Source organism: Amycolatopsis albidoflavus, assembly GCF_039525725.1.
GTDB classification, from domain to species: Bacteria; Actinomycetota; Actinomycetes; order Mycobacteriales; family Pseudonocardiaceae; genus Amycolatopsis; species Amycolatopsis albidoflava.
Genome location: NZ_BAAAHV010000012.1, coordinates 112,278 through 169,948 on the forward strand (window position 1 = coordinate 112,278; position 57,671 = coordinate 169,948).

Below are 57,671 nucleotides of genomic sequence, written 5' to 3' on the forward strand. Positions count from 1 at the left end.
GAAGCGGGCGCCTCGTGAAAAGTCATGTCGGCAATATAGGGCCAGCATTCGGGGAAAATCGAATGCGCGAGCGGCGCCGGGGGCGCGGATGAACAGCGGGGAAGCGGCGTTCGCCGGCAGGCTGTTCGCCGCGGGCATCGCGGCCGCCGAGCTGCTGACCATCGGGCTCGGCCTGCGGCTGGGGCTCTACGCGCACCTGTGCGAGCGGCCGCTGACCGCCGGTGAACTGGCCGAGCGGGCCGAGATCGGGCCCCGGTACGCGCGGGAGTGGCTCGAACAGCAGGCCGCGGCGGGGATCGTGACCGTGTCCGGCGAGCCGCCGGAGCACCGGTTCCTGCTTCCGGAAGCCCATCGGGCCGCGCTGACCGGAGACCCGCCGCCCGCCCTGACCTCGGTGCTTCCGGCGGCCGGGATCGCGCCGGTGCTGCCCCGGATCGCCGAGGCGTACCGCCAGGACGGCGGGCTTGGCTACCACGAGTACGGGGAGGATTTCCGCGGTGCGCAGACCGAGCTGAACCGGGCGGTGTTCGAGGGCGAACTGGCCGGCTGGATCCGCTCCGCGCTGCCGGACGTGCACCGCAGGCTCGTGCGCGGAGCCGGGATCGCCGACGTGGGCTGCGGGAGCGGATGGTCGTCGATCGCGCTGGCCAGAGCCTATCCGCGGGCCACAGTGACCGGCTACGACTCCGACGGCGCCGCGGTGCGCGAAGCGATCGCCAACGCGGCCGCCGCCGGCGCGCCGGACACCCTGGCTTTCGCGCGAGCGGACGCGAACGGGCCGGACGAAGCGGCCGGCCGGTACGCGCTGGTGTGCGTCCTCGACGCGCTGCACGACATGGCGCGGCCGGTGGAGGTCCTGCGCTGGTGCCGCCAGGCACTGCGCCCCGGAGGCGGGGTGCTGCTGATGGAACCGAAAGCGGCCGAGGAGTTCTCCGCGCCCGCCGGAGAGGTCGAGCGGTTTCTCTACGCGGTGAGCGTGCTGCACTGCTTGCCGGTCGGGTTGTCCGAGCGGCCGTCTGCCGGAACCGGCACCGTCATTCGGCCTTCTGTCGTAACCGGTTATGCACACGCCGCAGGTTTTCAGTCTGTCGCGGTGCTTTCTGTAGAACACCCATTGCACCGCCTTTACTGGTTGCGGTAAGCGCGCGTGCCGGATATTTCCGATGGCGCCGACGGTGACTCGACGCCTCCGTTCGGCCAATCACCTGATTGTCTGATTGCTCGTAATTTGACCCTGTGGTTGCGGAAAACGTGGCATCGGGTGCCATCAGCAGGTGTTTGCGCGGTGGCGGACCCTTTGCAATAGTTGGGCGGGGGGCGGCAGAGATGCGGAATCCGCACCGCCGAGTAAGACGCACTTTCACGGCGAGTTCATTCCTGGGGGAATAGCCCATGCACGACTCGAACGGACGATTGTGGCCTGCCCGCTGCACGGCGGACAACGGGCGCCCCGACGAAGAAGCGGAACCGTTCGCCGCGGTCCTCGGCCAGTGCGAGAAGCGGATGGTCGAGATCAGCTCGCTGCTGCCAGCGGACAGCCCGCGGCTCGGCGGGGAGAACCTCGAGCACGCCCGGACTCTCGTGGAGAGCGGGGCGGACCTCCCGCCGATTCTGGTCAACCGGTCCGACATGCGGGTGATCGACGGCATGCACCGGGTCCGCGCGGCGGCGCTGCGCGGGGCCGACCGGATCGAGGCGTACCTTTTCAGCGGCAGCGCCGAGGCCGCGTTCATCCTTTCCGTGCAGGCCAACATCAAGCACGGGCTGCCGCTGACCCTGCGGGAACGCGAGGTCGCCGCGCAGCGGATCGTGAAACTGCGCCCGGACTGGTCCGACCGCGCGGTCGCGGAGGCCTCCGGGATCTCCGCGAAAACCGTCGGGGCGCTGCGGAAACGGGTCGGCTGCGACCTGCCGCAGCTGCACGCCAGGGTCGGCCGCGACGGCCGGGTGCGGCCGTTGAACCACGCCGAGGGACGGCGACGGGCCAGCGAGATGATCCGGCAGAACCCGGACGCCTCGCTGCGGGAAATCGCCCAGAGCGTCGGCATTTCCACCGGCACCGCGCGGGACGTCCGGGAACGGATCCGCCGCGGCGAGGATCCGCTGCCTCCCCGCCAGCGAATGGGGGAAGAGGGCGCCGCACCGCAACGGTTGCCCGCGCAGCGCACCGTTCGCAGCGCCGCGCAGCGGGCCGTGCACGATACCGTGCGCATGTTGCAGAATCTGAAAAAGGACCCGTCGCTCAGGTTCACCGACGCCGGCCGCGCGTTGCTGCGCTGGCTGGACGTGCACGCGCTCACCAGCGACGAATGCGCCAGTCTCGCCGCGTCGGTGCCCTCGCATTGCACGAATGTGGTCGCCGAAGTGGCCCGCGGTTACGCGGAGACCTGGAAGCAGTTCGCGGAGGAACTGGACGATCGCGGCGAAGCGACTGCTTGAAAGTTCAGCTTTTAACTGCTTGAACGTTCAGCCTTTAGTCGAATTGGTGACGGCATTTTTATCCTGTCCCCGCGAATCCCGGGAGCGTGATGGACGGCATCAGCGACGTGGCGGACTCCGCCGCGGCGGTGCTCACCGAAGAGAACATCCGCGCGGACGTCGCCGCGATGCTGCCGGACGCGGACCGGCTCGCCGCGACCGGCGGCGACCTGATCGCGTGCGGCCTGGATTCCCTTTCGGTGATGCGGCTCGCCGCGCGCTGGCGGGCGCGCGGAAAGCAGGTCCGGTTCGCCGACCTGATGGAACGGCCGACCCTGCGCGAATGGTGCGCTCTGCTGGCGACCGGCGACCCGGTCGAGCGGGCCGGGCCGCCGCTGCCCGAGATCGACGAGAGCGAGCCGTTCGAACTGGCTCCGATGCAGTACGCGTACTGGGTCGGCCGGGACGAGACGTTCGCGCTCGCCGGGGTGACCACGCACTTCTACGCGGAGTTCGACGGCAGCGGGGTGGAACCGGCCCGGCTGGAGCGCGCGGTGCGGGCGCTCGCCCGGCGGCACGGGATGCTCCGGATGCGCGTGCTCGGCGACGGGACGCAGCAGATCCTTCCCGAATCCGGCTGGCGCGGACTCGCCGTGCACGACTTGCGCGAGCTTCCCGAAGCCGAGGTGCAGCGACAGCTGGGGGAAATCCGGGAACGGCTTTCGCACCGCACATTCGCCGTCGCCGATGGCGAGGTGTTCGACCTCGCGCTCTCGCTGCTTCCCGGCGGGCACACGCGCATGCACCTCGACCTCGACATGATCGCGGCCGACGCGCTGAGCTTCCGGATCATGCTGCGGGACCTCGCCGCCTGCTACGCGGGCGAGGCCGACCTGCCGCCGCTGGAGTTCAGCTTCCCGCGCTACCTGGCCCAGCGCAGAGAAGAACGGGAACAGGCTCGCGAGCGCGACCGGGAGTACTGGGAGGAGCGGCTGCCGCAGTTGCCGGGCGCGCCCGCGCTGCCGCTCGCGGTCGCCCCGGAACGGCTCGACCGGCACCGGGTGGCCCGGCGCTTCGCCACGCTGAGCGCCCAGGAGCGCGAGGTGCTGGCGGGGCACGCGGCCGAGCACGGGGTGACCCTGCCGATGGTTTTCGCCGCGGCGTTCTGCCACGTGCTGGCCGCGTGGAGCGAGGAGCCGGATTTCCTGCTGAACGTCCCGTTGTTCGACCGCGAGCCGGTGCACCCGGATGTCGACGGGCTGGTCGGCGATTTCACCAACCTGCTGCTGGTCGGCGTGCACGCGGGCAGTGCGCGCACGGTGCCGGGGCTGGCCCGGCAGCTGCAGGACCGGATCCGGGAGGACGCGGCGCATTCCGGGTTCACCGGGCTGGACGTGCTGCGCGAGCTGACCCGTGCCAGGGGCCTGGCGCGCCAGGCGGTCGCGCCGGTCGTCTTCACCAGCGCGATCGGGCTCGGCGAGCTGTTCGGCGATCGGATCCGCGAGTGCTTCGGGGAAGCGGGATGGAACATTTCCCAGGCCCCGCAGGTGTGGCTCGACTTCCAGGTCACCGAGCAGTCCGGCGGCCTGCTGCTGAACTGGGACGCGGTGGAGGGCCTGTTCGCCGAAGGCGTGCTGGACGCGATGTTCGACGGCTACGTCCGTTTGCTCCGCGAGCTGCTGGCGAACAGGCAGTGGGCCGAGCCGGTGGACTCGTTGCTGCCCGCCGCGCAGCTCGCCCGGCGAGCGGAACTCGGCGACACCGGGGGAGCCGAGCGCGAAACCGTGCTGGGCGCGGGGTTTTTCCGGGCGGCGCAAGAGGATCCGTCCGCGCCGGCGTTGTGCTGGGGCGACCGGGAAGGCTGGGATCGCGGCGAGCTGGCGGCCCGGGCTCGCACGGTGTCCGGGTTGCTGGCCGAGCACGGTGTGCGCCCGGGCGACGTCGTGGCGATCACCCTGCCGAAGGGGCCGCAGCAGATCGCGGCGGTGCTTGGAGCGGTGCACGCGGGCGCCGTGTTCGTTCCGGTCGGCCGGGATCTCCCGCCGTCGCGGCGCCACGAGCTGTACCTCGACTCGGGTGCGGCGGTCGTGCTGGGCGAAGCGGCCGAACCGGGCTCGCCCGTGCCGGTGGTCCCGGTGACCGCCGGGGCACCCGAACGCGCGGACCGCGTTCCGGTCGACCCGGAGTCCTGCGCGTACCTGATCTACACCTCCGGCTCGACCGGTCGGCCCAAAGGCGTGCGCATGTCGCACCGGGCGGCCCGCAATACCGTCGAGGACATCGGCGACCGGGCCGGGATCGGCGCGGCTGACCGCGGGCTCGCGGTCTCGGCGCTCGACCACGACTGGGCGGTGTACGACGTCTTCGCTTTCCTTGACGCCGGCGCCAGCCTGGTGGTGCTCGACGACGGCATCCGCCGGGACGCGCACGCCTGGCTCGATCTCGTCGTCGGGCACCGCGTCACGGTGTGGACGTCGGTGCCCGCGCTGCTGGACATGCTGCTGGTCGTCGCGGAGGCGGCGGGACAGCCGCTGCCGCTGCGGATCGCGCTGGTCGGCGGCGACTGGGTCGGGCCCGACCTGTGGGCGCGGCTGCGCGCGCTCGCCCCCGGCGCGCGGCTCGTCGCGCTCGGCGGCGCGACCGAGGTCGGCATCCACTCCACCTGGCACGAGGCGGGGCCGCCGCTGCCGGGCTGGCCGTCGGTGCCTTACGGCGGGCCGCTGCGCAACCAGGCGATCCGCGTGGTGGACCGGCTGGGCCGGGACTGCCCGGACTGGGTGCCGGGCGAGCTGTGGCTCGGCGGCACCGGCGTCGGGCTGGGCTATCACGGCGATCCCGAGCTGACCGCGCGGCGGTTCGTCTCGCACGCCGGGCAGCGCTGGTACCGCACCGGCGACCTGGTGCGCCTGCGGCCCGGCGGCGAGCTGGAATTCCTGGGCCGCACCGATTTCCAGGTCAAGATCCTCGGCCACCGGATCGAGCTCGGCGAGATCGAGCACGCGCTGGCGGCGCTCCCCGAAGTCGCCAGGGCGGTCGCGGTGGTGGACGACCGCGGCGACCGGCCGGTGCTGGGCGCGGCGGTGGTCCCGGTCGCCGAAGCCGAGGTGCAGCCAGACGAACTGTCCGCAGCCTTGGCACGCGTGCTGCCGGACTACCTGGTGCCGCGGCGGATCGTCGCCGTGCCGGCGCTGCCGCTGAACGCGAACGGCAAGATCGACCGGCGCGCGGTGCGGGAACTGCTCGGAGAGGAGGCACCGCGGGACCGTGGCGGGCCACCGTCCGGCCCGGCCGAACTCGCGGTCGCCGAGATCTGGGCGCGACTGCTGAACGCCGAGCGGATCGAACGCGACGACGATTTCTTCGCTCTCGGCGGCAACAGCCTGCTGGCCACCCGGCTGCTGGTCGCGTTGCGCGAGGCGGAACTGGGCGGAGCCGGGCTGGCGGACCTGTTCGCCGCGCCGACGCTGCGCGAGTTCGCACAGCGGCTGTCGCCCGAGGAAACGCCTGCGGCGGCGGTGCTGACCGCGGATCCGGAGCACCGGTACGACCCGTTCCCGGCGACCGGCGTGCAGTGGGCCTACTGGGTCGGCAGGCGCGCCGAATTCGCGCTGGGCAGCGTCGGTTCGTTGTGGTACTGGGAATTTGACGGCACCGGGATTGACACGGCCGCGCTGGAACGCGCGTGGAACACGGTGGTGCGGCGGCACGACATGCTGCGCGCGGTGTTCGACGACAACGGCGATCAGCGCGTGCTGCCCGACGTCCCGGAAACCCGGATTCCGGTCTCGCACGGCGAATCCGAGCTCGCCGCGATGCGGGAACGGTTGAGCCGCAGGGTGTTCGACCCGGCGGTGTGGCCGATGTTCGACCTCGCCGTGGTCGAGTACGGCGACGGACGCGCCCGGCTCGGGGTGGGCCTGGACTTCCTGGTGCTCGACGCGCTCAGCATCATGACCGTGTTCGCGGAGCTGGCGCAGCTGTACGCCGACCCGGACGCGCAGCTCCCGCCGATCGGAGTGTCCTTCCGCGACTGCGTGCTCGGCGGGGCACCGGACCCGCGCAAGCGCGAGGAAGACCGGGAGTGGTGGCTCGAGCGGCTGGAGACGCTTCCGGCCGCGCCGAGGCTGCCCGCGGTCGCCTCGGCGGCTCCGGCCGGGCCGGAAGCCTTCACCCGCCGCGAGTTCCGGTTGTCCGAGCGGCAGTGGCAGCGGATGTCGCGGACGGCCGCCCGACACGGCGTGACGCCGTCGACGGCGGTCCTCGCCGCGTTCGCGACGGTGCTGCGGCACTGGAGCGAGGAGCGGGCGGCCACGCTGAACCTGACCCTGTTCGACCGGCCTCCGCTGCATCCGGACATCTCCCGGGTGGTCGGCGACTTCACTTCGCTGCTGCTGGTCGCCGACGAACCGGCGGTGGGGGAGAGTTTCCGCGACGCGGCGCGGCGGCTGCAGGAACGGGTGTGGACCGACATGCAGCACACCGCGTTCTCCGGCATCGACGTGCTGCGCGAGCTGGCGCGCCGCTCCGGCGGCCCGTCGGCGGCGATGCCGGTGGTGTTCACCAGCACGATGGGCATGGGGCAGCTCTCGGCCAGCCCGTTCGACCTGCGGATGCCCTTCGGCGAGTACTGCTGGGGCCAGTCGCAGACCCCGCAGGTCTGGCTCGACCACCAGGTCAGCGAGTACCGGGGCGGACTGCTGCTCAACTGGGACGTGCTGGAGACCGCGTTCCCGCCCGGGCTGGTCGACGCGATGTTCGCGGCGTACCGGGAGCTGCTGCACCAGCTCGCGGACGACGGCGCGGACTGGTCGGTTGCGGTGCGCCCGCAGCTTCCCGAAGCGCAGCGGCAGCGCCGGGCGGAGGTCAACGCCACCCGGGGTCCGCTGCCGGAAGGCCTGCTGCACGACGGCTTTCTCGCGCGGGCGGCCGACCGGCCGGAGCGGACGGCGGTGTGCTGGGGCGTCGACCGGAGCCTGAGTTACGGCGCGCTGCGCGACCGCGCGCTGCGGGTCGCCGGGGCGCTGGCCGCGCGCGGCGTCCGGGCCGGAGACGCGGTCGCGGTGACCCTCCCGAAGGGACCAGACCAGATCGCCGCGGTGCTCGGTGTGCTCTGCGCGGGCGGAGTTTACGTGCCGGTCGGCGTTTCGCAGCCGGAGATCCGCCGGGACCGCATTTACCGCACCGCCGAGGCGAAAGCGGTGCTGGCCGAAGCCGGCGCCGAGGCGCCGCCGGGCTGCCCGGTCGTCCTCCCCGAGGAGATCGAGGCCGCGCCGCCGCTGACCGAACCGGTGCGGCGGCGGCCGGAAGACCCCGCGTACGTCATCTTCACCTCCGGTTCCACCGGCGTGCCGAAGGGCGTCGTCGTGGCGCACCAAGCCGCGCTGAACACGGTGGCCGACATCAACGACCGGTTCGCGGTCGGCGCCGAGGACCGGGTGCTGGCCGTCTCGGCGCTGGACTTCGACCTTTCCGTGTACGACATTTTCGGCCTCCTCGGCGCGGGCGGAGCACTGGTGCTCCCGGCCGAGGACGAGCGGCGCGATCCCGGGTCCTGGCTCGACCTGGCCCGGCGGCGCCGCGTCACGCTGTGGAACTCGGTGCCGGCCCTGCTGGACATGCTCCTCGCCGAAGCGGGCGGCACGCCGCTGCCGCGATCGCTGCGGGCCGCGCTGGTCTCCGGCGACTGGGTGGGCCTCGACCTGCCCGGCCGCCTCGCCGCGAGCACCGGCGGCCGCTGCCGCCTGGTCGCGCTGGGCGGCGCCACCGAAGCGGCCATCTGGTCCAACGCCTTCGAGGTGTCCGCGCCCGATCCGGACTGGGTGTCCGTGCCGTACGGCTTCCCGTTGCGCAATCAGCGGTTCCGCGTAGTCGGGCCGGACGGCGAGGACCGGCCGGACTGGGTGCCCGGCGAGCTGTGGATCGGCGGGGCCGGGGTCGCGGAGGGCTACCGGGGCGATCCGGAGCAGACCGCCGAGCGGTTCGTGCGCGGCGACGGCGAGCGCTGGTACCGGACCGGCGATTCCGGCCGGTACTGGCCGGACGGCACGCTCGAATTCCTCGGCCGCACCGACCACCAGGTCAAGGTGCGCGGGCACCGGATCGAACTCGGCGAGATCGAAGCCGTGCTAAGTACGCACCCGGCGGTGCGGGCCGCGGTGGCGGTGGACGTGCGCGCGGCGGGCGTCCGCCTGGCCGCGGCGGTCTCACTCCGGCCCGGCGAGACCCCGCCGGACGCCGGGGAGCTGACGGAGTTCCTGGCCGGACGGCTGCCGGGCTACATGGTCCCGCAATGGTTCGAGGTGCTGGAGCGGCTGCCGCTGACCGCCAACGGGAAGGTCGACCGCGCCGCGGTCCGGGCCGGGCTGGCGGAGGCGGAGCCCGCCCCCGCGGAACCGCCGTCCGGCCCGGTGGAAACCAGCGTCGCCCGCCTGTGGTCGAGCCTGCTCGGCGTCGAATCGGTCGGCAGGCACGCGAGTTTCTTCGCGCTCGGCGGGGACAGCCTGCTCGCCACCCGGCTGCTCGAGCTGACGCGGACCCGATTCTCCGTCGAGATCACCCTGCGCCAGCTGCTCGGCTCGCCGAGCGTCGCCGAGCAGGCCCGGATCATCGGCGAACTGACCGAACGCCCGGTCGCCACCGTGGAAGAGGGAGTGCTGTGACGGACGCGCTGGACACCGCAACCGCCCCGGTCGACGTGCCGCGGCTGGTGGCGGAGCTGGAAGGGCTCGGCGTCGAGCTGTGGCAGGACGAGAGCGGCGGGCTGCGGTTCCGCGCGCCGCGCGGAGTGCTGACCGAAGACCGCAAAGCGGCGCTGCGCGCGGCGAAACCGCAGTTGCTGGACTACCTGCGGGAGGCGGCCCACGAACGCGCGGAGCCGGATCCGGCGGCGGCCGGGAAGCCGTTCCCGCTCACCGGCGTCCAGGCCGCCTATCTGCTCGGCCGCCGGGACGTGATCGCCTACGGCCGGGTGGGCTGCCACGCGTACGGCGAACTGGATTTCCCCGATCTCGACGGGGACCGGGTCGGCGAGATCTGGCGGGCATTGGTGGCCCGGCACGGGATGCTGCGCGCGGTGGTCGACGCCGACGGGTCCCAGCGGGTGCTCGCCGAGGTGCCGCCGCTGGCGGTGCCGGTCGCGCAGGCGCGCGACGAGGCGGAGTTCGACCGGGCCAGGGAGCGGACCCGCGCGGAACTGGACCACCGGGTGTATTCGCCGGGCGAGTGGCCGCTGTTCGACGTGCGGGTCACCCGCGGCGCGGGCCGGGCGACGCTGCACCTGTCGATCGACTTCCTGATCGCCGATTTCGTCAGCATCCAGGTGCTGCTGGACGAGTTTTCCCGGCTCCGCGCCGATCCGGACCTGGTGCTGCCGGAGCTGGAAATCGGCTATCGCGACTATCTGCTCGCCGAGCGGCGGCTGAGCGGCACCCGCCGCTACCGCGCCGACCGCGAGTACTGGCTGTCCCGGGTGGACAGTCTGCCGCCCGCGCCGGAACTCCCGATCCGCCCGGAGGTCCGCGACGGCGCGCCGGTCCGGTTCGCCCGGCACACGGCGACACTGGACGCCGGGCGGTTCGCGGAGCTGTCGCGGATCGCCGGCACGCACGGGGTGACCGCGTCCGCGGCGGTGCTGGCCGCGTACGCGGAAGTGATCGGCCGGTGGAGCAGGCGCCGCCGATTCACCCTCGACCTGACCGTGCTGAGCCGCTTGCCGCTGCACGAGCAGGTGGACCGGCTGGTCGGCGATTTCACCGGCATCCTGCCGCTGGAGGTCGACGCGGGGGCGAAACCCCGGTTCGCCGAGCGGGCCGCGGTGCTGCAGGACCGGCTGTGGGCGGACCTCGACCACCGGCTCTTCAGCGGAGTCGAGGTGCTGCGCGAGATGGCGCGCCGCCGCGGCCAGGACGCGGCGCTGATGCCGGTGGTGTTCACCAGCGCGCTCGGCCTCGGCTCGGCTTCGAGCGGCCCGGCCGCTCCCGGCTACGGCATCAGCCAGACGCCGCAGGTCTGGATCGACTGCCAGGTGCTCGAGCACGCGGGCGCGCTGACGGTGAACTGGGACGTGCGCGAAGGCGTGTTCCCGGACGGGGTCGCCGCGGACATGTTCGGCGCCTTCGCGGATCTGCTGCGCGGACTGGCGGACGGCGAGCGGCACTGGTCCGCGGAGTCGCCGGTCGCGCTGCCCGCGGCGCAGGAACGGCGAAGGGCCGAGGCCAACGCCACCGCCGGGCCGCTGCCCAGCGGGCTGCTGCACGGCGAGGTCGTCGAGCAGGCGCGGCGGACCCCGGACCGGCCGGCGGTGATCACCCCGGCGGAGACGCTGACGTATCGCGAGCTGGTCGGCCGGGCGGCCGCCGTCGCGCGGAGATTGTCCGAAAAGGGTTGCGGCGCCGGGGATCTGGTCGCGGTGGCGGCGGAGACCGGGGCCGGGCAGATCGTCTCGGTGCTCGGCGCGCTGCTGGCCGGGGCGGCCTACCTGCCCATCGACGTCCGGCAGCCGGCTGCCCGGCAGCAGCAGCTGGTCGAGCGGTCCGGGGCGCGCTTCGCGGTCGTCGGCCCCGGCGCGGCGGCGCTGGCCGGACCGGTGGTGCTCGAAGCGGACGGTTCCGCCGCGGAACCGCCGCCGGTGACCGGCGACCCGGACGAACGCGCCTACGTCATCTACACCTCCGGCTCGACCGGCTACCCGAAGGGCGTGGTGGTGACTCACCGCGCGGCGGGCAACACCGTGGCCGACATCAACCGCCGGTTCTCCGTCACCGGCGACGACCGGGTGCTCGGGGTGGCGAGCCTCGCGTTCGACCTGTCGGTGTACGACGTGTTCGGCCCGCTTTCCGTCGGCGGGGCGCTGGTGCTGCCCGAGCACAGCCGCCGGGGCGATCCGTCGCACTGGGCCGAGCTGATGCGCGCGCACCGGGTGACCCTGTGGAATTCGGTGCCCGCGCAAATGCAGATGCTCGCGGAGTACCTGCGGGTGGACACCGCCGCCGCCCCGCCGCTGCGGCTGACGCTGCTCTCCGGCGACTGGATCCCGGTGCGGCTTCCCGGCCGGATCCGCGAACTGCTGCCCGGTGCGGAGGTGATCAGCCTCGGCGGGGCGACCGAGGCGGCGATCTGGTCGATCTGGCATCCGGTCGGCGAGGTGCCCGAGGACGCGGCGTCCGTCCCGTACGGGCGGCCGCTGACCAACCAGACCTTCCACGTGCTGGACGAGCTCGGGCGTCCGTGTCCGGAGTGGACAGTCGGGGAGCTCTTCATCGGCGGGGCAGGCGTGGCGACCGGCTATCTCGGCGACGAGGAGCAGACCCGGCAGCGGTTCGGGGCCGATCCGGCGGGCGGGCGGCGCTACCGCACCGGCGACCTCGGCCGTTGGCTGCCGAGCGGGGACATCGAATTCCTCGGTCGCGAGGACCAGCAGGTGAAGATCCGCGGGCACCGCATCGAACTGGCCGAGATCGAAAGCGCGCTGGCCGAGCACCCCTCGGTGGGCGCGGCGGCGGTGCTCGTCGAGGGCGAGGGCGCGCTCGAACGCGGACTCGCCGCGTTCGTGGAGCCCGCGCCGCGCGACGAGCCCGAGCCGGACCGGCTCCCGGCGGTGCTCGCCTCGGCCGCCGCGGCGGAACTGGCCGCCGTCCGGTCCGAAATGGACCCGTCGCGGGCGGTGTCGTTCGCCCGGCAGCTGGACCGCACGGCGTTGCTGGCCATGGTGCGCGCCTTGCGGGAGCAGGGATTGTTCACCACCGCCGATTCCCGGCACACGGTCGAGGAGGTGTTCCGGACGGCGGGCGTCACGCCCAAACACGAACGGCTCGTCCGGCGGTGGATCAACGCGCTGGAGCAGAACGGAATGCTGGTCCGGGACGACGGCGTGCTCACCGGGGTGCCGCCGGTGTCCGCGGCCGACCTCGAACAGGCGTGGCGCGAGGTGGACGAACTGCAGCCCGGCGGCGGGCAGCGGCCGGAGCTGGTCGAGTACTTCCACACCGCCTGCGCCCATCTGCCGGAGCTGCTGCGCGAGGACGCGGATCCGGTGCAGCTGCTGTTCCCGGAAGGCCGGGTGGACATCCAGGAATCGGCCTACCAGGGCAACTTCCTGAGCAACTCGCTCAACCGGCTGGTCGAATCCGCGGTCACCGGGCTGGCCGCGGACCGCGACGGGCCGCTGAGCCTGCTGGAGGTCGGCGCGGGCGTCGGCGGGGCGAGCATCGACCTGATTCCCGCTCTGGCCCAGTACGACGTGGACTACCTGTTCACCGACGTTTCGCGGTTCTTCCTCAACCAGGCGCGCGAACGGTTCGGCGAGCAGTACCCGTGGGTCGGCTACGGGCTGTTCGACCTGAACGAGGACTACCGGGCGCAAGGGCTGCGGGCCAACAGCACCGACGTGATCCTGTGCGCGAACGTGCTGCACTACGCGCGCGACGCGGCACAGGCGCTCGGCCGGCTGCGCGAGCTGCTGCGTCCCGGCGGCTGGCTGGTGTTCATCGAGACCACCCGCGACAACTACCAGATCCTCACCTCGATGGAATTCCTCTTCGACGCCAAGTCCGGCGATTTCGCGGACGTGCGGGCGGGTCGGGACCAGACGTTCATTTCCCTGCCGCAATGGCGGGAACTGCTCGCCGGGGCCGGCGCCGACGCGGTCGTGCAGCTGTCCGCGGGCGACGAGGCGCTCGACCGGATCGGCATGCACGCGTTCGCCGCGCGGTTCAAGTCCGGCCGCGAGCCCGCGCACGATCTCGACCTGCTCGACGATCTCGCCGAACGACTGCCGGACTACATGGTCCCCGGCAGGCTGGAGGTGCTGGACGAACTGCCGCTCACCGGGAACGGCAAGGTGGACCGCGCCGCGCTGGCGAAGCTGCTGCCGGACCGGGCGGCCCCGGCGGGCCCGGTCGCCCAGTCCCGGCCGGAGGGCGAGCTGGAGGCCGCGGTGGCGCAGGTGTGGTGCCGTGTGCTCGGCCGCGCCGAGGTGGGCCGCGACCAGGACATCTTCGAACTCGGCGGGGACTCGCTGGTCGCCGCGCAGATCGTCGGCGAGGTCAAGGAGCAGCTGCCGCAGGCGGCCGGGCTGTTCTTCGACGAGCTGCTGCGCGACGTGCTGGAGGGGGCCACCGTCGCGGAGCTGGCCGGGCGGCTCTCCGGCGAGAGCGACGCCGCGGCGCCCGCCGTGCACAGCGGTCCCGAACTGGTCGAACTGGCACCGGGTTCCGGGCCGCGCACCTGGGTGGTCGTGGCCGACGGGACCGGGGAGCCGAGGTGGGACCCGGGGCTGGTGTCCGGGCCGGTCTCCGGACTCCGGCCGGGCACCGCGCCGGTGCCCGCGCCGCTGGTGCAGCGGCTCGCCGACGCGTACGTCCCGCTGCTGCCCGAAACCGGGGAAATCGCCTTGTACGGCACCGATTCCGGCGGACTGGTGGCGCTCGAGCTCGGCCGCCGCCTGGCCGAGGCTGGCCGTCCGCCTGCCGCCCTGACCGTGGTGGTGCGCTGCCCGATCGGCTACCGCGACGACGAACCGGTCGGCTACTTCTTCGCCCGCACGCTCGGCCTCGACCTGCCGGCGACCCCGGACGACTCGGAGGTCGCGGCGGCGCTAGAGAACGGCACTCCGGCGGGCGCGGCGTGGAACCCGTCCGGCTTCGGACCGGAGCTGGCCGAACGGTTCGACGCCTACCAGCGCGCGGCGCGGGAACAGGCGAGCGCGGAACCGGAGCTGTACACCGGCGACGTGACGCTGGTGCTCGATTTCGACACCGCTGCGTGGCCGTCGGCGGCGAACCGGGTCAGGGATTATTGGCAGCGGGTGTGCCTCGGAGAACTGGCGGTCAAGGGATGACCCGGCGGATCGGCGTTCTCGGCGGATACGGCGCGGTCGGCAGCGCGGCGGTCCGGCTGCTCGCGGACCGGTTCGACGGGATCGTGCGGATCGGCGGACGAGACGGAAAACGCGCCGAGGCAGCGGCGGACGTGCTGGCGGCGGGCGAAGCCGCCGAGGTGGATCTGTGGGAGGACGCGGCGCTCGCGGCGTTCTGCCGGGACTGCGAGGTCGTCGTCCACGCCGGCGGGCCGTCGTACCAGGTGGTCGACCGGGTGGCCCGCGCCGCGTTCGCCGCCGGCGCGGATTACGTCGACGCGGGCGGCGATCTGCCGCTGTACGAAAGCCTCGCCGGAACGGAACGCCGTGCACTGGTGACGGCGGGCATGATGCCGGGACTGAGCGGCTTGCTGCCGCGCTGGCTCGCGGCGCGGACCGGCCCGGTCGCGCGGCTGGAGGCCTACGCCGGGGTGCTGGACCGGCTGACGCCGGCCGGTGCGGTGGACTACCTGCTGAGCCTCGGCGGACGGGACGGCGAATCGCAGGCGGTGTGGCAGGACGGCCGCCGGGTCACGCGGTCCGCGGCTCCCCGGACGGACGTGCGGCTCCCGTTTTTCCCCGGCGTGGTCAGCGCGTTCCCGTACCTGGGCTACGAACCCGAGCGGCTGGCCCGGCAGCTCGCGATTCCGGACGTGCGCTGGTACTCGGTGTTCGACGGCGGGGCCGCGATGATGGCCGCGCTGGCCCGGTTGCAGGGCGCGATGTCCGGCGAAGGCGACCTGGCCGCCGCCGCGGCCGAGCTAGCGGAGGCCGCGGAGCTGGACATGTTCGGCCGCGAGCCGTACCAGCGGATGGTGTTCACCGCGCATCCGGCCGACGGTTCGGCTCCGAGCACGCTGGTGGCGGGGTCGCGGGACACCTCCGTGCTCACCGGCACCGTGTGCGGGCTTGCCGCGCTGCAGGTCCTGTCCGGCGCCGTCGCGCCGGGCCGGGCGTTCGCGGCGGAAGCGCTGGACGCGGAAACCCTCGTGGCCGACCTGCGCGAGACGGACGCGTTGAACGTGTTCGAGCTGATGACCGACGCGGCAGAGGCGGACGAAGCGGCCGAGGAGGGCGTGTTGTGAGTGTCCGGCCGAAGGCTGTGGTGTGCGGGACCGGCTTCGGTCGCGTGTACCTCGCCGGGCTCGCCGCGCCCGGCTCCCCGGTCGAGCTCGCCGGGGTGCTGGCGCGCGGCAGCGAGCGGTCGCGGGCGTGTGCGAAGCGGTACGGAGTGCCGTTGTGGCAGCAGGTCTCGGAGGTGCCGGACGACGTCCGCCAGGCGTGCGTGGTGGTGGGGTCGGCGGTCACCGGCGGCCCCGGCGCGCGGCTCGCGGACGAGCTGATGGAGCGCGGCATCGACGTGCTGCAGGAACATCCGGTGCACGGAGACGAACTGGCCGGGCATTTGCGGACCGCGCGCCGGTGCGGAGTCCGGTATCAGGTCAACAGCCATCACACGGAGGTGGCGCCGATCCGCCGGTTCATCGCCGCCGCACAGGCGTTGCGGCGCACCCAGCGACCGCTCTTCGTGACCGTGACCACCAGTGTCCAAGTCCTGTACACGGTTTTCGACATCCTGGGCCGGGCGCTGGGCGGGATCCGCCCGTGGGGGTTCGACGCACCGGTGCGCGCTTCCGCCGCGCTGCGCGAACTGACCGGCGCGGACCATCCGTTCACGACCGTCGAGGGCGCCTTCGCCGGAATTCCGCTGTCCTTGCGGGTGCAGCACCAGCTCGATCCGCGCGAGCCGGACAACCACGCGCACCTGTGGCATCGCGTCACCGTGGGCGCCGAAGGCGGAACGCTGACGCTGGTGGGCAGCGCCGGTCCGGTTCTCTGGTGTCCCCGGCCGCATTTGCCGGCGTCCGCGGGCGCGGCGACCGGATTCGACGAGCTGGCCGAACCGCACCTGGGGTTCCCGGCCGCGTGCGCGCTCGGTCCGGCGGAGGCCCCGGACTGGGGCACGGTGCTGCGCGAGTTGTGGCCCGCCGCGGTGGTCCGCGCGTTGGCCGAGTTCCGCTCCGGCGACTGGGTCGCGGCGGGGCAGTACCACCTGGCGCTCAGCGCGCTCGTACAGCGGCTCACCGGTTTGCTGGGCCCGCCCGAGATGGTGCGCCGGCCCACGCCGGTGGTGCTGTCGGCCATGGACGTGGCGGATGCAGCGACCGACGAGGAACGGGAAGAGAGGACCGGATGAGCACGCAGCACTGGCTCCGGCGCTACGAGCCGGTCCGCGACCGCGTCGCGCGGGTGGTGTGTTTTCCGCACGCCGGCGGCGGGGCCCGGTTCTTCCGGTCCTGGTGCGCCGGCCTGCCGCCCGGCGTGGAGCTGTGCGCGGTGCAGTATCCGGGCCGGGAAGACCGGATCCGGGAGCCCTACGCGAGCGAACTGAGCGAGATCGCCGACGCGGTGGCGGCGGAACTGCTGTCCTGGCAACGGGTGCCCACAGTCCTTTTCGGACACAGCCTCGGCGCGGCGGCGGCCTACGAGACCGCGTTGCGGCTGCGGCGGGCGGGGGAGGCGCCGGCCGCGCTCGCGGTGTCCGGGCGGGCGGCCCCGCACGATCCGGGCCGGATGCTGCACCGGACGAGCGACGACGAGCTGTGGGACGACGTCTGCCGCAGCGGCGGGACCAGCGCGGAAGTGCTGCGCAGCGCGGAAATGCGCGAGCTGATGCTGCCCGTGCTGCGCGCCGACTACCGGCTGAGCGAGCGCTACCTGCCCGGCGTCGAGCGGCCGCTGGACTGCCCGGTGCTGGCCTGCAACGGCGACCGGGACCCCGAGGTCGATCCGGATTCGCTGCCGGGCTGGCAGGCCGTCGCCGCGCGTCCGCTGCGGCGCCGGACCTTCCCCGGCGGGCATTTCTATCTCGTCGACCAGCGGCCCGGCGTCGTCGCCGCGGTGCTGGACCTGGTGTCCGCCACGACCCCGGCCGCCGTGCGCTGGCCGAGCATGCCGTGACCGCCGCACCGCTGGAGGCGGGGCCGGCCGCGGCGTGGCAGGAGGGATTCGCCGCGCTCGCCGCGGCGGATCCGACGCTGGTGGAACTCGCGCGGCGCCAGCACACCGCCCGCCGCACGCGGCTGAACCTGGTGGCCGCCGCGGGACCGACCCTGTCGGAAGTCGTGGCGGCACAGGCGCTGGGCTTCGGGTCGGTGACCGCGGAAGGCTACCCCGGGCGGCGTTACCACCCGGGAGCCGAGCAGGTCGACGAGGTGGAACGGCTGGCCGTGCGCCGCGCGGAGGACTTGTTCGGCGCTCAGGGCGCGAATGTGCAGCCGCTGTCCGGTTCGGCGGCGAACCTGGCGGTGCTCAGCGGGCTGCTGAAGCCCGGCGAACCCGTGCTGTCGCTGGAGTTGTCGCACGGCGGCCACCTGTCGCACGTTTCCGGACGAGCCAATCTTTCGCGGTGGGTCGAATCCGCGCACTACCACCTGACCGCAGCCGGCGAGCCGGACGAGGACGAGTTGCTGTCCCTGGTGCGCGAGGTCCGGCCGCGCCTGCTCATCTGCGGCGGCTCGGCCTGTCCGCGGAAGATCGACTTCGCGGTGTTCCGCCGGGCCGCCGACGAGGCCGGGGCGCTGCTGATGGCCGACATCAGCCACATCAGCGGGCTGGTGGCGGCCGGAGCGCACGCGTCGCCGATGCCGTATTGCGACGTGGTGTCGACCTCGACGTACAAACAGCTGTGCGGTCCGCGCGGCGGGCTGCTGCTGTGCGGCCGCCGATCGCCGGTGACCCGCGCGATGCTCGACCGGGCGGTGTTCCCCGGCCTGCAGGGGACCCCGGATTTCGGTGCGATCGCGGCGAAAGCGGTCGCGCTGCGGTTCGCGGCGGGCCCGGTGTTCGCCGAAGCGATGCACCGCGCGACGCGGTACGCCGGCGTGCTCGCCGACGCGCTGGCGGCCAGCGGAGTCGCACTGGTCGGCGGCGGCACCGACACCCACCTGATCCTGGCCGACCTGCGCGGCGCGGCGGCGACCGGGGCGCAGGTCGAGGACGCGCTGCGCGCGTGCGGGGTGCTGGTGAACAAGAACCTGGTCCCGGACGACCCCCGGCAGGCGGGCGAGACGAGCGGCATCCGGCTGGGAACGAACGAACTGGCCTTCCGCGCGGTGACCGACGACCAGGTCGCGGCGTTCGCGGCGGAACTGGCGGAGGTGGTGGCCCGTCTCCGCGACGGGGAATCGCCCCGCGAGTGCCAGGCCGCGCGACGGCTGACGGCGACGGCGGAGGGACTGGCCGCCGAAGGGTTCGTGGCGGGTTTCAGCGGCTAGCCGGGAGGGCGGGCCCGGCTACTGACCCTCGAAGGTGCTGGAAAACGCGCCGGTCTCGCGCTGGCGGTGTCGGCGATCGCGTTGCGGCGGGCCACGCGGGCGCCTGCGCGGCTGAGCGCGGCGGTGTGGAATCTGTGGGAGCCGTGGCCGGTGGGCGGCGTTGGTGCCGGACGTGTTCTCGCCGCGGAATGCCGCGGCGCCCGCCTCCTCACGCGATCCGCAGCGGAAGCTTTTCCAGCCCTCGCAGGCTGAACGACGGCACCCGCCGTTCCTCGCGGCCCGCCTGCTCCAGCACCGGGAAGCGCGTGATCAGCTCGCGCAGGGCCGCCGCGGTCTCCACCCGGGCCAGCAACCCCCCGACGCACGCGTGCGCACCGCGGCCGAAGCCGAGGTGCGCTTTGCCCGAGCCGCGGTCGAAGCGGAGCTCGTCCGGGTCCGGGTAGCGTTCCGGGTCGCGATTCGCGGCGCCCAGCAGGAGCATCACCGTGGCGCCTTCGGGGATCACCGTCTCCCCGATCGGATAGTCGCAAGCGGTCACCCTGGTCGCGGTCTGCACCGGGCTGTCGAAGCGCAGCAGTTCGTCCACCGCGACGTCGACGAGCGACGGATCGGCCCGCAGCTGCGCCAGCTGCTCCGGAGCGCGCAGCAGGGCGAGCATTCCGTTCGCGATCAGGCTGACCGTGTTGTGGTGCCCGACCATCAGCAGGAACACCCCGTTCACCAGCAGCTCCGGCAGGCTCATCCGGCGGTCCGCGCGCATGGCGGCGACCCACCGGCTCAACAGGTCGTCGCCGCCGCGCCGGCGGTGGCGCACCAGGCGGCCGAAGTACTCGCCGCATTCGCGGGTCGCCTCGGCTCCCGCGCTCCGGGCTTCCTCGGTCAGCAGCCAGTCGGGATCCGAGACCGCGCCGAACGCGCGCGACCAGCGCTCCAGCAGCGGCCAGTCCTCCTCGGGGATCCCGAACAGCGTGCCGATCAACGAGATCGGCAGCGGATAGGCCAGATCCGCGACCAGGTCGACGACGCCGGGCGCGCGGGCGGCGAGCCGGTCGACCGCGGTCCGCGCCGCTTCGGCGATCGCCGGGCGCATCCGCTCGACCGCGGCGGGCAGGAACTCGGCCGAGACCGCGGTGCGGATGCGCGGGTGATCGGGCGGGTCCAAGGCGTTGAGGGGCAACGGAAACCGGTCGTCGATGCCGCGCGAGCGGAAGTACTCCGCGTATCCGTCGCCGCGGGCGAGATCGCAGCTGAGCCGCGGGTCCCGCAGGCCCGCCGCGACGTCCGCGTACCGCCCGGCCAGCCAGACCCCGGTTTTCGTGCGGACGGCGGCCGAGCGGCGGATCCCGGCCAGGCGCGGGTACGGATCGTCCGCGTAGCCGGCGGTGACCGCGTCGTCGAAGAAGTCGCTGGCGTTCATATTCGCGTCCCCAGGAAGTGGCGGTGCACGGACCGGTCGTAACACGATGTCCGGCGGAACCGTTCCATCATCCCGGAAAGGGCGGCCGATTGTGAAAATCGTGGTGACCTGCCAGCCCGCGGTCGGGCATTTCCACGCCGTCGCCCCGCTCGCGCTCGCAGCCGTGCGCGCCGGGCACGAGGTGGTGGTGGTCACCGGGCGGGGCATGGGAAAGTGGGTGCGCGACGCCGGTTTCGACGCGGTCGAGACCGGGCCGGAATGGCTCGCCGGACGGCCGCGCGCCGGGTCGTTCGACAACGAGCGCCGACGGCTTCGGCTGATGTCGATGGGCACCGCCGCCCTGCTTCCCGGGATCGTCGACGCGCTGCGCACGCTCGGCGCGGACCTGCTCGTGCACGAGTCGCTGGAATGGGCGGGCCCGCTGGCCGCGGACGTCGCCGGGGTCCCGTTCGCGTCGCTCGGCCAGCTGCCGCGGATGCCGCGCGCCCTGCAGGCCGAAGCTCTTGCCCCGCCTTGGAATTCGGCGCGGGAACGGCTGGGCCTTCCGGCCGACCCGAAGCTGGAACGGCTGTGCCCCTACCTCTACCTCGACGCGTACTTGCCGAGCATGCAGCCGCTTTCGGAGGATCCCTTGCTGTGGTTCGGCTCGCGGGAGGAGGACGCGATCGCGCATCCGGTCCGGCCGCCGCTGTGGCAGGCCGCCGCCGAGACGCTGCCGGACTGGCTGTCCGAACCGGACGGACGGCCGCTGGTCTACGTGACCATGGGCACCGCGTTCAACACCGAGCCGGAACTGTTCGCCACCGTCGCGAACGCGTTGCGCGGCGGCGATTTCCGGGTCGTGCTGACGGTCGGCAAGGGCGTCGACCCCAGCGGGCTCGACGGCGACGGGGTGCACGCGGTGGAGTATCTCCCGCAGTCGCAGGTGCTGCCGAAGGCGGACGCCGTCGTGCACCACTCCGGCTATCTGACCACCGTCGGCGCGCTCGCGCACGGACTGCCGATGGTGCTGCTCCCGGTCGCGGTCGACCAGCCCTACCACGCGCACCGGCTCTCCGCCGCGGGCGCGGGAATCCGGCTGGACGCCCGGAATCTGACCGCGGGCCTGGTGCGGGACGCGGTCGAGGAGACGCTGCGCGAACCGCTCTACCGGGCCAACGCGAACCGGCTGCGCGCCGAATTGTGGTCGATGCCCGCCGAGGACGAGGCGGTCGGCCTCCTCGAAGAGCTGGGCGCGAGCGGCGAACCGGTCCGCCGCGCCGCCGGATGAGGTCTTTCCCCGCGGATTTCCCCAGTGCAGAGGAGTTGGACATGGATGCGGTTGCCGGAACCGAGCGGGTCCCGGCCGGGCTGCCGGTGCGGCGGGTCCTGCTGACCGGGGCCACCGGACGGGTGGGCGCGCGGTTCCTGCCCCGGCTCAAGCAATCGGGCGCGGAAACGCGGCTCATGGTGTGGAGTCCCGGCCCGGGAGTGCGGAGCAGCGCGACGATGATCGTCGGCGACCTCGCCGAGGCCGGCGCTTGCCGCGCCGCGGTCGAGGGAATGGACGCGGTCGTGCACATCGCCGCGGCTTTCCAAGGGCTCGGGCCGGATCAGTCCGAGGAGGTGAACTTCCAGGCGACCCGGCAGTTGGCCGTCGCTGCCCGCGACGCCGGGGTGCGGCGGTTCGTCCAGCTCAGCAGTTCCCTGGTCTACGCGGACGGCCCCGGTGCCGCGGCCGAGGACGCCCCGGTGCGCGAAAGCGCGGCGGCGAGCTTCCCCGCGGCCAAGCTGGGCGCCGAACGCGCCCTGTCCGATGTGGACGGTCTGGAAAGTTCGGTGCTGCGCCTGGCGTTCACCTACGGCGAGGGCGATCCGCACCTCGCGGAAGCGATCAGCTGGGCGCGGCGCGGCGGCGCGGGGCGGATGCATCTGGTGCACCACGCCGACGTCCGGCAGGCGATCCTGTGCGTGCTGGCCGCCCCGGAACTGCCGCGCCGGGTCTACAACGTCGCCGACGACCGCCCGGTCGAGCCGGCCGAATTGCTCGCCGCCGCAGAGGGATTCGCGGTGCGCGGGCAGGTCGAAGAAGGCGCGGTGACGGAAACGGAACCGGGCGCGCAGCCGTTCGGACGAGTGCTGGCCGCCGAGGCGATCCGGCGAGAGCTCGGGTTCGCACCTGAGTTCCCGAGCATCGAGGCGGCCGCGAAGGAGAGGGCGTTGTGAGCGTGCTGGACGTGTACAACCCGGCCGACGGTTCGGTGGCCGGCCAAGCGCCCGTCTGCGACGAGGCGCGGCTGGGAGAGGTGATCGAGCAAGCGCATCGGGCCTGGCCGGGCTTCCCGCCGGAGGAGCGGCGAGAAGCGCTGCTCGCGGCGGCGAAAGCGGTGTCGGCGCAGGCACGCGCGCTCGGCGAGCTGATCACCCGCGAACAGGGGAAGCCGCTGGCGATGGCGGTGGCCGAGGCGTTCGCGGCCGCGGCTTTTCTGCGGTACAACGCGGGTCTGGCGCTCGAACCGGAGGTGCTGCGCGAGGATCGCCGCGGCTACGCCGAACTGGTGCGCCGGCCGCTCGGAGTCGTCGCGGCGGTGACCCCGTGGAACTTCCCGGTCGCCGTCGCGGCCGCCAAGCTCGCTCCGGCGCTGCGGGCGGGCAACGCGGTGGTGCTCAAGCCGTCGCCGTACGCGCCGCTGGCGACGGTACGGCTCGGCGAAATCCTGGCGGCGGCGCTGCCGCCCGGACTGTGCACAGTGGTCTGCGGCGACGGCGCGCTCGGCTCGGCCTTGGCGACGCATCCGCTGGTGCGCCAGGTGAGTTTCACCGGATCGACGGCGACCGGACGGGCGGTGGCCGGACAGGCCGCCGACGGGATCAAACCGGTGCTGCTGGAACTGGGCGGGAACGACGCCGGGATCGTGCTCGACGACGCGGATCCGGCCGCGCTGGCCGAGCAGGTGTTCTGGGACAGCTTCGCGAACAACGGACAGGCCTGTGTGCTGATCAAGCGGCTGTACGTCCCGCGGTCGCGGGCAGGGGAGTGGGTCGAAGCGCTGGCCGCGCAGGCGGATTCGGTGGTCGTCGGCGACGGGATGGTCCGCGGCACGCAGCTCGGCCCGGTGAGCACCCCGGCGCAGCACGAGCGGATCGCCGGGCTGGTCGCCGCGGCGCTGCGGGAAGGCGCGAAGGCCGCCGCGGGAGGGAAACCCGGCGAAGGTCCCGGCCTGTTCTACCCGCCGACGATCCTCGCCGACGTCACGGACGACATGGCGGTGGCGGCGGAGGAACAGTTCGGCCCGGCGCTGCCGGTGCTGGTCTACGACACCGAGGACGAGGCACTGGCGCGCGCCAACGAGAGCAGTTTCGGCCTCGGCGGTTCGGTCTGGTCGGCCGACCCGGAGCGGGCGTGGCCGCTGGCCGGCCGGCTGGAATGCGGCACCGCGTGGGTCAACGCGCACGCGGACTTCGCGCCGGACCAGCCCTTCGGCGGGCTCAAGTGCAGCGGCATCGGGGTGGAGAACGGGACAGCGGGCCTGCACGAGTACACCGCCGCGCAGGTCCGCTGCCGTCCGGCGGATCAGGTCAGTCCGCTGTAGAACATCGCGCCGATCACCGCGCGGTCGTCCTGCGGCAGCCGCGCGTGCGGCGTGGCCCGGCCGACCAGCGCGAGGCACTCCCGCGGCTGGTAGACGAAATCCTTGCCGCCGCGGGGGAACTGCCCCTCGGAGACCACCCACTGGCCGAGCGAGCTCGCGGTGTCGGTGGCCTGGTCCAGATAGGAGCGCATCGGGCCCGCCTCGCCGTCCACGGTGAACAGCAGGGACACCTCGCAGGTCGGCATGTCGGTGTGCACGCCGAGGAAATCGCCCTTGCGGTAGCGCAGGTAGGTGCAGCGGGTCGGGTACATCGCGCGGCCCATCCGCCTGCTCACGTCCGCCACCAGCACCGGGTCTTCGTGGATCTGCACGAGCGTCGGGCCCGCGCCGAGGTACATGTTGCTGGACTTGCTGGTGAGCGCGTCGTGCAGGACGTCCCAGCCGGGATCCGGGCCGCCGGCGAAGGCCATCCCGGCTGCCGGGTCGAGGTGGTCCAGTTCGGCCGCGCACCGGCGCAGCGTCTCCGCGGAGACGAAATCGTCGATGTGCCACCAGAACGAGTCGTTGTCCAGTTTGGACAGATAGGCGTCGCGGCGGCGGGTGGACTCGGCGAGCAGCCGGGCGTAGTCCTCGTCGTCGCGTTCGCCCGGCGCGCGGACCACCCGGCCCTGCAACGCTTTCGTCACGAGCGGGCCCTGCGGGAACATCTCGTCGTAGCCGTCGGTGATCGGGGCGATGCCGGCGCTCTCGAAGTCCATCGCGGACACCGCGGGCCCGCCGCCGGACACGATCAGCTTTTCGAAAAGGCCGATCGAGGCGGGCGGGTCGTCGGCGGCCCCGAGATGGCGGCGGATGCGCCACCGCCGCCATTCGAGCTCGACCTCGTTGACCCGGAACCGCGGCCACCGGTACTTGCCGCCGGCGTCGTACAGGAGTTCGCGGACCGGGCCGGCGTCGATCTGCTGGTTGAGTGCGGCCGATGTGGCCACAGCTTCGGGAGAAAAGGTCGGCATGCCCCCAGTTTCCCGCTGTGGCAACGAAAAGTCAGCAGCGTGCGACGTCAGGAACTGAGCAGCGCGACCACGTCGGCGGCGCAGCCCCACGAATACATGACGCCGCTGCCGCCGTGGCCGTAGTTGTGCACCACCACCGAGCCGCCGTCGCGGTCGGCTTCGAGCCGGACTTCGTCGCGGCCGGGCCGGAACCCGACGCTCGCCTCCAGCAGCTCCGCGCCGGCCAGCCGCGGCTCCACCCGCACGCAGCGCTCCAGGATCGCGGCCACCTCGGCGTCGGACGGCTCGGGGTCGGCTCCGCCGGTCTGAACGCCGCCGAGCACGACGTGGTCCCCGTGCGGCAGGTAGGTGGCCCACTCCGGGTTGATCGGAGCCTCGAGGAAGAAGCTCTCGAGCCCGGGGTCGGCGACGACCACCTTGATCCCGCGCACCGGCTCCACCCGCTCGTCGGCGGCCAGTTCGCGGGCGGCCAGCCCGGTGCAGTTGACCACCGCCGGGCACTCCTCGCTCGCCTCGGCGAGTGAAGCGGCCGGTCGCACCTCGAGGGTCCCGCCGCCCGCCTCGAACTCCGACCGCAGGTGCTGCAGGTACTTCGGGGTGTCCACGATCGGCAGCGTGACCCAGAACCCGGTGCCGTAGCCCTCGGGCAGTTCGGCGGGCTCGCACAGCCGGAACCCCTCGGTCTGGTCGGCGCCGGGCGGGATCGCGCCAGCCGGGCGGGCGACCAGCCTGCCGTCGAGGACGCGCACGCCGGGCGCCGCCGCGCGGAGCCGGCGCAGGGTCTCCTGCTGCCAGCGGTGCCCGGGCGAGCCGGGCGGGTCGAGGTTGGGCCCGACCATCGCCGCGGCCTTCGTGGAGGTGGTCTCCTCCGGCGGCGCCGCGGTCCGGATCCGCACCCGGCTCCCGGCCTCCTGCAGGGCCAGCGCGGTGGTCAGGCCGATGATCCCCGAGCCGAGCACCAGCGCGTCGGGCGCTGCGGTCATGTCAACCTCCCTGGAGCCGGCCGGCTCCTTCCCTCGGGAGGTCGCCGTCGGCGAATCGTCGCCACAGTTCGCGGCGCCGAGGCTTCCCGCTGGTCGTGCGCGGGATCGTGCCCGTCGCCGCGGAGAGCATGATCAGCTCGGCGCCCGCGGCCAACCTTGCCAGGTCGGTGCGGGCCAGGTCGAGCAACGCGGGGTCGGCGTGTTCCGCGACGACCACCGCGACCTGCACCCCGTCGGCCACGCCGAGCAGCACCGCCTGCTGCCGCCGCGGCAGTCCGTGCGCTTCGAGCGCCGCTTCGAGGTCTTCGGCGAACACCGGCCGTCCGCGCACCTTCATGCTGTCGCCCATCCTGCCCAGCACATACAGCTGTCCGCCGTTCAGGAAGCCCGCGTCCCCGGTGCGCACGGCACCCTCGGCGAACCGGGTGGTCTGCGCGACCGCTCCGGCGTGGTAGCCGTCCGCGACCGAAGGCCCGGCCACGGCGATCTCTCCGACGCGGTCCTCCGGCAGCGGCTCGCCGGAGTCGTCCACCACCGTCACCGAGACCCCGGACAGCGGGCGGCCGCAGCCCACGAGCGTGACCGCTTCGCCGCCGGCCTCGGACCCCGCCGCGGCCGGGGCGATCGACCGGGTGGTCCACCGTTCGTCGAGCCGGGAACCGGTGACCGCGAGCGTCGCCTCGGCGAGTCCGTAGGCGGGCAGCAGCGATTCCGGGGCGAACCCGTACGGCGCGAGCAGGTCGGCGAAGGCGCGCAGCGTCGGCTCGGCCACCCGCTCGGCGCCCACGATGACCGCGCGCCACTCCGAGAAATCGCAGCCGGACAGTTCGGCGGGTCGGACCCGGCGCAGGATGTGTTCGAGGCCGAAGGTGGGCATCGCGGTCAGCCGCGCGCCGGATTCGCCGAAGCAGCGAAGGTATCGCGAAGGCCGCCGGAGGAACTGCTGGGGCGAGCACAGCCACAGGTCGGTCTGGTTGGTCACCGGCGTGAGCAGGCAGCCGATCAGGCCCATGTCGTGGTGCATCGGCAGCCAGGACGCGGTCGGGTCGTCCGGTCCCATCGCCAGCCACTCCCGGATCGCGCGCACGTTCGCGGTCAGCGCGGGGAACGGGACGCGCACGCCGCGCGGGCGGCCGCTCGACCCGGAGGTGAACTGCAGCATCGCGAGATCGGCGGCGGGGACCGGCGGCACCGGCCCGCCGCCGGGCGCGCCGTCGAGCAGCACCGGTTCCGGGCCGACCGCCTGGCGCACGGTCTCGGCCAATCCCGGTGCGGTGCAGACGAATCGCGGCCGCGCCGTCTCGGTCAGCGAGGCCAGCAGCGTCCGCCACTGCGCGAGATCCTGGCCGAACAGCGGCGGGCTGGCGGGGGCGGGCACCGCGCCGGCCAGCATCGCACCGAAGTACCCGGTGACGAAACCGGGTCCGGCCGGTTCGACCACCAGCACCACGTCGCCCCGGGCCGCGCCGCGCTCCAGCAGTTCGGCGGCGCGCGCGTGCACGGCGGCGGCCAGCCGCGGGTAGTCCCAGCGGCTCCACTCTTCCTCGTCCCCGGCGAACCGGATCCCGGTGTCCGGCCTGGGTTCCCACAGCCACCGCAGGAGCGCGAGCCGGTCGGTTCTCGGTGCGTCCATGCGGCCATCGTCGCGTACGGGCGTCCCGCGCGTCTCGCGTGCAACCGGGCCGCCCGACGTTGCGGGTGCCGCGACCGGTCCGGCACCGTTCCCTGCGCGCGTCCCGCGCTCGCCGCGGGCGTCCGGCGGGTGTCCGACTGGGGGATTTCCCCACTTGCACGGACCGCCGGCAGTCCTCCAGGGAGGTAGTCAAGTGTCGCGATCCGACGTCGTCTGCGGGCTCAAGCTCACCCATGACGGTGCGGTGGCGGTGATCGACGGCAGCAGGCTGGTGGCGTCGGTCGAGGCGGAGAAGATCGGCAACCGGCCGCGGCATTCGGCGCTCGACGACGCCGCGGAGATCGTGCGGGAACTCGCCCGCGACGGATTCGGCCCGGACGCGATCGACCGGGTCGCGGTCGACGGCTGGGCGGCCGAACAGGACGGCCCGACCGCGGTCGGGTTCACCGCGCTCGACGGGAAGCGGATCGCTCTCCCGGTCGCCGGCTACGCGGACGAACCCGGTCCGGCCGCGCCGCCCGCGGCGTTCTCCGGGACGCACGCGGTGCTGGGCGAGCGGGGGCCTCGCGGCTACGCCGGCTACACGCACGCCACCGACCATCTGCTGTCCAGCTACTGCACCAGCCCGTTCGCCAAGGAAGGCCGCGCGGCGCTCGGCATCGTCTGGGACGGCGGGATGCCGCCGTTTCTGTACCTGGTGGACCCGCGCGAGTCGGCCATCACCCCGATCGGCACGCTCACCGGCGTTTCCGGTGCGCTGTACCCGGTTTTCGCCTCGCACTTCGCACCGTTCCGAGTGGACCGGCGGACCGCGGACCCGGACCGCCGGTTCGGGATGGAGGCGCTGTTCCCGGTCTCGGGCAAAGCGATGGCGTACGCGTCGCTCGGCAAGCCGATCGAAGCGGCGGTCGACCGGTTCGAAGAGGTCACCGCCTCGACCGCGCCCGCGACCACCCCGATGCGGTGCTACCAGTGGAGCGCGGAGGCACTGCGCCGGGTGCGCCCGCTCGGGCTGTCGGACGCGGAACTGCTCGCCTCGTTCCAGGAAGCGCTCTACCGCGGGCTGGAACGGGGCCTGCGCGCGGTTTTCGCCGCACGGCCGGAGCTGGCCGGACTGCCGCTGTGCGTGTCCGGCGGCTGCGGGCTGAACATCAAATGGAACGCGCGGCTGCGCGGCAGCGGCCTGTTCCCGGACGTGTGGGTGCCGCCGTTTCCCAACGACGCCGGGTCCGCGATCGGGGCCGCGTGCGCCGAAATGGCGCGCACCACCGGGAAATTCGCGCTGGAGTGGACGGAATTCGCCGGACCGCCGGTGCGCTGGGACGGCGCGGTTCCCGACGGCTGGTCGGCGCAGCCGTGCGACGTCGCGGGCCTGGCCGCGCTGCTGGCGCGCACCGGGGAGCCGGTCGTGGTGATCACCGGCCGTGCCGAACTGGGACCGCGGGCGCTGGGCAGGCGCAGCATCATCGCGCCGGCGACCGACCCGGCGATGCGGGACCGGCTCAACGAGATCAAGGGCCGGGAGTCCTACCGCCCGGTGGCCCCGATCTGCCTCGAACACCGCGCGCCGGAAGTGTTCGATCCCGGCACGAGGGACCCGTACATGGTTTTCGACCACGCGATCCGGCCCGGCTGGCAGGACCGGGTCCCGGCGATCGTGCACGTCGACGGCAGCGCCCGGCTGCAGACGGTCGGACCGGACAACCAGCCCGCGCACGAACTGCTGTCCTGCTACGAGCGGCTGACCGGGATCCCGGTGCTGTGCAACACCAGCGCGAACTTCGCCGGCCGCGGCTTCTTCCCCGACCCGGGCTCGGCGATGAGCTGGGGCGGCACCTCCTACGTGTGGTCGGAAGGCACTCTCTACCGCCGGGACGAGCGGCAGTGAACGGCGAACTGGCCCCGCTGAGCGCGGCGGGGGAGAAGCTGGCCGGACTCGCGCAGCGGCACGCCGCGGAGTTCGAGCCCGCGGCCGCCCGGCACGACGCGGAGAACTCCTTCGTCACCGAGAACGTCGAGGCCATGCGGGCGAGCCGGTTCCTGGCCGGAACCGTGCCCGAGAGTTTCGGCGGCCTAGGCGTGACGTCGCTGCACGACCTCGCGGTGGCGGTGTCGCGGCTGGCGCGCGGCTGCCCGGCCACCGCGCTGTCGGCGAACATGCATCTCGGAGCGGCGCTGCTCCTCGCGCGCAGCGCGGACACCCCCGGCCTCGACCCGGCGCACCAGCGCGGCCTGCGCGGTCTGCTGATGCTGCTCGGCCGGTGCCGGGTGGTGCTTTCGCACGCGGGCACCGAGCCGGGCGCGAGCCTGTTCGCCCCGGCGACCGAGGCGGTTCCCGGCCCGGAGGGTTACCGGGTGACCGGGCGGAAGTCCTTCGCCACCAACGCGGAAGTCGCCGACGTGTTCACGGTTTTCCTGCGCGTGCCCGGCTCGGACGGCGAACCGCGCGCGGGCACCGCGATGATCCGCCGGGACACGCCGGGACTGCGCGTCGAGCGGACCTGGGACGCACTGGGCATGCGCGGCACCGGAAGCCACGACGTGGTGTTCGACGGCTGCCTGGTCCCGGCGGACGCGGTGCGGGTGCGCGGCAGGCTCGGAGTCGCCTCGGCCGAGGAGTGGATCGGCGTCCTCGCGGTGAATTACCCGATGCTGGGCGCGTATCTCGGGATCGCCGAAGCCGCCGCCGAACGGGCCCGGCAGGCGGTGCGCGCCAGGGCGCGGCCGGGGTCGGCCGAGCAGCTCGCGGAACTGCGGCTGCTGCTGACCGGGGCCCGGTCGGCGTTGTCGCGCACCGGGCAGTTGCTGGACGAGAACCTGGCCGGGCCGCTCGGGGACGGCGAGGCCGAGCAGCTGATGGCGGAGTTCCAGTGCGCCAAACTGATCCTCAACCGCGCCGCGGTGGACGCCGCGGACCTCGCCATGGCGGTGGTCGGCGGCCGCTCCTACCGGTCCGGCGACCCGCTTTCCCGGCTCTACCGCGACGCCCGCGCGGGCGGGTTCATGCAGCCGTTCTCGCCGGGCGAGGCGCGCGCGTTCATCGGCGCGGCCGCGCTGGCCGATCCGCGCGAAAAGTGTTGATGCACAGAGGTTTTCGCTGACGCCGGAGGTTCGTAGGATCACCGTGTGACGACGCGAACCGAAGCGGAGGTCCGCAGCCAGATCCGGGAGATCGTCCTCGAACTGGCTCCGGGCTCGCCGGAAGAGACATCCACCGACCCGCTGCTGGTCGAAGAGCTCGAGTACCACTCGCTGGCGCTGCTCGAGCTCGCCTTCGCCCTCGAGGACGAATTCGACCTGCCGCCCATCGACGAGACCAGCGTGCAGGCGATCAAGACGGCGCGGGACATCGAGGACTACGTGCTGAGCCAGCTCGGCAAAGCCGGGTCCGGGGTTCCCGCCGAGCCCGCGCCGGCGGAGTGAGCCCGCGATGGCCGGGCAGGAGATCGTCTGCGGCCTGAAGGCCACCCACGACGGAGCCCTCGCCGTGTTCGAGGGCGACCGCCTGGTGTTCTCGGTCGAGGCCGAGAAGCTCGAGAACCGGGCCCGGCATTCGCGGCTGGCGGACATGTCCGACGTGATCGCGCTGCTGGCCGCGCACGGGCTCGAAGCACGCGACCTCGACTGGGTCGCGGTCGACGGGTGGGTGCAGTCGGGCGACGGCCGCAACGCCGTGGAGGTGTTGAACGACGGCCCGCACCTGCTCGACGTCGCCGGCTACAGCGTGCTGGGCTCCCCGGAACAGCCGCTGGACGCGCTCGTGCGCACCGCGGGCAGCGGGCTGCCGATCGGGGAGAAAACCTTCGAGTACTCCAGCTACACCCACGCCACCGGGCACGCGATGGCGAGCTACTGCACCAGCCCGTTCGCGAAAACCGGCGAGCCCGCGCTGGTGCTGGTCTGGGACGGCGGAATGCCCGCCACCGTTTTCCGCTTCGATCCGGAATCCGCGTCTCTGCGCTCCTACGGTGCGGTGCTGCCGGTCGCCGGCTCGCTGTACCCGATCTTCGCGTCGTTGTTCGACCCCTTCAAGGTTTCCGGGAAACAACGCCGGGACAAGGGCGACTTCGGCGATTTCGCCCAGCTGGAGGCGCTGCTGCCGGTTTCCGGCAAGGCGATGGCCTACGCGGCGCTGGCGGAGCCGGACGAGCGCGCGGTCGAGCTGATGATCGAGCACACCCGGAAGGCCGGGCAGATCGGGGTCGCCGGCGCGTTCGTCTGGAGCCACCGGGTACGCGCGGCGCTGGCCCCGCTCGGCTTGTCGGACGCGGCGGTGCTGGCTTCCTTCCAGGAACACCTTTTCCGCCTGCTGCTGCGCGGATTGCGCGACGGCCCCGTCGCGCGCATGGTCGCCGACGGCCTGCCGCTGTGCCTGTCCGGCGGCTGCGCGCTGAACATCAAGTGGAACGCGCAGCTGCGGGAGAGCGGCGTCTTCTCCGCGGTGTGGGTGCCGCCGTTCCCCAACGACGCGGGTTCGGCCATCGGTACCGCGTGCGCGGAAATCGTGCGCACCACCGGGAATCCGGCGGTGCGGTGGTCGGTGTTCTCCGGTCCGGACGCCGGGCCGGTGTCCGGACCCGAACCGGGGTGGCTGGAGCGCGAGTGCCCGATCGAGGACGTCGCCCGGCTGCTGCACCAGGTCGGCGAGCCGGTGGTGCTCGTCAGCGGACGCGCCGAGCTCGGCCCGCGTGCGCTCGGCCACCGCAGCATCGTGGCCCCCGCCGCGCCCGCGGCGGTGCGCGACCGGCTCAACGAAATCAAGCTGCGGGAGTCTTACCGGCCGGTCGCGCCGATCTGCCTCGAAGAGCACGCGCCGGAGATCTTCGACCCCGGGGTTCCGGATCCGTACATGCTGTTCGAGCACCAGGTCCGGGCGCAGTGGCAAGAGCGGGTGGCCGCCGTGGTGCACTCGGACAACAGCGCGCGGCTCCAGACGGTCTCGCCGGAACACCCGTTGCTGCACCGGTTGCTCACCGCCTATCACGCGCTGAGCGGGGTTCCGGTGCTGTGCAACACCAGCGCCAACCATCCCGGCAGCGGCTTTTTCCCGGACGCGGCGTCGGCGATGCGCTGGGGCGGGACCCGGTACGTGTGGTGTCGCGACCGGCTCTACCACCGGCCGGACGCGCCGGTGCCGGCCGCGCCGTGACCGGCCCGCCGCGCCGGGCGCAGATCTCGCAGCGGCTGGAGATGCTGCCCCCGATCGCGTTGCGGGTGGCCGCGACGCTCGGGCTCGCCGACCTGATGGAATCCGGACTGTCCGATGTGGAGGAACTGGCCGCCGCGGCGGGCTGCGACGCGGACGCGCTCGGCCGCCTGCTGCGCTACCTGGCGCAGCTGAACGTGTGCCGGGCCGAGGACGGCGGCTACCGGGTGACGCCCGCGGGACGGCTGCTGCGCAAGGACCATCCGGCCGGGCTGGCCGGCTGGCTCGACCTCGACACGGCGGGCGGGCGGATGGACCTCGCGCTGACCGGGCTGCTGCACGCGGTGCGCACCGGGGAACCGGGCTACGACGCGGTGTTCGGCCGCTCGTTCTGGGCGGATCTCGGCGCGGACGAGACCTTGTCGGACTCGTTCGACCGGCTGATGGCGGGCAAGGCGGCCGCGGTGGCGGGCGACCTCGCCGCGCACGCGGATTTCTCCGGCGGCGGCGAGGTGGTCGACGTCGGCGGGGGCAGCGGGCAGACGCTGGCGGCGATCCTGCGGGCCCATCCGGACCTGCGGGGCTGCCTGTTCGACCAGCCCGGCCCGGTGCGCGCCGCGCGGCGGACCGTCGACGCCGCCGGGGTCGCGTCGCGGTGCCGGCTGGTGGAGGGCAGCTTCCTCGACGGCGTACCGGCGGGCGGCGCGGTGTACCTGCTGGTGGACATTCTGCACGACTGGGACGACCGGACCGCGGAACGGATTCTGCGCGCGTGCGCGGCCGCCGCGCGTCCGGGCGCGCGGATTCTCGTCGTCGAACGCATTCCGGACGAGGACATGGGCGGCGACGGCGCGGCCGCGGACCTGAAGATGCTGGTGCTGTTCGCCGGGCGGCAGCGCAACGCCGCGCGGATGCGGGAACTCGTTGCGGCAGCGGGGATTTCGCCCGGAACCGTGCAACTGCTTCCGTCCGGATTCTCGGTTTTCGAGGGTAGAGTCGAAGCATCGGCGATCGCCGGCTGAAAGCCGCAGAAACACTTGTCGCGAACAATTCCGGGGAATGTGAGTGCGCAATGGGTCGAATGCTGGTCACCGGGGCTTCCCGGGGCATCGGGCGCGCGATCGCGGTGCACCTGGCCGGGCAGGGGCACGACGTCGCGGGGTGCTTCCGCACCGGGAGCGAGGAAGCCGCCGCCGTCGAGGCCGAGGTGACCCGGTGCGGCCGGCGGGCGTTCTTCGAACCGTGCGACGTCGCCGACGCGGACGCGGCGGACGCGTTCTTCGCCGCCGCGGAGGAAAAGCTCGGGCCGATCGACGCGCTCGTCACGAACGCGGGGATCACCCGGGACGCGATGAGCCCGCTGATGTCCCCGGCGGACTTCGCCGAGGTCGTCGCCGTCAACCTCACCGGGGCCTGGAATTTCTGCCGGGCGATGGCGTTCCGGATCGTCAAACGGCGCGGCGGCGCGATCGTGGCGATCTCGTCCGCGGCGGGCGTGTACGGCCACGCGGGCCAGTCGAACTACGCCGCGGCGAAGGCCGGGATCATCGGCATGACCAAATCGATCGCCAAGGAGATCGCGCCCTACGGCGGCCGGGCGAACGTGGTGGCCCCCGGGTTCATCGAAACCGACATGACCGCCGCGCTCGGGGCGAAAGCGCGCGAGCGGGCGAAACAGGCGATTCCGTTGCGGCGCTTCGGTTCTCCCGGCGACGTGGCCCCGCTGGTGTCCTTCCTGCTCTCGGAAGAGGCGGGCTACATCACCGGCGGGGTGTTCCCGGTCGACGGGGGGATGGTGCTGTGAGCGAGCGGAGCGCGCCGGCGAGCGCGTGGCCGCAGCTGCGCGAGGTCGCGGTCGTGCCGGGCGACCCGGTCCGGGTGACCGCGTCCGCGGTCGTCGTGCCCGCCGGGAACCCTTATCTGGAAGCGCATTTCCCCGGCGGCACGATTCTGCCCGGGGTGTTCGTGCTGGAAGCGGTGGGGCACGCGGTGCGCGCGGCGGCCGGCGCCGGGACGGAACTGCTGGAACTGACCTCGGCCCGGTTCACGCGCCCGGTGCGCGAGCACGACCGGATCGAGCTGGAAGTGCTGGTGTCGCGGGAAGAATCGGGACGGCTGAAGGCGTCCGCGAGCTGCCGGCTCGCCGAGGGACCGCGCACCGCCACCGTCGAAGCGGTTTTCGGCAGGCGATCGTGACCGGCGGCGTGTGCCTCGACTTCGGCGACATCAGCGCGCTGCTGCCGCACGGGCGGGCAATGGTGCTGGTGGACCGGATCTGGATCGCCGCGGACGGCCGGTCGGCGGTCGCGACGAAAGCGGTCAGCGGCACCGAATACTGCTTCCGCGAAGCGGACGCCGGATGCGGTTACCCGGAATCGTTGGTGGTCGAGTCGTTCGGCCAGACGGCCGCGGTGCTGTGGCTGCACGGCCGGGCGGGCGACGGGAGGCTCCCGATGTTCGCCGCCGCCCGCGACTGCGTTTTCACCGGGCGGGTGCCGCCCGGGACCACCCTCACCCACGAACTGGAACTGGAACACGCGTCGGACGGTTCGGCGATGGTGTCGGGCCGGACGAGAGCGGGCGCGGAGCCGGTCGCGACCTTCGGGTCGCTGATCGCCGTCGCCCGCGCGGCGCCCGGAACGGACGCCGAGGACGGCCCGCCAGGGCGGGAAGAAAGGTGAGACAGGGATGAGCACGGCGAACGAACGGCTGGAGGAACTGCGCGACGTGGTCGCGGAGGTCCTGGAGGTGGAGACCGAGGAGCTCACCGACGAGGGCGACTTCCAGGCCGACTACGAGGCGGACTCGCTGCGCGCGATCGAGATGCTCGCGCGGATCGAGAAGAAGTACCGGATCGAGATCCCGCAGAAGGAACTCGCGGAGATGCGGAACCTGAAGACGGTCTACGAGGTGACGGCCCGCCACGCCGGATGGCAGCCGGTGACCGCGTGAGGCAGTGACGGGCACTGCGCGCGAACGCGCGCCGACGGCGGGCAGGAGGCCCATGAACCGGGTATTCATCACCGGACTCGGCCCGATCTCGAGCATCGGGGTCGGTTCGGCCGCGTTCGAGAGCGGCCTGCGCAGCGGGCACAGCGGCATTTCGCCGATCACGTCCTTCGACACCGCGGGTTTCCCGAAGGTGCTGGCGGGCGAGGTGAAGGCGTTCCGGCCGGAGACGGTGCTGCGCCGGCTCGACGTCAAGGCGTGGGGCCGCAGCAGCGTGTTCGCCGCCGCCGGCGCGCGGCTGGCGGTGCGCGACGCGGGCCTCTCGACGGACCAGGCGCAGCCGCACCGGGTGGCGGTCGTCGTCGGCACCACCAGCGGCGAGGCCAAGATCACCGAGGAGTTCGGCCGGGCGCTGGCCGAGGGCGGGTTCCCGGCGGTGCCGCCGGAGGTGTTCGAGCAGCTGCCCGCCGACCGGCTCGCCGCAGCGGCGAGCGAGGAGCTGGCGGTGACCGGCGAATCGATCACTCTGGCGACGGCGTGCTCGGCGAGCAACTACGCGCTCGGCTACGCCTACGACCTGATCCGCCAAGGCGAAGCCGACGTCGTGGTGAGCGGCGGCGCGGACTCGGTGTGCCGATGGGCGCACGCGGGCTTCCTGCGGCTCGGCGCGGTCGCCGACGAGGCGTGCGCGCCGTTCGACCGGGACCGGTCGGGCATGGTCACCGCGGAGGGCGGCGCGATGCTGGTGCTGGAGAGCGAGGATTTCGTGCGGGCCCGCGGCGCCTCGCCGTACGCGGAGGTGCTCGGCTACGCGACCAACTGCGACGCGACGCACATGGTGGCTCCGGACGCCGCGTCGATCGCGAGGTGCATGCGGCTGGCGCACGCCAACTCCGGGGTCCGGCCCGACGACGTCGACTACGTGTGCGCGCACGGCACCGGGACTCCGGCGAACGACGCGACCGAAGCGGCGGCGCTGTACGAAACGTTCGGCGGCGCGGTGCCGCCGGTCAGCTCGATCAAATCGATGCTCGGGCACGCCATGGGCGCCGCGAGCGGCTTCGGCGCGATCGCTTCGGCGCTGGCGCTGTCGCGGGGATTCCTGCCGCCGACGGCGAACTGGCGCAGCCGGGACCCGGAGATGGCCTGGCTCGATCCGGTGCCCAACAAAGCGCGCGCGGCGGACGTGCAAGTGGCGCAGAACAACGGTTTCGCCTTCGGCGGGAACAACGCGATCGTGATGCTGGGGGCGGTCTGATGGGCGTGCTGGCGATCACCGGGTTCGGCGTGGTGAGCCCGGCCGGGGCCACCGCGGCGGAATTGGCGGGCGCGGTCGCGGCGGGCCGGTCCACCGCCCGCGCGGTGGAGTGGCCAGAGGTCACCCTGCCCACCGGGACCGCGCACCATCTTCCGGAATTCAGCGCGCGGGCCGAGCTGGGCCGGCGCGGGACCGGGTTCTTCGACCGCCGCACCGGGCTGGCGGTGGTCGCCTGCGGGCGCGCGATCGAGGACGCCGGCCTGGACATCGGCGAGGACGGGCACCGGACCGGGCTGGTGCTGGGCACCACGGTCGGCAGCGCGCAGGCGGCGGTCGACTACGCGGCGGAGACGTTCACCGAGGATCCGCCTTATCTGGTCAATCCGGCGCTGTTTCCCAACACCGTGCTGAACGGCGCGGCCGGGCAGGCGGCGATCCGCTTCGGGCTGCGCGGGGTCAACGCGACGGTCGCGGGCGGACCGGTCGCGCTGCTGTCCTCGCTTCGCTACAGCGCCAACGTTTTCCGCACCGGGCAGGCGGACGTCCTGCTGGCCGGCGCGGTCGAAGAATTCACTCCCCACTCGGCGTGGCTGTGGGCCGGGCTGGGCGGGGCCGGTGCGCCCGGCGAAGGCGCCGCGGTGTTCGTGCTGCGGCCGGCCGAGTCGCTCGGGCACCGGCCGGACGCGGAGATCCTGGCGACCGCGGCCGGGTTCTGCCCGAGCGGGGAGGACCGGGTGTACGCGCTGGCCGACTGCGCGCGGCGCGCACTGGAGCAGGCCCGGGTCGGAGCTGAGTCGGTCCGGACGGTCGCTTCGGCCTCCGGCGCGGACGAGGTGGCCGGCTGGCGGGCGCGGACCGAACTGGAGGGCCTGCTCGGCGTCGAGGGCGCGGAGCATCTGGCCGCGGGCGAGCTGGCCGGGAACTCCCCGTCCGCGACGCCCGCGGTCGAGCTGGCGCTGATCCTCGCCCGGCACCGGGCCGAGCCCGCGCGCGACGGCCAGATCGCGTTGCTGGTGGCGAGCAGCCCGGCCGGCGCGGTCGCGGCCGCCGTGGTGAGGGGGTGGAGCCGTGGCGACGATCGCGGCTAGCGCGGTGCGCAGCTGCCTCGGCGACGGCCCGGCCACGTTCGCCGCGCTGCTGGCCGGGCGCGGCGGAGCCGCCCCGCTGCGGTACGTCGATCCGGATCTGGTCAACGTCGGCGCCGCGTACGAAATCGACGAGGAGACTTCGCACCGGAGAGCGGGCACCTGGCTGGCCGCCTGTGTCGTGGAGGCCTTGCGCCAAGCCGATCCGCGGGTGCCGCGGGGTTCGGTCCCGGTGCTGGCGGGCACCGGGCTCCGGGAGCTGGGCGCGGCCGAGAAGTGGTCGGCGGGCGCGGCCGGGATGACTGTCGAAGACCTGCATTTCACCGGTGTGCTGCGCGAAACCGACGATCGGCTCGGGCCGGTGGTGACGGTGTGCAACGCCTGTTCGGCGACGGGGCACCTGCTCGCGCTGGCGCAGGACCTGGTCGACAGCGGCGCCGCGCCCGCGGTGGTGGTGGCCGGGGCGGACTCGCTCACCGTGTCGATGCTGGCGATGATCGGGCGGGTCGCGCCGGATCGCACCGAGCGGATCCGCCCGTTCGACGCGGACCGCACCGGCGTGCTGCTCGGCGAGGGCGCGGCGGCCGCGGTCGTGGTGCCCGACGGCGCGGCGGCGGCTCCGCTGGGGCGGTTGCTGGCCACCGGGATGTCCTGCGACGCCGCGCACGAGACCGCGCCGGACGCCGGCGGCATCGCCAGGGCGATGCGCGAGGCGCTGGACCGCTCCGGCCGCAAGGGCGAGGAGGTGGATCTCGTGCTCGCGCACGGGACCGGCACCGAGCTGAACGACCGGGTGGAGGCGCGGGTGCTGCGCGAGCACCTCGGCGAAAACGGTCCGCTGGTGACCGCGATCAAGGGCGCGACCGGGCATACCTCGGGCGCGTCCGCGCTGATGAGCCTGGACGTGGCGCTGCGCTGCCTGGCCACCGGCTGGGTGCCGCCGGTCGCCGGGCTCGACCGCCCGGCCGCGGACTGCGGCGGGGTGCGGCTGGTCCGGTCGGCTCCGGTGCGGGCCCGGCCGCGGCTGGCGCAGGTGGACGCGTTCGGGTTCGGCGGGGTCAATGCCGTCACCCTGGTCGGGGCGGCCTGATGCGGGCGGTCGCGATCCGCGCGTGGAGCGCGCACCTGCCCGGGCAGTCCGGGCCGCTGCCCGGCGGATGGTCGCCGGGTCCGGCGTGCCCGCCGGAGCGGGCGGCGGACCTGCTGGGGCGCAAGGGATTGCTGTACAAGCAGCCGGCCGAGCGGCTCGGCCTGTGCGCGGTGCACCGGGCGCTGGGCCTCGCCCCGGTGACCGGGCGCTGGACGCCGCCGGAGCCGGATCCGCGCACCGCGGTCGTCGCGAGTTCCAACCTCGGCAGCCTCGAGACGGTCTGCGCGGTGGCGCGCACCGCCGGAGCCGGGTCGCTGTCCGACGTCAGCCCGCTGGACGCGCCGAACGTGTCGAGCAACGTGCTGGCCTCGACGGTCGCGATCCGGTTCGGCTTCGGCGGCCCGAACCTCATGGTGTGCTCGGGCCATCCCGCCGGACTGGACGCGATGCGCCTCGCGCAGCTGCTGCTGGCGGCGGGCCGCGCGGACCGGGTCGTGGTGGTGGGCGCGGAGCCCGCGGACGAGACCGCGGCGGCGCTGGCCGGCGCGGACCTGCGCGCGGGCGCGGCGTGCGTGGTGCTCGAACCCGCCGCCGAGGACAGCGCGCTGGTGCTGCACCCGGTGCACGACCACGCCGATCCGGAGTCGTGCGAGCCGGCCCGGCCGGTCCGGTTCGGGCAGTTCTACGGGGCCGCGGGTGTGCTGGCGGTGGCCGCCGCCGCGGCGGCGAACCGGACCGCGCGGGTGGTCGCGGGCAGCGACGCCGACGGCTGGCGTTGCGCGGTGGTCGAAACCAAGGGGGACCGGTGAAACCCGACGCACCCAGGGTGCATCCGCTGAACGAGGGCACCGGCCCGGTGCTGGTTTTCGCGCACGGGCTGGAAGACCACTGGCGCACCTGGAGCGCGGTGGCCGAGCGGCTGCCGGGGTGGCGGGTGCTCTCCATCGATCTCCCGTGGCGCGCGGGCAACGACTACCGGTGGCGCTTCGAAGGCTCGCCCTCGGACTGGATCGCCGCCGCGCTCGACACCGTCGACGACCCGGCCCCGGTGCTGGCCGGGCATTCCTTCGGCGCCAACGCACTGCTGGAACTGCTCTCGCGCGAGCCGGAACGGCCGTGCCCGGCCGCGGTGCTGGCCATGCCGTTCTACCGGCGGGCGGAGGCGACCGTGACCTGGCGGACGCTGGAACGGTCCCGGGAGACCTTCGAACGGCAGATCCGCGGCGGCCTGCTGACCCGGCTCGGCTCCCGCGCCGCCGGGCTGTGCGGCGAGGTGCTGGAGAAGATGCACGCCAAGACCGCCGAGCGGATCGGCCCGGTCGGGTTCCTCGCGGTGTTCGAGCAGTACGTGGCCAGCGGGCACCTGCCGCTGGCCCAGACGACGGCGCCGGCACTGGTGCTCGGCGGCGAGCGGGACATCGGGTTTTCCCTGCGGGACCTCGAAGCGCTCTCCGGTGCGCTGCCGCGGGGACGGCTGCACTGCGCGCCGCACTTCGACCATTTCTGCCATCTGCACAGCGCCGCGGAGGTGGCCGCGATCGTGGACGGATTCGCCCGCGACCGGGTCGCCGAGCCGGAACGGGAGAGAGGAAGCCGGACATGACGTCGCTGGCCGACGAGCGGACCGGGTTCGCGCTGCGGCCCCGGTACGCGAGCGCGAACATCCGCACCTGGATCGGGTTCAAGCAGTTCATGGCGATGGCCGAGGAAGCGGTGCTGTGCTGGTTCCGCGAACGCGGTCTCGGCCCGCAGGCGCTTTACCACGACCACGGGCTCGGTCTGTCCATTGTGGATTCTTCGGTGCAGCTGCCCGCGGTGCTGGAGATCGACGACGAGGTGCGCGCGCGGGTCGAGGCAGTCGGACCGGGCCGGTTCCGGATCGTCTTCGAGACGGCCGGGAACCGGGTGCTGCGCGGGAAGACAACCGTCGCGCTGGTCCGCGAACAGGAGCAGGCCCGCGCCTGCCCGGACGAGCTCGCGCCGCTCGTCGGCCCGGCGGCCGCGGAAAGCGACCGGCCGGCCGAACCTGACCCGGCGGCGTTCTCCTGGGACTGGACCGCCCGCTATTTCCACTGCCAGTTCTCCGACCGCGTCCAGCACGGCGCCTACGTGGCCGCGCTGGAGGAAACGGTCGACCGGTTCCTCGCCGAGCGCGGTCTCGGCGTGCCGCGGCTGCTCGCGGAGCGCGGCTGGATCCCGGTCGTGTCTCGGGCCAGGGTCCGGCTGCTCGGCGACGCGCACATGGGCGAGACGGTGCGCACGACGTTCGCGGTGACGGATTTCGTCAAGGACCGCGCGTTCGACGGCGTCATGGACTGCTGGACGCTCGGCGCGGGCGGGGCCCCGCGGCTGGTGGCGACCGCGAGCATCCTGCACGGCTACGCGATCAGCCGGGGGCCGGAGGCGGGCACGCTGGCGACGCTCGACCCGGACACGCTCGCCGCGCTGGCCCCGGGAGCGCCGCGGTGACCCGCCGCCGGACGCCGCGGGTGCACTTCTCGTTCCGCAGCCCGTTCAGCTGGATGGCGCTGACCGAGCTGTACCGCAGGATTCCGGACGCGGACGAGGTGCTGGAGTTCGTCCCGTACTGGGATCCGGACGAGCAGACCGCGGCGGCGCTGGCGGACCGGGGCGCGGAGATCCCCTACACCCCGATGAGCAAGGCGAAGCACCTCTACATCCTGCAGGACACCCGCAGGCAGGCCGCGCGGCTCGGGCTGTCGATGACCTGGCCGGTGGACGACGATCCGTGGTGGGAGCTGCCGCATCTCGCGTGGCTGCGCGCCCGGCGGCTCGGCGTGGCCCGGCGGTTCTACGAGGCGGTCGTCGAGGCGCGCTGGGAGCACGGGCGCGACGTGTGCGAACGCCCGGTGCTGCGGGAGGTGGCCGAGGCCGCCGGGCTCGATCCGGAACCGCTGCTGTCCGCGCCGGAGTCGGCGGACATCCGCCGCGAGAGCGTCGACTGCCTGGAGCGGGCGTTCGAGGACGACATCTTCGGCATCCCGTACTTCCGGGTGGGCAGGCACCGGTTCTGGGGCCTCGACCGGCTCGACGGATTCCTCGCCGAGCTGGCCGTGGCCGGCCCGCAGCCGCCCGCGTCGCCGGAACCGGCGGCGGCCCGGGTCGGCGCCTACGACACCGACACCGCGGGAGGCTGCGGATGAGCACTCCCGGCCAGCTCTCCGGTGCCCCGGCGGTCTTCGACCCGTTCGACCCCGCGCTGATCGAGGACCCGTACCCGGTGTTCGCCCGGCTGCGCGAGGAGGCGCCGGTGCTGCACCTGCCCGACTACGACGTGTGGGCGGTGACGCGGTACGCGGACGTGCTGCGGATCGTGCGCGATCCGGTCTCCTTCTCGTCCAAGGTCGGGATGAGCCCGGAGTTCGCCGCGCGCGGCGGCGCTTCGACGGGGGTGGGCTACCGGATCGGCGCGCCGAAGGTGCGCGTGCTGATCGCCACCGACCCGCCCGAGCACCAGGTGTTCCGGCACGCGGTCGCGGCCGCGTTCACCCCGGCGTCGGTGCGGTCGCTGGCGGACAAGGTGCGGGAGTTCGCGCGACAGCGGGCGGACGCGCTCGTCCGGGCGGGCACCGGGGATTTCTTCGGCCTGGTCGCGGAACCGCTGCCGGTGCTGGTGCTCGCCGAACTGCTCGGCGTGCCGGAGGAGATGCACGACGAGTTCCGGCACTGGTCGCGGGTGATCACCGGCGACCTCGACCAGGTCGGCCGCACCGAGGAGCACCTCGGCCGGGGCATGGGCATGTTCCGCTACTTCAGCCACCAGCTGCGCCGCCGCCGCGGCGACGGGCGCACGCTGTTCGACTCGATCGCCCGCGCCGGCCGCAGCGGCATCAGCTCGCAGGAGGTGCTGGCGTTCTGCGCGTTCCTGCTGGTCGCCGGGATCGAGACGACGACCAACCTGCTCACCAACGCGATGGCGGTGCTGCTGCGCGAGCCGGAGGTCCAGCAGCTGCTGCGCGAACGTCCGGAGCTCATCGACACCGCGGTGGACGAAGCGATCCGCTACGACACCTCGGTGCAGGCGCTCTGGCGCGGCACCACCGTCGAAACCGAGCTGTCCGGCGTCCGGATCCCGGCCGGGCAGCGCATTCTCGTCGTGTTCGGCGCGGCCAACCGCGACGGAGCGAAGTTCCCGGAACCGGACCGGTTCCTGCCCGGCCGGGGCGCGACCGACCACGTCGGATTCGGCGCCGGACCGCACTTCTGCCTCGGCGCGCACCTCGCGCGGCTGGAGATCGCGGAGGCGCTGCGGGCGGTGCTCGGGGCGACCCGGTGGATCGAGCAGGCGGGACCGGGGAAGCGCACGCGCAGCGTGGTGCTGCGGGGATTTCTGGAACAGCCGGTGCGAGCGGAGCCGAGATGACCGAAGAACGAAGCGGCGCGGTGCTGGTCGACGCCGTGCGGACGCCGATCGGCCGCCGCGGCGGCGCGCTGAGCGGGCTGCGGCCCGCGGAACTGCTGCGCCAGGCCCTGCTGGCCCTGCTCGACCGCAACGGCCTGCCGCCGGGCGCGATCGAGCAGATCATCGGCGGATGCGTCACCCAGGTCGGCGAGCAGGGGCTCAACGTGACCCGCAACGCGTGGCTGTCCACCGGGCTCGACTACGGCGTCGCGTGCTCCACAGTGGACGTCAGCTGCGGTTCGTCGCAGCAGGCGAGCCATCTGGTGTCCGCGCTGATCTCCAGCGGGGCGATCGAGATCGGGATCGCCTGCGGGGTCGAGTCGATGAGCCGGGTGCCCGCCGGGGCGAACATCCCCGGCGGCCGCACCGACTACCAGACCGCCGACTACCCGTGGGACGACCCGCCCGGGCTCCAGTTCGGCGGGGCCGAGCGGATCGCTCAGCGACAGGGGCTCTCGCGCGAGGATCTCGACTCCTACGGCGCGCTTTCCCAGCAGCGGGCGGCGAAAGCCTGGGCGGACGGGCGGTTCGACCGCGAGATCGTGCCGGTGGCCCTTCCCGGGCCGGACGGCTCCACGACGGTCGGCCGGGACGAAGGGCTGCGCGAGACGACGCGGGAAAGCCTGGCCTCCCTGCGTCCGACGGTGCGCGGAGGCAGGCACACCGCGGGCACCACGTCGCAGGTCTCCGACGGGGCGGCCGCGGTGCTGTGGATGTCGCCGGCCGCGGCGGACCGGTACGGACTCGCGCCGCGGGCGGAGATCGCCGACCAGGTCGTGGTCGGGGCCGATCCGTATTTCCTGCTGGACGGCCCGGTGACGGCGACCGAGCGGATCCTGCGCCGCACCGGGCTGAAACTGTCCGATGTGGACGTCGTCGAGGTGAACGAGGCCTTCGCGGCGGTGGTGCTGTCGTGGCTGGAGCGCACCGGGGCCGATCCGGACCGGGTGAACGTCAACGGCGGCGCGATCGCGCTCGGGCATCCGATGGGCGCCACCGGATCCCGGCTGCTCGCCTGCGCGCTGGGCGAACTCGAGCGCCGCGACGGCGAGCACGCGCTGGTGACCATGTGCTGCGGCGGGTCGATGGGCACCGCGACCCTGCTGCGGAGGCGGTGACCCGGCGATGCGGATCGGACTTCTGCTGCAGCGCTTCGGCTGGCCGCCGGGCGCGGCCGGGCCCGCGCTCGCGCGGATCGGCCGCGACGCCGAACGGGCCGGGCTGTCGAGCATCTGGGTCAACGACCACTTCCGGCAGATCCCGATGTTCGGCGATCCCGGCGAGCCGTTCCTGGAGGCCTACACCGCGCTGAGCTTCCTCGCCGCGGCCACCGAGCGGATCGGGCTGGGCACCATGACCACCGCGGTCACCCACCGGCATCCGGCGCTGCTGCTCAAAACGCTCACGTCGCTCGACGCGCTGTCCGGCGGCCGGGTGTGGCTGGGGCTGGGCCCGCCGTGGCACGAGGAGGAACACCGCGCGTTCGGCCTGCCGCTGGGCCCGTGGAGCGAACGGTTCGAGCGGCTGGAGGACACCCTGGCGCTGACCCGGCAGGTGCTGTCCGGGTCGACGGAACCGTTCGAGGGCAAGCACTACCGGCTGCCGGAGCCCTGGTTCGCGCCGTCGTTCACGCGCCCGCCGCCGGTGCTCGTCGGCGGTGCGCACGAGCGCCGCGTCCTGCGGCTCGTGGCCCGGTACGGAGACGCGTGCGGCCTGCACGAGGACGGGAATCCCGCGGTGGTCGGGCTGAAGCTGCGCATGCTGCGCGACTACTGCGCCGAATTGGGCAGGCCGTTCGAGGAGATCACCGTGACCACCTATGGCACGGCGAGGCTGTCCGCGACCGGGGAACCGGGCACGGTCACCGTCGCCGAGGCGGCGCGGCGCTACGGCGAACTGGCCGCGCTCGGCGTCCATCTGTCCATTGTGGACCCTGGGGTGGCCGTCGGCCCGGAAAACGTCGAGCTGCTCGGCGAACTGGCCGCCGCGCTGGCGCCGACCTGACCGCCCTTGCCGTCGCCGGGCCGGGCGGCCAGACTCCTTCCCGGGGGTCCGGCGACGCGAATTCCGAAGCACGCCAACCACTTTCTTCTGACTGGAGGACCGGAATGACCGTGACCGTCGAGCGCGCCCGGTCGAGGACCGAGGTCCTGGCCGCAGCAGCCGCATTGGCACCGCAGATCAGCGATCGGGCGCTGGAGGGGGAGCAGGGCGGGCGCGTCCCGCCGGACCTGCTCGCCGCGATCTCCGACGCCGGCCTGCTCGACCTGCTGCTCCCGGAGAGCCTCGGCGGGCTCGAGATGGATCCGGTGACCGTGCTGGACACGATCCGGGAGATCTCCCGCGCGGACGGTTCGGCCGGCTTCGCCGCGCTGAGCCTCAACGCCACGTTTTTCGTCGCCTGGCTGGAACCCGAGGTCGCGCGGACCATCCTCGCCGCGCGCCCGCGCGCGGTGGCCACGGTGTTCGCTCCGCTGGGCAAGGCCGAGCCGCGCCCGGACGGCGGCCTCCTGGTCAACGGGCGCTGGCCGTTCAACACCGGGGCCCGCAACGCTTCCTGGTTCGCCAACGGGGTCATGGTGCAGGACGGCGGGAAACCGGCGATCGTGGCTCCGGGGCGGCCGGACTGGCGGCTGGTGTTCGTTCCCGCGTCCGATGTGGACGTTCTCGACACCTGGCACGTCGCCGGGCTGAAGGGCACCGGGAGCAACGACGTGTCGGTCAGCGACCTCGTGGTGCCGCCGGAGTACACCGCCAACCCGATCTTCGAGCGCGCCCGGCACGAGGGCGCGATCTTCAACTGGTCGTTCTTCGCGCTGATGGGCGTGCTGTTCGCCGGGTTCCCGCTGGGCATCGCGCGGCGCGCGCTCGACGAATTCCGCGAGCTGGCCCCGAACAAATCTCGCGGCAGCCGTCCGCTGGCCGAGGAGCAGTCGGTGCAGATCGCCTATGCCAGGGCCGAAGCGGGACTGCGTTCGGCCGAGGCGTACGCGCGCGACGTGCTGGGCACGGCGTGGGAGCGCACCCTCGCCGGGGACGAGACGACGATGGCGGACCGCGCCTCGGTGCGGCTGGCGACCGGCCAGGCGATCCGCACCGGCGTGGACGTCGTGAACACCGTGTTCCAGCTGGCCGGCGGCAGCGCGCTGTTCGACCGATCGCCGATCCAGCGCTGCTGGCGCGACATCAACGCGGGCAGCCACCACGGCTATTTCTCCGAATACCACGAGACCCGGGTGGGCCGGTCGCTGTTCGGCCTCCCGGTCCCGGACCCCTGGATGATGTGAGCGGATTCCGCAGGAGGGAAGAAACACCATGACCACTCGACCGAGCGAGCAGGTGGCCGGCGCGGGAGATCCCGCCCCGGTGGTGGCGAAGGTCGTGAGCGAGGTGGCGGAGGTCGAGGTCGCGCCCGACCAGAGCTTCTTCGACCTCGGGCTCGACTCGATCCAGCTGATGGACATCTGCAACCGGCTGAACGAGACCTACGGCGAGGTGATCGACCTGTTCCTGCTGTTCGAGAACCCGACGGTGACCGAATGCGCGGCGATCATCCGCGAGCACCAAGCCGCGGGCTGAGCGGCGCGGCCGGCGAAAGGCGGAGGACGACATGCCAGAGCACGAGGTCATCTGCGGGCTGAAGCTCACCCACGACGGCGGTTTCGCCGTGATCGAGGGCAACCGGCTGCTGGTCTCGGTCGAGGCCGAGAAGCTGGGCAACAATCCGCGGCACAGCCCGTTCGCGGAGCCCGCGGAGATCGCGCGGCAGTTGCGCGCGCACGGGATCGAGGACGTGCGCGCGCCGGTGTTCGCGGTCGACGGCTGGGCGCGCGGCCGCGAGGGCGAGAGCTGGGTGGAGATCCGCGACGGGCAGGGCGCGGTCGAGCCGGTCGAAGTCGCGCTGTACCACGACGAACCGGGCGCGGGTTCGGCGATGCTGACCGGGGTGACCGGGCAGAGCCCGCTCGTCGGCGGCGCGCCGGTGCCGTTCCGCAGCTTCACCCACACCACCGACCACGTCATGTCCTCCTACTGCACCAGCCCGTTCGCGCGGGAGCGCAAGCCCGCGCTGATGCTGGTGTGGGACGGCGGGGTGCCGCCGGTGCTGTACCGGTTCGACCCGGTCGGACCGCGGCTCGAGTGCTTCGGTCCGGTGTGCGGCGTTTCCGGCGCGCTGTACCCGATTTTCGCGTCGCACTTCGGCCCGTTCCGGGTGGACCACGACGCCCGCCGGGCCACTGATCCGGGGCCGGGGCTCGAGGCGCTGCTCCCGGTTTCGGGCAAAGCCATGGCGTACGCGGCGCTCGGCCCGTCCTCGGAGGAAGCCGTCGCGGTGATGGCGGAAGTCGACGCTCAGGTCGGCGAGATCGACGGGGCGATCCGCGCGTATCTGTGGAGCAGGCGGGTGCTCAGCGGCGTCGCGAAGCTCGGGCTGTCGGACGCGTCGATCCTGAATTCCTTCCAGGAACACCTGTTCCGCCGGCTGCGGGACGGTCTCGGCGAGGTGCTGCGCGCCCGGCCGGAGCTGGCCGGGCTGCCGTTGTGCCTGTCCGGCGGCTGCGCGCTCAACATCAAGTGGAACTCCGGGCTGCGGGCGAGCGGGCTGGTGCCGGAGGTGTGGGTGCCGCCGTTCCCGAACGACGCGGGTTCGGCCATCGGCGCGGCGTGCACGGAAATGGTGCGCCGCACCGGGACGTCCTGGCTGGACTGGTCGGTGTTCTCTGGCCCGCCGGTGCGCGAAACCGCCGCGGCCGAACCGGGCTGGACCGCGAAGCCGGCCTCGGTGGAGGACCTGGCGGCGCTGCTGGCCGAAGCGGGCGAACCGGTCGTGATCGTCGACGGGCCCGCCGAGCTCGGTCCGCGCGCGCTGGGGCACCGCAGCATCATCGCGCCGGCCGGGGACGAGGCGACGCGGGACCGGCTGAACGCGATCAAGGGCCGCGAGTGGTACCGGCCGGTGGCCCCGGTCTGCCTGGAAAACCGGGCTCCGGAGGTGTTTTCCCCCGGCACCCGGGACCCGTACATGCTGTTCGACCACTTCGTCCGCCCGGAATGGCAGGGCAAGATCCCGGCGGTGGTGCACCTCGACGGCAGCGCGCGGCTGGAAACGGTCGGCGCGGACAACCCGTTGCTCGAACGGCTTCTGACCGCCTATGAGGCGCGGACGGGGATCCCGGTGCTGTGCAACACCAGCGCCAACCATCCGGGCCGGGGGTTCTTCCCCGACGCGGCCTCGGCGATGCGATGGCACGGCACGCGGCACGTGTGGTCGGCGGGCACCCTGTACTCGACCGACGCGGTCCCGGAGTCGTGGTCGCGCAAGCCGCGCGGAGCGGCCGGATGAGCGGGACGGCGGCGATTGTCACCGAAAGCGGATCGATCAGCCGCGAGGAGCTCGAACAGGAGGTGACGCGCTGGGCCGGGCTGCTGCGGTCGCGCGGCGCCGGCCCGGCGGGCCGGGTGGCCTGGCTGCTGCCCAACCGGCCGGAGGTGCTGACGGTCGCGCTCGCGGCCCGGCGGGTCGGCGCGCAAGCCGTCGCGCTCGGCGGCCGCTCCACCCCGGGCGAACTCGCCGGGCGGCTCGCGGTCGCCCAGCCCGCGGTGGTGGTGGCCAGCGGCGCTGCCCGGGAGCTGCTGGAGCTGTTGCACGGCAAGGAAAACGTGCTCGACGCGGACGATCCGGGTGCCGTCGCACACGACGCCGATCTTCCGCTCGCGCCCGCGGACAGCGGACGGCTGGGCGCGGGCGCGTCGCTGCTGTTCACATCCGGGACCACCGGCAGCCCGAAGGCGGCGCTGCGCACCCGGGGCGATCGGCGGCTGTCGGACGCGATCGCCCGCGGGTTCCGGCTCGGGCCGTCCTCGCGGTTCCTCGTCGGCGGGCCGCTGTACCACTCAGGTCCGTGGACCTGTGCGCTGATGACCCTGTCGCTCGGCGGAACCGTCTTCCTGCTGCCCCGGTTCGACGAGCGGGCCTGGCTGGACTTCGCGGTCGAGCACCGGTGCGACACCGGGTTCCTCACCCCGACCCAGCTGGCGCGGCTGGTGGCCTTCGCCCGCGACCGGCCCGGGCCGCGCCCGCCGCTGACCCACGTCGTGGTGTCCGGCGAGCCGTTCCCGGACCGGCTCAAACGAGCCGCGCTGGACGTCTTCGGCGAGGGATTCGTCGAGTGCTACGGCTGCACCGAACTGGGCCCGATGTGCGCGTTGCCCGCCGAGGAGTTCCTGGCTCGCCCCGGTTCGTGCGGACGGCCCTTCGACGGGGTGCGGATCGCGGCGTTCCGCGGCGCCCGGCGGCTGCCCCCGGGCGAGTCCGGGACGCTTCGCGCGCTCACGCCGCTGGCGTTCGACGGCTACGTGTCCGGTCCCGGCCAAGCACCCGCCGGTCGCGACGGCGACTGGGGGAGCGTGGGCGACGTCGGGTTCGTCGACGAAGACGGCTACGTGCACCTCGGCGGCCGCGACGACGACTTGATCATCACCGGCGGCGTGAACGTCTTTCCGTCCGATGTGGAGGAAGTGCTGGCCGGGCATCCCGACGTCGAGGCGTGCGCGGTGTTCGGCCTGCCCGATCCGCGCTGGGGCGAGGTGGTCGCGGCCGCGGTGCGCAGCGGACGGCGGCTGGAGCTGGCCGAGGTGCGCGACTGGCTGCGCGGCCGGCTCGCCGACGATCGCCGTCCGCGCCGGTTGTTCCTCGTGGACGAGCTGCCGGTGACCGGGACCGGGAAGCTGTCGCGGCGGGAGCTGCGGGACCTCGCGGCGCGCGAGCCGGTGGCCGGGTGAGCCGCGAGTGGACCGGCCAGTGGATCTGGTGCGCCGACGGCCGGATCGCCAAGACCGGCGAGTTCTCCGACGTGCCGGTGGTGCCCGCCGCCGCGCACGACCGGCGGGTGCAGTTCCGGCGGATCTTCCCGCTTGACCTCGTGCCCGCCGCCGCCCCGCTCCGGATCACCGCGGACTCCCGGTACACGGTGTGGGTCAACGGGCACGAGGCGGCGCGCGGTCCGGGTCGCGGTGCGGCCGGACGGCTGCTCTACGACGTCGTCGACGTCGCGCGGTGGCTGGTGCCGGGGGACAACGCGATCTGCGTTCTGGTGCGCTTTTACGGCGAAGCGAACGCGTGGTGGCGACCGGTCACGCCCACCTTCAGCCACGGCGCCGGCGTGCTGCTCGCCGAGCTCGAGCTGCCGTCCGGGGTGCTCGGCACCGATCGCAGCTGGCGCCACCAGACGAGTCCGGCGTGGACGCCGCAGAAGCCGTCCGGGGTCGGGCACGCGGTGCCGGAAGTGCTCGACGGCGCGCTGTGGGATCCGGCCTGGCTCGAACCGGGCTTCGACGACACCGGCTGGGTGCCCGCCCGCGTGCTCACCACCCTGCACCTCGGCGGCACGGCCCGGTCCACGCCGCCCGCCGATCCGTACGGCCCGCTGCTGGAGAACCCGGCGCCGCCCGGCGAACCGGTCGAGCGTCCGGTCCGGTGGCTGCGCGAGCGCCGCGGCCCGGATCCCGGCGGCGAGCACGGACCGGCCGATCTCGTCGCGGCCGTGGACGCCGAAGCCGGTCCGGACTCGGTCCCGGTCGAACTGCCCTTCACGACCGTGCTGGAACCCGGCGTCGCGGTGCTGCTCACCGCGGGCTGGGACCAGGTGGTCGCGGGCACCCTGGTCTTCGAGCTGGACGCGCCGCCCGGCGTGCTGGTCGACGCGCGGCCCGCCGAGGACCTCGACGAGCGCCTGCGGCTGCGTCCGTTCCAGCACGGGTACGCGGCGCGCTATCGCACGCGCGGCAAGTCCGACCGGTTCTGCTCGGCCGATCCGGTCGGCGGCCGGTTCGCGCTGCTGGTGCTGCGCGGCGAGGGCGAGGTGACGGTTCGCGGGCTTTCCGTGGTCGAACGCCTCCGCCCGCGTCCGCCGGGCCCGTTCTTCGCATCCGACGACCCGGTGCTCGACGCCGTCTACGCGGCCGGGCTGCGCACCGTGGACCTCACCGCGCAGGACGCCTACATCGACTGCCCCACTCGCGAACAGCGGGCGTGGACCGGCGATTCGGTGGTGCACCAGTCGGTGGACCTGCTGGCCAATCCGGACTGGCGGCTCGCGCGGTGGCATCCCCGGCTGGCCGCGTCGCCGCGCCCGGACGGGATGCTGCCGATGGCGGTCGCGGGCGACTACGAGCACCGCGACGGGGTGTACATCCCGGACTGGGCACTGCATTGGGTGCGTTCGGTGCACAACCTGTACCGGTGGACCGGCGACGCCGGCCTGGTCGCCGAGCTGTTGCCGGTCGCCGAGCGGGTGCTGCGCTGGTTCGAGCCGTTCTCGCGCGGGGGACTGCTGACCGACGTGACCGGGTGGGTCCTGCTGGACTGGGCGAGCGTCCAGGGCCGGGGCGCGAGCAGCGTGCTGAACGGGCTGTGGGGCCGGGCGCTGCTGGACTTCGCGGAGATGGCCGAATGGCTCGGCGACGCGGGCCGGGCGCGCTGGGCGCGCGGGCGGCACGACGAACTGGCCGCCGCCTTCGAGCAGTACTGGGACGAGGACCGGGGCGGCTACCGCGACTGGCTCACGCCGGCCGGGGTCGCGCCGGCGATGAGCGAGCACGCCACCGCCGCGGCCGCGGTCGGCGGATTGATCCCGCCGTCGCGCCGCGCCCGGGCACTGGCCTTCCTGCTGGACCGGACCGCTCTGGTGCGCCGCGCGTGGTCGTTCGGCCTGATGCCGCTGCGGGCCGCGATGGGACCGCCCGCGCCGGACTGGGACGTGGAGCGGGAAGTCGTTGCCGCACAGCCGTTTTTCCGCTACGTCGTGCACGACGCCGTGGCCCTGCTCGGCGGAGCGGACCACATCGCCGCCCTGTGCCGGGACTGGTCGGAGCTGGCCGGCGACGGCACGTGGCGCGAGGTGTGGAGCGGCGGGTCGTACTGTCACGGCTGGTCGAGCACTCCGAGCCGGGACCTGCCGTTGTACGTGCTGGGCGTCAGCCCCGCCGAGCCCGGGTTCGCGCGGGCCAGGATCGCGCCGCGGCCGGGCGCGCTGGCCCGGGTGGCCGGCGCGGTTCCGACGCCCCACGGCCTGGTGGAGGTCCGGCTGGACCGGTCCGAGCTGGCGGTGTCGAGCCCGGTGCCGTTCACGGTGGAGCTGGACGGCTGGTCGCGCGATTGTCCTGCGGGGCGGTTCTCCTGGTCGCGGGAGCAGGCCAGCTGAAGAAGGTTTCCCAGCCGTGGCAGGGGAATTCCCGTGCCACGGCTCATGCCAGCCGAGAGGTCCCTCCGCCGTGGCCGGGACCCCCAGCCAGCGAAGTTCACGAGGCCCGGCGCGCCTTTCGCACCCGGTACGGCTGCCGGGGCACCGTCCCGATCGCCTCGGCCGCGCGCAGCGCCGCCAGTTCCTCCGGCGGCATCTCGAGCCATTCCGTGAGCACCTCGTCGGTGTGCTGGTCGTAGCACGGCGCCGGGCGGACTGTCGCCAGCCCTTTCCCGTCCATGCCGACGGGGATGCCGAGGTATCCGCGTTCCCCGGTCACCGGATGGCGGACCCGTTCGGCCCAGCGCAGCTCGCCGTTTTCGAACAGCTCCCGCACCGACCGCATCCGTTCCGCGCGGAAACCCTTCTGCCGCAACGCCTCCACCACCGTCTCGCTGTCGTGCTCCGCCGCCCACCGCTCGTCCGCAGCTCCGCCGACGAAGGCCACGTACCCGTCCGAGGTCGCCAGCACGCCCGCCGGGACGTCCGGTTCGCTGTTGCCGATCCGGCGCGGCGAACGTCCTTCGCGGGAGGCCAGCACGATGCCTTCGCCGAGCTGCAGCCACAGCGTTTCCTGCTGGGACAGATCGATTTCGCGGCCCCGCCCGGTCGTTGCCCGCGCCGCCAGCCCGGACAGCACCGCGACCGCCGCGTGGGCGCCGGCCACCGCGTCCGGGTAGTAGGTGGGGCTCACCTCGGCACCGGCGGAGGGCGGTCCGTACCGGGCGGCGAACCCGCCCATCGCCTCGGTCAGCATGCCGAAGCCCGGCATCGCCCGGTGCGGGCCGCTGCTGCCGAGCGCGGGCATGGTCACCAGCACCAGCCCCTCGGCCACCCGCGCGCGCACGTGCGCGGCGACGCCCCGGTCCTCGAGCACGCGGTGGTTCATGTTCACCACCAGCACGTCCGCGGCGTCCACCAGCTCGCGGAAGACCCGGTTCCCGTCCGGTGCCGACAGATCCAGCGACACCGCGCGCTTGTTGCGGTTCACGCTGTTGAACTGGGCCGCGGCGTCCCAGGTGTACTCGTCCGAGGCGGCGCCCTCGGGCAGCGGGGCCCCGGTCTCGGCGAAGCGGAACCGGGTGCGCCAGCCGTCGGGATGCCGTCCGGACTCGACCCGCACCACGTCCGCGCCCAGCGCGCCCAGCAGCCGGCCGGCGAGCGGCCCGGCCCAGGCCCAGGTCAGTTCGAGGACCCGCAGCCGGTGCGGATCCGGCAGCCGGGGCAGCAGGGGCGGCCGGTCGCGGTCCGCGCCGGAGCGGAACCATCCGTTGTCCCCGGCAGGTTCGGAGAGCCGCGCCGAGCGGGGTGCCGGCGTGGCCGGATCCCGCCACGGCCGGACGATCGCGCGGCCCGCCGAGGCGCCGCGGACCTCGCCGAGGAACTCGCGAGCGGCCAGATGCGGGTCGTCGAGGGCGTCGGCGGCGTCGAGCACCTTGCCCACCGACCAGCCCGCGGCCAGTCCGGCGTCGAAGACCTCGCCCCGGGTGCGCCCGGCGTACCAGCCGGCCAGTTCGCCGCGCAGCAGCTCCCGGTTGGCCCACCGGCGCGCCCACACGAAGCGTTCGTCGCGCAGCAGGTCGCCTCGGTCGTAGAGCAGGCACTGGCGGTTCCAGTCCTCGCCGCGCACGGTGCCCGGCACCACGAACCCGTCGGCGCAGCGGAACACCCCGGACGGGAACGTGCGGGTCTGGAACCCGGCCTGGCGCCGTTCCTCCTCCGGATCGGCGGCGTTGGCCGAAGTCGCGGCGTACAGCGCGGCCGCGGCCTGCGATTCCACCGCGGAGGCCGCTGCGGCCAGCCAGGTCGTCTCCGCGTGACCGCCGGGCCGTCCGGCCAGCGCGGCCGCCGCGGCGTACGTTCCGGCCAGATACTGCGTTTGCCAGCCGGGGAACCGGTCCGGTCCGCCGTCCTCGTGACAGGTCGCGGCGAGCAGCCCGGAAGCCGCCTGCACCAGCATCTCGTCGGACGGCTCGCCCGCGCTGTCGGCATCGAGGCCCCAGGCGGTCACCGAAACCAGCAGCGGCGGCTCGGCGACGCCCGCGCGCAGTTCCCACGGCCCGAACTCGCCGCGAACCCGGTCGCTGAGCACGACGTCGGCCCATTCCAGCAGTTCCGGGACCGCGGCCGCGTCCGGGGAGAGCAGCCGCTTCCCGGCATTGAGGTGGACGAAAACCGGGCTCGGGTCCCGCTGCGGCTCCCCGTCGGCCGAAAGCCGCCGCGCCGGGTCCCCGCCCTCGGGTTCGACCTTGGCGACCGTCGCGCCGAGCATGGCCAGCAGCCTGCCCGCGTAGGGGCCGGCCACTCCGGTCGCGGTCTCGAGCACCCGGAGCCCGCGAAGCGGCCCGAACTGACTTTCGTGTTCCATTGTCTTCCTTGCGCGATAAGGGAAAGCATCTGAATGCTGGTGACCGTCGAAGTTCTGGTCGATCTCTTACGCGGGGTGAGCAACGAGTATGGATCGGGTTCCGGCGGGCGCGCAAACCACCACTGTCCACAACGGATCCGCGGCCGGGCGGCTGCGCGGCGACTTGGCAGCGCTCGCCGAATCGGCGGCCCGCGGCGCCGGGAACAGCGGTGCGGACGACGCGCTGCTGGCCGCGATCCAGGCCGCTCAGCTTCTCGCCGACGCGCGGATCGCGGCGGGTCCGGCACGGGCGGAATGCCTGCGCGCCGCCCAGCACTGTCTGCGCGCGGCGTCGCTGGCAACCCGGTTCGCCATCGTCGCGGCGGCCGACGACTGCCGCCGGCCGCGCTGACCGTTAGGCTCGCGGCATGGGCCGACCGGACTCCGCGACCGCGAAAAGGGCACGCGTGACAGAACTCGCCGAAGCGCTGCCGGAAGTGCTGAGCAAGGGCGAGCAGCATGTCGCGTTCTCGGTGCGCGGGAAGAACTTCGCGTATTTCCTCGACGACCACCACGGCGACGGCAAGATCGCGATCGCGTGCAAAGCCGCGCCGGGCGCGCAGGCCGAGCTGATCGAGCAGGAGGGGGAGCGGTTCTACGCGCCCGCCTACCTCGGCTCCCGCGGCTGGGTGGCCCTCGACCTGGAAGCGGGCAAGGTCGACTGGGCCGAGGTGCGCACCATGCTCACCGACGCCTACCGGCTGCTGGCGCCGAAGAAGCTGTCGGCGCAGCTCGACCAGTAGTCCCCGGGCGGGCGCATATCGGTCCGGCAGCTCCCGGTCAGTAGCCCGGCGGCGCCTCGAATCCGCCGGTCACCCGCTCCACGATCCGGGCCACCGCGAGCCCCGTGCGGTCGTGCCACCGCGGCGCGATCACCTGCACCCCGAACGGGAGCCCGGCGGCGCTGCGGCCGAGCGGCACGGTCGTCGCGGGCAGGCCGGACAGGCTCGCCGGGGTCGCCCAGGCCATCTGGGCCAGGTACGGCGCCTTCCGGCCGTTGACCTCGAGTTCCCGGGAAAGCGGGGTTCCCGCCGTCTGGTGGGGGAAGGCGGTCAGCGGCGCCGCGGGCGTCAGCACGGCGTCCACCTCGGCGAACACCGAAGCCCATCCGGCGGTGATCCGGGCGCGCTGCTCCTCGAGGTCCTGCCATTCCCGGTAGCTGAGCGTCACGGCGCGGCCCAATTCGACCGCCGGGCGGCGGTCCTCGGGCGCCGCACGGCGAGCGATCCGCCCCAGCCGCCGGAAAACCGGTTCCGGGAAGCTCTGGGCCAGGACCGCGAGCAGCAGCCGTGCGTAAGTCTGGTGGATCTCGTACAGCGGGCGCGGCGGCCGTATCTTGCGCTGCACCCGCACGCCGAGGCCGGCCAGCGCCTCGGCGAGATCGTCGAGGGCGGCCCGGATTTCCGGGTCGGTGCGCAGCGCCGGATGCTCGGGCCACACCGCCACGCGCAGTTCGCCGGGGCGCACCGCGGCGGCCGGGAGGGTTCCGCCGGGCACTCCGGCGAGGTCGCGCCCGACGAGCACGTCCAGGGCGAGTTCGAGGTCGGCCACGCACCGGGCCATCGGGCCGGGCGAGCCCAGCGGCGGAACGGCGAGGGAGCCGGGAGCGCCGGGGATGTGCCCGCGCGCGGGGATCGCGCCCCAGGTCGGGAGGTGGCCGCAGACCCCGCAGAAGTGCGCGGGGGAGCGGATCGACCCGGCGACGTCGCTGCCCAGTTCCAGCGGCGTGAGCCCGGCCGCCAGCGCGGCGGCCGAACCCCCGGACGACCCGCCGGGCGTCCGGGCGAGGTCCCACGGATTGCCGGTGGCGCCGTAGACGTCGTTGTAGGACTGGAAATCCCCGGCGTAGAGCGGCGCGTTGGTCTTGCCGAACACGACGGCCCCGGCGGCCCGCAGCCGGGCCACCGCGTCCGCGTCCCGGTCGGGCAGGTGCCCGGCCAGTTCCGGGGCTCCGGCCGCGGTGACCAGACCGGCGGTCTCGAACGTGTCCTTCACCGTCATCGGGAGCCCGTGCAGCGGCCCGAGCCGGATTCCGCGTGCGGTAGCCGCGTCGGCGGCCTCCGCCTGCGCCCTGGCGCCGGCGACGTCGAGCGCGACCACGGCGTTCAGCGCCGGATTGTGCTCCTTCACCCGGCCCAGGAAGTACTCCAGCGCGGCGGAGCTGCTGACGCGTCCGACGGCCAGGTCGGCGACCAGCCCGGTCGCGGTCGTGCGCACCGGCTCAGTTCGCGACGAGGGCGAACAGCACCGGGTCGACCGGCGACTCCGAGCCGCCCGCGTACTGGCCGGCGATCCGGAGCCCGGCTTCGGCGAACAGGTCGCGGTACTGCTCGACGGTGCGCTCCCGCCCGCCGACGGTCACCAGCATCCGCAGGTCCAGCGCGGTCATCGCGAACCGGTTCCCAGGCGTCACCGGAGCCTGCATGACCAGCACGGTGCCGTGCGATCCGGCCGCTTCCGCGCACCGGCGCAGCAGCGCGACCGCGCGGTCGTGCGGCTCCTGGTGGACGATCAACGAGAGAAGGTAGGCGTCGGCGCCTTCCGGCAGCGGGTCGAAATAGCTGCCCGGAGCGCTGCTCACACGGTCGCCCAGCCCCGCGTCGCCGAGCGATTGTTCCGCCCTGGCCACGATTTCCGGCAGGTCCACGAGGGTCGCCCGCAAGTGCCCGAAGGCGAGCAGCAGCCGCCGCAGCACCGCGCCGTGCCCGCAGCCCACGTCCACCACGTGCTTCGCCGACGCCCAGTCGAACCCGCCGGCCACCGTCGGCTCGGACCACGCGCCGAACATTTCGTGCAGGTGCTCGAAGCCCGCCACCAGTTCCGGATGCGCGACCGTGTCCGTCCACAGTGGAGCACCGAAGGTGTTCTGGTATCCCGGTTCCCCGGTGCGCACCGAGTGCAGCA

At 73.5% G+C, this 57,671-nt stretch carries 45 protein-coding genes (2 of these 45 cut by a window edge); 37 read left to right on the plus strand and 8 right to left on the minus strand.

Annotated elements, in window-relative coordinates:
* On the minus strand, positions 1-26 hold the 5' portion of the coding sequence (locus tag ABD156_RS18960; protein WP_344274840.1) for a condensation domain-containing protein. The gene continues 1,294 nt to the left of window position 1, outside the view; the window shows 26 of its 1,320 coding nt (coding positions 1-26); its start codon is at positions 24-26; the stop codon falls past the left edge of the window.
* 62 nt (positions 27-88) lie between these two features.
* Here ABD156_RS18960 and ABD156_RS18965 point away from each other — a divergent pair, with 62 nt between their 5' ends.
* The 8 genes from ABD156_RS18965 to ABD156_RS19000 all read left to right on the plus strand — a co-directional run bounded on the left by ABD156_RS18965 (position 89) and on the right by ABD156_RS19000 (position 18,549).
* On the plus strand, positions 89-1,141 hold the full coding sequence (locus tag ABD156_RS18965; RefSeq protein ID WP_344274843.1) for a methyltransferase domain-containing protein: 1,053 nt from the start codon (positions 89-91) through the stop codon (positions 1,139-1,141).
* A gap of 251 nt (positions 1,142-1,392) precedes the next feature.
* On the plus strand, positions 1,393-2,439 hold the full coding sequence (locus tag ABD156_RS18970) for a ParB/RepB/Spo0J family partition protein (protein WP_344274846.1): 1,047 nt from the start codon (positions 1,393-1,395) through the stop codon (positions 2,437-2,439).
* 89 nt (positions 2,440-2,528) lie between these two features.
* On the plus strand, positions 2,529-9,077 hold the full coding sequence (locus tag ABD156_RS18975; protein WP_344274848.1) for an amino acid adenylation domain-containing protein: 6,549 nt from the start codon (positions 2,529-2,531) through the stop codon (positions 9,075-9,077).
* The gene (locus ABD156_RS18980) at positions 9,074-14,254 is read left to right on the plus strand and encodes an amino acid adenylation domain-containing protein (protein WP_344274851.1); all 5,181 of its coding nucleotides are present in this window, start codon (positions 9,074-9,076) and stop codon (positions 14,252-14,254) included. The genes ABD156_RS18975 and ABD156_RS18980 overlap by 4 nt, the downstream gene beginning before the upstream one ends.
* Complete coding sequence (locus tag ABD156_RS18985) at positions 14,251-15,357, plus strand: saccharopine dehydrogenase NADP-binding domain-containing protein (protein ID WP_344274854.1); 1,107 nt, start codon at positions 14,251-14,253, stop codon at positions 15,355-15,357. The genes ABD156_RS18980 and ABD156_RS18985 overlap by 4 nt, the downstream gene beginning before the upstream one ends.
* Complete coding sequence (locus ABD156_RS18990; RefSeq protein WP_344274856.1) at positions 15,354-16,469, plus strand: Gfo/Idh/MocA family oxidoreductase; 1,116 nt, start codon at positions 15,354-15,356, stop codon at positions 16,467-16,469. Before ABD156_RS18985 ends, ABD156_RS18990 begins: the two co-directional genes overlap by 4 nt.
* Positions 16,466-17,233: a thioesterase II family protein gene (locus tag ABD156_RS18995; protein ID WP_344274859.1), complete on the plus strand. Its 768-nt coding sequence runs from the start codon at positions 16,466-16,468 to the stop codon at positions 17,231-17,233. Before ABD156_RS18990 ends, ABD156_RS18995 begins: the two co-directional genes overlap by 4 nt.
* Positions 17,230-18,549 carry a serine hydroxymethyltransferase gene (locus tag ABD156_RS19000; protein ID WP_344274862.1) on the plus strand — a complete coding sequence of 440 codons (1,320 nt, stop codon included), beginning with the start codon at positions 17,230-17,232 and terminating at the stop codon, positions 18,547-18,549. The genes ABD156_RS18995 and ABD156_RS19000 overlap by 4 nt, the downstream gene beginning before the upstream one ends.
* 208 nt (positions 18,550-18,757) lie before the next feature.
* Here ABD156_RS19000 and ABD156_RS19005 read toward each other — a convergent pair whose 3' ends face one another.
* The gene (locus ABD156_RS19005) at positions 18,758-19,966 is read right to left on the minus strand and encodes a cytochrome P450 (protein WP_344274865.1); all 1,209 of its coding nucleotides are present in this window, start codon (positions 19,964-19,966) and stop codon (positions 18,758-18,760) included.
* A 91-nt stretch (positions 19,967-20,057) separates the two neighbouring features.
* Between ABD156_RS19005 and ABD156_RS19010 the strand changes: the two genes are divergently transcribed.
* The 3 genes from ABD156_RS19010 to ABD156_RS19020 are packed head-to-tail and all read left to right on the plus strand — an operon-like array spanning position 20,058 to position 23,538.
* Positions 20,058-21,236 (plus strand): glycosyltransferase, encoded by a 1,179-nt coding sequence (locus ABD156_RS19010; RefSeq protein ID WP_344274868.1) that lies wholly within the window; start codon positions 20,058-20,060, stop codon positions 21,234-21,236.
* 41 nt (positions 21,237-21,277) lie between these two features.
* Positions 21,278-22,171, plus strand: coding sequence for an NAD-dependent epimerase/dehydratase family protein (locus ABD156_RS19015; RefSeq protein WP_344274871.1), 894 nt, complete (start codon positions 21,278-21,280; stop codon positions 22,169-22,171).
* Entirely contained in the window at positions 22,168-23,538 is a 1,371-nt protein-coding gene (locus ABD156_RS19020; protein WP_344274874.1) for an aldehyde dehydrogenase family protein, read from the plus strand. The genes ABD156_RS19015 and ABD156_RS19020 overlap by 4 nt, the downstream gene beginning before the upstream one ends.
* Here ABD156_RS19020 and ABD156_RS19025 read toward each other — a convergent pair.
* Genes ABD156_RS19025 through ABD156_RS19035 form a run of 3 tightly spaced genes read right to left on the minus strand, consistent with a single transcriptional unit; the run spans position 23,520 to position 27,167 of the window.
* Positions 23,520-24,551, minus strand: a complete 1,032-nt coding sequence (locus tag ABD156_RS19025) for a hypothetical protein (RefSeq protein WP_344274877.1) — start codon at positions 24,549-24,551, stop codon at positions 23,520-23,522. The two genes, ABD156_RS19020 and ABD156_RS19025, sit on opposite strands and share 19 nt — an antisense overlap.
* Positions 24,552-24,598: 47 nt before the next feature.
* Positions 24,599-25,534 carry an FAD-dependent oxidoreductase gene (locus tag ABD156_RS19030; protein WP_344274880.1) on the minus strand — a complete coding sequence of 312 codons (936 nt, stop codon included), beginning with the start codon at positions 25,532-25,534 and terminating at the stop codon, positions 24,599-24,601.
* A 1-nt stretch (position 25,535) separates the two neighbouring features.
* Positions 25,536-27,167, minus strand: a complete 1,632-nt coding sequence (locus ABD156_RS19035; protein ID WP_344274883.1) for an AMP-binding protein — start codon at positions 27,165-27,167, stop codon at positions 25,536-25,538.
* Positions 27,168-27,360: 193 nt separating this feature from the next.
* Between ABD156_RS19035 and ABD156_RS19040 the strand changes: the two genes are divergently transcribed.
* The 24 genes from ABD156_RS19040 (at position 27,361) to ABD156_RS19155 (ending at position 52,321) form a co-directional block, all read left to right on the plus strand.
* Positions 27,361-29,055: a carbamoyltransferase N-terminal domain-containing protein gene (locus tag ABD156_RS19040; RefSeq protein ID WP_344274886.1), complete on the plus strand. Its 1,695-nt coding sequence runs from the start codon at positions 27,361-27,363 to the stop codon at positions 29,053-29,055.
* Positions 29,052-30,248 carry an acyl-CoA dehydrogenase family protein gene (locus tag ABD156_RS19045; protein WP_344274889.1) on the plus strand — a complete coding sequence of 399 codons (1,197 nt, stop codon included), beginning with the start codon at positions 29,052-29,054 and terminating at the stop codon, positions 30,246-30,248. The genes ABD156_RS19040 and ABD156_RS19045 overlap by 4 nt, the downstream gene beginning before the upstream one ends.
* A 45-nt stretch (positions 30,249-30,293) precedes the next feature.
* Positions 30,294-30,590: a phosphopantetheine-binding protein gene (locus tag ABD156_RS19050; protein ID WP_344274892.1), complete on the plus strand. Its 297-nt coding sequence runs from the start codon at positions 30,294-30,296 to the stop codon at positions 30,588-30,590.
* Positions 30,591-30,597: 7 nt separating this feature from the next.
* Positions 30,598-32,316, plus strand: coding sequence for a carbamoyltransferase N-terminal domain-containing protein (locus ABD156_RS19055; RefSeq protein WP_344274895.1), 1,719 nt, complete (start codon positions 30,598-30,600; stop codon positions 32,314-32,316).
* Positions 32,313-33,335: a methyltransferase gene (locus ABD156_RS19060; protein WP_344274898.1), complete on the plus strand. Its 1,023-nt coding sequence runs from the start codon at positions 32,313-32,315 to the stop codon at positions 33,333-33,335. Before ABD156_RS19055 ends, ABD156_RS19060 begins: the two co-directional genes overlap by 4 nt.
* Positions 33,336-33,385: 50 nt before the next feature.
* A complete protein-coding gene (gene fabG / locus ABD156_RS19065; protein WP_344274900.1) occupies positions 33,386-34,117 on the plus strand; it encodes a 3-oxoacyl-ACP reductase FabG in 732 nt (243 codons plus the stop codon).
* The gene (locus ABD156_RS19070) at positions 34,114-34,509 is read left to right on the plus strand and encodes an ApeI family dehydratase (protein ID WP_344274902.1); all 396 of its coding nucleotides are present in this window, start codon (positions 34,114-34,116) and stop codon (positions 34,507-34,509) included. Before fabG ends, ABD156_RS19070 begins: the two co-directional genes overlap by 4 nt.
* The gene (locus tag ABD156_RS19075) at positions 34,506-34,994 is read left to right on the plus strand and encodes a 3-hydroxyacyl-ACP dehydratase FabZ family protein (protein ID WP_344274904.1); all 489 of its coding nucleotides are present in this window, start codon (positions 34,506-34,508) and stop codon (positions 34,992-34,994) included. Before ABD156_RS19070 ends, ABD156_RS19075 begins: the two co-directional genes overlap by 4 nt.
* A 7-nt stretch (positions 34,995-35,001) precedes the next feature.
* Entirely contained in the window at positions 35,002-35,265 is a 264-nt protein-coding gene (locus ABD156_RS19080) for an acyl carrier protein (protein ID WP_067588342.1), read from the plus strand.
* A 52-nt stretch (positions 35,266-35,317) separates the two neighbouring features.
* Positions 35,318-36,520 (plus strand): beta-ketoacyl-[acyl-carrier-protein] synthase family protein, encoded by a 1,203-nt coding sequence (locus tag ABD156_RS19085; protein WP_344274913.1) that lies wholly within the window; start codon positions 35,318-35,320, stop codon positions 36,518-36,520.
* Positions 36,520-37,608 (plus strand): beta-ketoacyl synthase N-terminal-like domain-containing protein, encoded by a 1,089-nt coding sequence (locus ABD156_RS19090; RefSeq protein ID WP_344274916.1) that lies wholly within the window; start codon positions 36,520-36,522, stop codon positions 37,606-37,608. Before ABD156_RS19085 ends, ABD156_RS19090 begins: the two co-directional genes overlap by 1 nt.
* Positions 37,589-38,695 carry a beta-ketoacyl synthase N-terminal-like domain-containing protein gene (locus ABD156_RS19095; RefSeq protein WP_344274919.1) on the plus strand — a complete coding sequence of 369 codons (1,107 nt, stop codon included), beginning with the start codon at positions 37,589-37,591 and terminating at the stop codon, positions 38,693-38,695. The genes ABD156_RS19090 and ABD156_RS19095 overlap by 20 nt, the downstream gene beginning before the upstream one ends.
* Positions 38,695-39,504 (plus strand): beta-ketoacyl synthase N-terminal-like domain-containing protein, encoded by an 810-nt coding sequence (locus tag ABD156_RS19100; RefSeq protein WP_344274922.1) that lies wholly within the window; start codon positions 38,695-38,697, stop codon positions 39,502-39,504. Before ABD156_RS19095 ends, ABD156_RS19100 begins: the two co-directional genes overlap by 1 nt.
* Positions 39,501-40,298, plus strand: coding sequence for an alpha/beta fold hydrolase (locus ABD156_RS19105; protein ID WP_344274925.1), 798 nt, complete (start codon positions 39,501-39,503; stop codon positions 40,296-40,298). Before ABD156_RS19100 ends, ABD156_RS19105 begins: the two co-directional genes overlap by 4 nt.
* Complete coding sequence (locus ABD156_RS19110) at positions 40,295-41,164, plus strand: thioesterase family protein (protein ID WP_344274928.1); 870 nt, start codon at positions 40,295-40,297, stop codon at positions 41,162-41,164. Before ABD156_RS19105 ends, ABD156_RS19110 begins: the two co-directional genes overlap by 4 nt.
* The gene (locus tag ABD156_RS19115; protein ID WP_344274935.1) at positions 41,161-41,859 is read left to right on the plus strand and encodes a 2-hydroxychromene-2-carboxylate isomerase; all 699 of its coding nucleotides are present in this window, start codon (positions 41,161-41,163) and stop codon (positions 41,857-41,859) included. The genes ABD156_RS19110 and ABD156_RS19115 overlap by 4 nt, the downstream gene beginning before the upstream one ends.
* Positions 41,856-43,079, plus strand: coding sequence for a cytochrome P450 (locus ABD156_RS19120; protein ID WP_344274938.1), 1,224 nt, complete (start codon positions 41,856-41,858; stop codon positions 43,077-43,079). The genes ABD156_RS19115 and ABD156_RS19120 overlap by 4 nt, the downstream gene beginning before the upstream one ends.
* The gene (locus tag ABD156_RS19125) at positions 43,076-44,236 is read left to right on the plus strand and encodes a steroid 3-ketoacyl-CoA thiolase (RefSeq protein ID WP_344274942.1); all 1,161 of its coding nucleotides are present in this window, start codon (positions 43,076-43,078) and stop codon (positions 44,234-44,236) included. The genes ABD156_RS19120 and ABD156_RS19125 overlap by 4 nt, the downstream gene beginning before the upstream one ends.
* Positions 44,237-44,243: 7 nt before the next feature.
* Complete coding sequence (locus tag ABD156_RS19130) at positions 44,244-45,122, plus strand: LLM class flavin-dependent oxidoreductase (protein ID WP_344274945.1); 879 nt, start codon at positions 44,244-44,246, stop codon at positions 45,120-45,122.
* Between the two features lie 104 nt (positions 45,123-45,226).
* Positions 45,227-46,405: an acyl-CoA dehydrogenase family protein gene (locus tag ABD156_RS19135; RefSeq protein ID WP_344274949.1), complete on the plus strand. Its 1,179-nt coding sequence runs from the start codon at positions 45,227-45,229 to the stop codon at positions 46,403-46,405.
* 28 nt (positions 46,406-46,433) lie between these two features.
* Positions 46,434-46,697: an acyl carrier protein gene (locus ABD156_RS19140; protein WP_067588314.1), complete on the plus strand. Its 264-nt coding sequence runs from the start codon at positions 46,434-46,436 to the stop codon at positions 46,695-46,697.
* Between the two features lie 31 nt (positions 46,698-46,728).
* Positions 46,729-48,462 (plus strand): carbamoyltransferase N-terminal domain-containing protein, encoded by a 1,734-nt coding sequence (locus tag ABD156_RS19145; protein WP_344274953.1) that lies wholly within the window; start codon positions 46,729-46,731, stop codon positions 48,460-48,462.
* Positions 48,459-49,901 carry a class I adenylate-forming enzyme family protein gene (locus tag ABD156_RS19150; protein ID WP_344274956.1) on the plus strand — a complete coding sequence of 481 codons (1,443 nt, stop codon included), beginning with the start codon at positions 48,459-48,461 and terminating at the stop codon, positions 49,899-49,901. Before ABD156_RS19145 ends, ABD156_RS19150 begins: the two co-directional genes overlap by 4 nt.
* Positions 49,898-52,321 (plus strand): alpha-L-rhamnosidase-related protein, encoded by a 2,424-nt coding sequence (locus ABD156_RS19155; protein ID WP_344274959.1) that lies wholly within the window; start codon positions 49,898-49,900, stop codon positions 52,319-52,321. The genes ABD156_RS19150 and ABD156_RS19155 overlap by 4 nt, the downstream gene beginning before the upstream one ends.
* A 97-nt stretch (positions 52,322-52,418) precedes the next feature.
* Here the strand turns inward: ABD156_RS19155 and ABD156_RS19160 are convergent, their stop codons facing one another.
* Positions 52,419-54,728, minus strand: a complete 2,310-nt coding sequence (locus ABD156_RS19160) for a CoA transferase (protein ID WP_344274962.1) — start codon at positions 54,726-54,728, stop codon at positions 52,419-52,421.
* Between the two features lie 88 nt (positions 54,729-54,816).
* Between ABD156_RS19160 and ABD156_RS19165 the strand changes: the two genes are divergently transcribed.
* Together ABD156_RS19165 and ABD156_RS19170 are read left to right on the plus strand one after the other, a co-directional pair.
* Positions 54,817-55,119, plus strand: a complete 303-nt coding sequence (locus ABD156_RS19165; RefSeq protein WP_344274965.1) for a hypothetical protein — start codon at positions 54,817-54,819, stop codon at positions 55,117-55,119.
* A 16-nt stretch (positions 55,120-55,135) separates the two neighbouring features.
* A complete protein-coding gene (locus tag ABD156_RS19170) occupies positions 55,136-55,510 on the plus strand; it encodes an MmcQ/YjbR family DNA-binding protein (RefSeq protein ID WP_344274968.1) in 375 nt (124 codons plus the stop codon).
* Between the two features lie 37 nt (positions 55,511-55,547).
* On the opposite strand, the gene ABD156_RS19175 is transcribed toward ABD156_RS19170, so the two are convergent.
* A complete protein-coding gene (locus tag ABD156_RS19175; protein WP_344274970.1) occupies positions 55,548-56,984 on the minus strand; it encodes an amidase in 1,437 nt (478 codons plus the stop codon).
* Positions 56,985-56,988: 4 nt separating this feature from the next.
* Positions 56,989-57,671, minus strand: the 3' portion of a protein-coding gene (locus tag ABD156_RS19180) for a methyltransferase (protein WP_344274973.1). Its footprint extends 361 nt past the window's final position; only the last 683 of its 1,044 coding nucleotides appear in the window; the start codon falls outside the window, past its right edge; the stop codon is at positions 56,989-56,991.

Bases quoted from the DNA above. Each gene is read 5' to 3' on its own strand.
- ABD156_RS18965 (WP_344274843.1), top strand. From the start codon at position 89: ATGAACAGCGGGGAAGCGGCGTTCGCCGGCAGGCTGTTCGCCGCGGGC.
- ABD156_RS18970 (WP_344274846.1), top strand. From the start codon at position 1,393: ATGCACGACTCGAACGGACGATTGTGGCCTGCCCGCTGCACGGCGGAC.
- ABD156_RS18975 (WP_344274848.1), top strand. From the start codon at position 2,529: ATGGACGGCATCAGCGACGTGGCGGACTCCGCCGCGGCGGTGCTCACC.
- ABD156_RS18985 (WP_344274854.1), top strand. From the start codon at position 14,251: ATGACCCGGCGGATCGGCGTTCTCGGCGGATACGGCGCGGTCGGCAGC.
- ABD156_RS18995 (WP_344274859.1), top strand. From the start codon at position 16,466: ATGAGCACGCAGCACTGGCTCCGGCGCTACGAGCCGGTCCGCGACCGC.
- ABD156_RS19005 (WP_344274865.1), bottom strand. From the start codon at position 19,966: ATGAACGCCAGCGACTTCTTCGACGACGCGGTCACCGCCGGCTACGCG.
- ABD156_RS19015 (WP_344274871.1), top strand. From the start codon at position 21,278: ATGGATGCGGTTGCCGGAACCGAGCGGGTCCCGGCCGGGCTGCCGGTG.
- ABD156_RS19025 (WP_344274877.1), bottom strand. From the start codon at position 24,551: ATGCCGACCTTTTCTCCCGAAGCTGTGGCCACATCGGCCGCACTCAAC.
- ABD156_RS19030 (WP_344274880.1), bottom strand. From the start codon at position 25,534: ATGACCGCAGCGCCCGACGCGCTGGTGCTCGGCTCGGGGATCATCGGC.
- ABD156_RS19035 (WP_344274883.1), bottom strand. From the start codon at position 27,167: ATGGACGCACCGAGAACCGACCGGCTCGCGCTCCTGCGGTGGCTGTGG.
- ABD156_RS19055 (WP_344274895.1), top strand. From the start codon at position 30,598: ATGGCCGGGCAGGAGATCGTCTGCGGCCTGAAGGCCACCCACGACGGA.
- fabG (WP_344274900.1), top strand. From the start codon at position 33,386: ATGGGTCGAATGCTGGTCACCGGGGCTTCCCGGGGCATCGGGCGCGCG.
- ABD156_RS19080 (WP_067588342.1), top strand. From the start codon at position 35,002: ATGAGCACGGCGAACGAACGGCTGGAGGAACTGCGCGACGTGGTCGCG.
- ABD156_RS19085 (WP_344274913.1), top strand. From the start codon at position 35,318: ATGAACCGGGTATTCATCACCGGACTCGGCCCGATCTCGAGCATCGGG.
- ABD156_RS19090 (WP_344274916.1), top strand. From the start codon at position 36,520: ATGGGCGTGCTGGCGATCACCGGGTTCGGCGTGGTGAGCCCGGCCGGG.
- ABD156_RS19100 (WP_344274922.1), top strand. From the start codon at position 38,695: ATGCGGGCGGTCGCGATCCGCGCGTGGAGCGCGCACCTGCCCGGGCAG.
- ABD156_RS19110 (WP_344274928.1), top strand. From the start codon at position 40,295: ATGACGTCGCTGGCCGACGAGCGGACCGGGTTCGCGCTGCGGCCCCGG.
- ABD156_RS19120 (WP_344274938.1), top strand. From the start codon at position 41,856: ATGAGCACTCCCGGCCAGCTCTCCGGTGCCCCGGCGGTCTTCGACCCG.
- ABD156_RS19125 (WP_344274942.1), top strand. From the start codon at position 43,076: ATGACCGAAGAACGAAGCGGCGCGGTGCTGGTCGACGCCGTGCGGACG.
- ABD156_RS19130 (WP_344274945.1), top strand. From the start codon at position 44,244: ATGCGGATCGGACTTCTGCTGCAGCGCTTCGGCTGGCCGCCGGGCGCG.
- ABD156_RS19135 (WP_344274949.1), top strand. From the start codon at position 45,227: ATGACCGTGACCGTCGAGCGCGCCCGGTCGAGGACCGAGGTCCTGGCC.
- ABD156_RS19140 (WP_067588314.1), top strand. From the start codon at position 46,434: ATGACCACTCGACCGAGCGAGCAGGTGGCCGGCGCGGGAGATCCCGCC.
- ABD156_RS19145 (WP_344274953.1), top strand. From the start codon at position 46,729: ATGCCAGAGCACGAGGTCATCTGCGGGCTGAAGCTCACCCACGACGGC.
- ABD156_RS19150 (WP_344274956.1), top strand. From the start codon at position 48,459: ATGAGCGGGACGGCGGCGATTGTCACCGAAAGCGGATCGATCAGCCGC.
- ABD156_RS19160 (WP_344274962.1), bottom strand. From the start codon at position 54,728: ATGGAACACGAAAGTCAGTTCGGGCCGCTTCGCGGGCTCCGGGTGCTC.
- ABD156_RS19165 (WP_344274965.1), top strand. From the start codon at position 54,817: ATGGATCGGGTTCCGGCGGGCGCGCAAACCACCACTGTCCACAACGGA.
- ABD156_RS19170 (WP_344274968.1), top strand. From the start codon at position 55,136: ATGGGCCGACCGGACTCCGCGACCGCGAAAAGGGCACGCGTGACAGAA.